The following is a 45,000-nucleotide window of genomic DNA, read 5'->3' on the forward strand; positions in this document are numbered from 1 at the left end:
GCCATTCCTGCAGCCCAAACGACTTAGGACTTACTCGTCTAGGCCTCCTCGCATGCGATCTCGGGCGGGCAGTTGGCCTTCACGCCGCCGAACCTGACCCGGGTACCGCCAGGCACGCTCAGCCGGTAGTCGGCGCCGCAGTCGCCGCCCCCGCATTCGTAGTCGATGGCCATGCGGTCCTCGCGCCACGACTCGGTGTGGCGCTTGGGGCCGGTCCAGCGCAGCCTGCGGTCGACCACGACCTCGCCCGCAGGCCCGGTGACCACGGTGATCGTCACCGGGCCGCTGGAGTCGACCTCCATCTCGTCTCCGGTCAGCCGGTACGTGGTGCGGGTGGTCTCCGAAGCGGGCACGATCGGCTCGCGGCTGTTGCTGTGGATCAGTACCGCGCCCCCGGCGATCGCGGCGGCGGCCAGCAAGGTGGTGACTCCGAGGATCTTCTTCATGCCTCAAAGGTAGGAACTCGCGGCCCTGGCGAACGATGGTGCTGCGTTCCCACTTGAGGGTGGTGCTGGTATCACCTCCGAACCGGGGGCCATCATCATCCGCCGCGCGGCGGGGGAGAAGTTCATCCGTTGGTCCCATGCCGCGCCACGATCGGGACTTCTAGCGTCAGGACCATGTTGCACGCACACCGCTGGCTTGCCACCGCCATCGCAGGGCTGGCCATGCTTCCCGGACTCCCCGCCCACGCCGCCTCAGCCGCTCCGACCTGGTGTCCCACGGTCCCCGGTCACCAGGTCGAATGCGACACCGTCAGCCGCCCGCTCGTCCAAGCCGACCCGGCGCTCGGTACCGTCGACGTCGCCTACGCCCTCATCCGCCGGTCCGCCGCCTCGGCCCCGGCCGCAGGCACCATCGCCGTCAACCCCGGCGGGCCCGGTAACGCGCCCATCCCCCTCACCGGCTTCTACACCGCCCTGCTCGAACCGCTTCTCACCGACCACGACCTTCTCCTGGTCGATCCGCGGGGCACGAACGCCTCCGGCGCCCTGAACTGCGGCCTCACCCTCGACACCCTGGCCGGACGGGCCGCGGTCCAAAGCGCCGTCGCACGCTGCGGTGCCGTACTCGGCCCTCGAAGCCGCGGCTACACCGCCACCGCCGTCAGTGACGACATCGACGCCGTCCGCGCACGCATCGGCGTCGAACGCCTCCATCTCATCGGGCAGTCCTACGGCACCTACCTCATGCAGGTCTACGCCCGCCGTCACCCCAGCCGCGTCGCGTCCATCGTTCTGTCCGGAGTCCTACCGGTCGACGCCGACCCGCTCCAGGGACCGGGCGCCCGCGCCTTCCCCGGCATGCTGCGCACCGTCTGCGAACGCAGCGCCGGAGCGTGCGACGCCGACACCGCCGTCGCCGATCTGCGCACGTTCGCCACCCGCCTCCGCGCGCGTCCGATCACGCTCGTCGTGCCCGACCCCGGTGGCGGTGCCAGCCGTACGGTGACCTTCACCGAGGGCATGCTGGCCGGCCTGGCCCTGCAGAACGCCGCCAGCAGCAACCGCGGAAACCCCGCCACCATCGGGGTGATGGGCCGCTTTCCCGCCATGCTGCACGATGCCGTACGCGGTGACTACGGACGGCTCACCGCCTTGGCCCAGCGCCTGTGGCCCGGGCGTGGCGGCGACATCAACGAATCGACGGCCTCCGCCATGGGCTGCAACGACTTCCCCGTGCTGTGGCGGCCCAACGCACCGTTGACGCAACGCGCACGACAGTACGGCAGAGCGCTGGCACGCACGGCACCCGGCCGGACCGGGCCCTTCAGCCCCGAGGCGACCGGTTCGGCCCGCTACGGCTTCGGTGACTTCTGCCTGCAGTGGCCGAAGGTGAAGGGCGTACGCCCGTACAGGCCGTCGGGCACCGCGCCGGACGCACCGGTGCTGCTGCTCTCCGGCGATCTGGACGCCAACACACCCGCCACGCAGGCGGCACAGGTCACCCGATCATTCACCCGCACCCGCCAGATCGTGCTGCCCAACCTCGGCCATCTGGTGGACTTCGAACGCAGCGGCTGCGTCACGGGTCTTGTCTCCCGGTTCGTCCGCACCGGCGACCCCGGTTCCACGGCATGCTCCGCTCTGATCCCGCCCCTCAAGGTCGAACCCGTCACTCCATAGCTCCGACGCCGTTCGGTCAGGGGATTCGAGGCCCGATCACGTGGCTGAGACCCCTCAGACCCCGAACAACTCCTAGATGAGGTCCAGGCCGCCGTCGACGGTGAGGACCTGGCCGGTCAGCCAGGTCGTGTCGGGATCGGCCAGACGCAGGTACGGCAAGACGGCCCCGGCGAGCAGGCTGGGCGCGGTGACGTTGAGGGCGAACAGGTCCGTGATGCTTCGGCGGTGGCCTCGCCCAGGGGCGTCACCATGGTGGCTCCGGCGTTGTTGACCAGGACGTCCACCCCGCCCCACAGGCTGACGGAGGCGTCGACGACCTTCTGGGGCGCGTGCGGGTCGCGCAGGTCGGCGACGTGCACGGCGATCCCCGGATGACCGGCGGCGGTCTCCTCCCGTGACTGACCGCGGCGGGCGACGCCGCGCACGTCGGCACCGGCCTGGGCGAACCCCCGGACTGTTTGAGGCGGTGTTGGGGGTGGCCGACGACCCCAACCACGCCTGAACCCGTACGGCTGAGCGGCCCGTACCCGGAAACGTCCGAAGGCCGGTCTACCGGGGGCGGGAGGCCAGGGTCACGGCGGTGAGGAGGACCAGGGCGACGGCCAGGACCGGGACCGGGCCGAGGTTCAGGAAGAGGACCGCGCCGGTCAGGGCGCCGGTGAACAGGGCGGTTATCGAAACCGAACGGCGTAGCCCGGCCCGTTCCGGTGGGTCGGCGGCCAGGAGGGTGAGGGTGCTGGTCAGGACGGTGATGGTGACCAGGTCGGGCACCGCGAGACGACGTGCCGCGGCGTTCTGCAGGCCCATGCCGTACCCCAGCAGGGCGATCAGCGCCGCCCGGACGCCGGCCGTACGGTGGTCCGCCAGCAGGGCGACCACGAGGGCCGCCGCGACCAGGAGGGCGTGCACGGCCGTGAGGACCGTGAACTCCCGCCGCGCCCGCGGCATCCACCGGGCCAGGCGTCCGGTGCTCCAGGCCCCTGCGGTGAAGACCGCCACGGCCAGGGGCGGCGCCCAGACCGACAGCTGCGGGTCACCGGCCAGGGCGAAACCGAGGAAGGCCACGTTGCCGGTCATGTTGGCGACGAAGACCCGGCTCAGCCCGAGGAAGCTGAGCGCGTCCACGAGTCCGGTCGTGACGGTCAGCACGACCAGCAGGGCGGGCAGCACCCCGTGCCGGTTCGCCCCGGGAACGAACAGCAGGTCGGAGACCCGCCGCAGCCCGCCCCTCACGACCGTCCCCGCGTACGGCTCCGCGCCCCCACGACGCCGTTCATCCCCGAACTCCCCATCGCCGTGCCGACGTGAGACGGTTCCTACCCGCGAAGGCACCCGGACCCAACGCGAGGAGACGCCGCCCGCGCCACCGTCGTCGGAAACCGCCCGACCGGCTCGCCGTACCGGCCACGGCCCTGAGGACCACCGCGCCGTCCTCGTCGGCGACCGCCCGACCCCGCCTCCGGGGCACGGCCGAGGTGGCCTGATCCGGTCTCCGGGAACTCCGGTGGTGACGCGGCCGTTTGGCCGAATGATCACATCTCACAGGCATCGGTAGCAGGAGAGGAAGCCGTGATCTTCAAACGGATGCTGGGAGCCTTCGGTGTCGGAGGTCCCTCGGTGGACACGGTTCTGGCCACCCCGCGTGTACAGCCGGGCGGGACACTGCACGGCGAGGTGCGCATCAAGGGTGGTGACTTCGACGCCGAGATCGAGTACGTCTCGCTCGGCCTGGTCGCCAGGACCGAGTCCGAGCACGGCGACGGAGAGTACGTGGGGCTGGTGGAGTTCCACAACGTCTCGGTCTCCGGGCCGTTCTCCCTGCGCACCGGTCAGGACAGGGTGATCCCCTTCCAGATCACCGTCCCGTGGGAGTCTCCGCTCTCGGAGATCGGCGGGCAGCACCTGCACGGCATGGCCCTGGGGGTGCGCACCGAGCTGTCCATCGCCGCCGCCGTCGACAAGGGCGACATGGACCCGCTGGCGATCGAGCCGCTGGCCTCCCAGGAGGCGGTGCTGCGGGCCTTCTCCCAGCTCGGGTTCCACTTCAAGAGCGCCGACCTGGAGACGGGCCACATCCGTGGCGTCCACCAGCAGCTGCCGTTCTACCAGGAGATCGAGTTCTATCCGCCGCCCGCCTACTCGGGGCGGATCAACGAGGTCGAGCTGACCTTCGTCACCAACCCGGGCGGGTTCGACCTCATCCTGGAGGCCGACAAGCGTTCGGGCGGCCACAGCCACGGCGGAGACTCCTTCGCCCACTGGCAGAGCGACCACCACGGGGCGCCGCACCGCGACTGGGCCGGTGAGATCAACAACTGGCTCGCCGCCCTGTCCCACGGCGGTCACGGTGGCTTCTCCGGCCATCACGACCCCTACGCCCACGGCGGGCACCACGACGAGTACCACGGCGGCCATCATGGCGGTCACCACGGCGGCCACCACGGTGGGGGTCCCGGCTGGGGCACGGTCGCGGCGGCCGGAGCGGCCGGTCTGGTCGGTGGTTTCGTCGCGGGCGAGGTCGTCGAGGAGATCTTCGAGGGCGACGACGAGGGCGAAGGCGACTGGTAGGACCGCCGCCCGGCCTGGACGGGCGGTACGGCCTCGAACGACCTCGTCCGGGTTCGGATACGCCCTGCCATACGGCCTTGGACCGCCTCAGCCGGTCGGCCTCGGATGTGTCCGGCCGTACGGCCTCGGGTCCAGGTGGCGAGACGTGATGTGGCCCCCGCCCTGACACGGGCGGGGGCCACGTCTGTTCTCGTGGAAGGGGCGGCTACGACCGGCGCCTGCCGTACTGGCCTGCGGCGAAGGCGACGCCGACCGCGGCCAGGGCGATCTGGATGATGAGCTCGATCCAGTCGACCCCTCGGGTGCTGGCCACGCCGAGCACGGTCGCGATCGCCGTGCCGATCAGCGCGGCGACGACGCCGATCACGACGGTGAGCCAGACCGGGATGTTCTGACGGCCGGGAACGACGAGTCGTCCGAGGACGCCGATCACAAGACCGACGACGATTGCGGAGATGATGCCGGTCACTGCCATGGTGCGCACACTCCTGTGAGCTGCCTCCGACCGGGGGGTGGAGGCGGTCAACCTGACGTCGCGTCAACGACCGGGCGCCCCGTCGCGGTTCCCGGAGTTCTGAGCGCCGCCCCGTGAGGCGGCGGCGCTCAGAAGGTCATCAGGAACTCGTAGACGTTCAGCAACGTCATCAGGATCCACAGAGCGACGGCGGGAAACCGGGCGCGTCTCCACCAGAGACCACCCCCGCCAGACAGAACCACGATGTTCTCTCCCTCGATCGCGGCCCCCCTCCTACTCTGCCCGATGCGCCCGGGGTTCGGGGGCAACGTCACGCAAAGCCACGCCGGGTTCCCTCCCGCCCGTGTCCGTCTCCTGAGAGCGATTTCCCGGGCCCCGCGTGTGCTCCGCCCCTCACCGGTACGCTCGGGGTATGATCCGCGACCTTTTGAACGTCTATGACCAGCAGATGCGCGGTGTCCCTCTCAGACCCCCTTCCGGTGTCTCCCACGAGCAGGACGGTCCGGTGCTGCGGGTCGTCGGCGAGCACCGGGGGCTGGTGACCGGGCCCCGTGACCTGGGGATCGAGGGCGCGGCTCTGGACACGCTGATCGCCAGGCAGCGCGACTACTTCGCGGCGCGCGGTGAGGCGGTCGAGTGGAAGACCCGGGGGCACGACCACCCCGAGGACATCGTGGAACGGCTGGTGAAGGCCGGTTTCCACGCCGAGGAGACCGAGACGGTCATGATCGGCCTGGTGTCCGAGACGGCGGCCGAGCCGGTCCTGCCCGCCGGGGTCGTCCTGCGGGAGGTCCACGACCTGGCCGACCTGCGGCGTATCGCCGCGATGGAGTCCGAGGTGTGGGACACCGACATGGGGTGGCTGGTCGACGACCTCTCGGCGCGGCTGACCACCGCGCCGGACGACATGACCGTGCTGGTCGCCGAGGCCGACGGGCGGGTGGTCTCCGCGGCGTGGCTGGTCTACCGGCCGGGTACGGAGTTCGCCTCGCTCTGGGGCGGTTCGACGCTGGCCTCCTGGCGCGGCAGGGGCATCTACCGGGCCCTGGTCGCCGAGCGGGCGCGCAGGGCGGCCTCACGCGGGGTGCGTTATCTCCAGGTCGACGCCTCCGACGACAGCAGGCCGATCCTGGCCCGGCTCGGCTTCCACGCCGTCACCACGACCACCCCCTACGTCTGGGCCCCCTGACGCCGGTCGGCGGGAGATCGCCGAGAGCGCCTCGTGGGCGGTCAGCCGGTGCCCGGTCGCGGCCGGGTGGTCGCCGTCGTCGGCGAGCAGGGCGGTTCGCCCCTCCCCGCCGGGGGCACGTACGCTGCTCCCGCCTCCGTCAGGTTCTTCTAAGGGTTTCGTGCGCCAGGACGGCGTGCGGTGACTTTCCTCACTCCTCACGTTATCCATGAGGTCCAACCCCAGGTCAGGCCGTACGGCACGGCGGCGATCACCGGGACCGGCATAACGCTTGCCTGTGAACCATCTCCCGCTTTCTCCGCTTAACCCACGACCATGGAACGCTCTGGACAAAGCGAACAGTGAGTGTCGGATGGAGACCAAGGTGTCATCGGGTAACGCGGGATCGACGTGGCGTCTCCGCGGCCGGGCGATCGCCTCGGCCGCCGCGATCGTCGCTGTGACGCTGGTCGCGGCGGCCTGCTCGACCGGCGGGGAGGAGGGCCCGGCGACCCCCGACGCGCAGCGGTTCAGCGCCGCTCCCGAGGCCTCACCCGTCAAGATCGCCAAGCCTCCGTCGGTCGACCCCGGATGGCCCCGCTGGGGCTTCACCCACACCGGGGTCAGCGCCAACAACATCACCGAACGGTTCGAACGGGACGTGAGCCGGGCGCTCGCCCCGACCCCGCTCCTGCAGAACCAGCACATCATGGGCTTCGGCGCGCTCAACCCCGAGCCCCACCCCGGGGACTACTACTGGGAGGACCTCGACAGCCGGATGAACCTCATGCGGCAGTCCGGCGGCACCCCCGTCATCACGCTCTGCTGCGCGCCCGACTGGATGAAGGGCGGCCCCCAGGGACCGACGGAGGAGTCCGCCTGGAAGGAGCACCTGGAGGACGCCCCCTACCCCGAGCACTTCGACGACTTCGCCGAACTGAGCGCGGCCGTCGCCGCGAGGTACCGCGACGTCAAGTACTTCATGGTCTGGAACGAGCTCAAGGGGTTCTGGAAGGACCACTCCAAGCCCGCCGACTACAAGGGCTACACCGAGCTGTACAACAAGGTCTACGACGCGGTGAAGAAGGTCAGGCCCGACGCCAACATCGGCGGGCCGTACATCGGCTTCGACACCAACCGTGAGGGCGACTCCGAGCTGCGGGGGCCGTGGGGGGTCGTCAACCAGAACGTCCTGGACGCCTTCGACTACTGGTACAAGAACAAGAAGGGCGCCGACTTCGTCGTGGTGGACGGCGCCTCGCTGACCGACGCCCACGAGATGCTGCCCGACGCCTTCGGCGCGCTGGGCAAGTTCAGCGCGGTCACCTCCTGGCTGCGGAAGAAGACCGGGGACATGCCGATCTGGTGGTCGGAGTGGTACTTCGTCCCCGAGGACGGCACCTCGTGGCCCCTGCCCAAGCGGCTGGCCGTACAGGCGGCCTCGATGATCGAGTTCGCCAGGAGCGGCGCGGCGACCGCGCTGTACTGGAACCCGCAGGCCAAGAGCGACCCCTGCGACGGCTGCATGTGGGACCCGAAGACCGGCGCCCTGCTGCCGACCGGCAATCTGGTGAACGACTTCGCCAGGTGGTTCCCCGCCGACGCCAAGCTCCAGGACGTCACCTCCTCCGACCCCGCGGTCCGGGTGCTGGCCCAGCCCCGGCAACTGGTGATGGTCAACACCACCGAGGAGAAGGTCGACGCGACCGTGGACGGCAGGAAGGTCACCCTCCAGCCCTACGAGGTCAAGTGGAGCGCCCGCTGACCCGGGTCATTCGAGACGGGTCGGCGGGGTGTGGACCTGCTGGAAGATCACTGAGGTCTTGAAGCCGACGATCTCCCGGCGTTTGCTGAGGCGGTCCAGCAGGAAGGCGTGCAGGTGCTCCAGGTCCTGCACGGCGACGTGGAGCAGGAAGTCCTCGTCCCCCGCCACGACGAAGACGCTGAGCACCTCGGGCAGCGCCGCCGCCGCGCGCTGGAAGGTGTCGATGACCTCCCGGCTCAGCGGCCGCACCCGGACGGAGATCATCGCCTGGGTGGTCCGGTTGAGCGCCGCCGGGTCGATGTCGGCGTGATAGCCGCGGATGACGCCCCGGCGGGTGAGGGCGCGGACCCGTTCCAGACAGGTCGAGGGGGCGACGCCGAGCTGTCTGGCCAGTTCCCTGTTCGACTGCCGCGCATTCGTTTGGAGCAGGCGCACTATCTCCGAATCAAGTTCGTCCATGCGTGGATCATCACGGGTTTTCCGGCCGAACGTTCGGTGACAGCGCCGATCAACCGTTCATGTGACTAGCTTCTGGCGGTATGACAGGACACAAGCTGGGCGCCTGGCAGGGAACGGCGTTGCTGGTCGGGGCGGTTCTCGGGCCGGGGATGCTGGTGCTCCCCCACCTCGCGGCCGTCTCGGCGGGCCCCGCCTCGGTGCTGGCGTGGGTCGGGTTGCTGGCGTTGAGCGTGCCGGTCGCGGCCACGTTCGCGGCACTGGGCACCCGCAACCCGGGGGGCGGCGGGGTCTCGGCCTTCGTGAGGCCGGTGTTCGGACCACGGGTTTCCGCGATGGTCGGCTGGTGGTTCTACGGCGCGGTGCCCATGGGCACGCTGGCCGGGGCGCTCATCGGCGGCCAGTACGTGGCGGCGAGCCTCGACGTCACCGGAACGGGCGCCTCCGGCCTCGCGGGCGTGGTCGCGGGAGCACTGCTCGCGGGGGCGCTGGCGGCCAACGCTGCGGGGCTGCGGGTCTCGGGACGGCTACAGCTGGTCATGGTGCTGACGCTCGTCGGGCTGCTGGTGGTCGCCGTCGCGGCGGCCGCCCCCTCGATGACGACCGCCTATTTCGCCCCTTTCGCCCCGTACGGCCTGGCCGGGGTGGCCGACGCGGCCGGGGTGCTGCTGTTCGCGTTCGTCGGCTGGGAGGTGGCCAGCCACCTGTCCGGTGAGTTCGCCGACCGGCGGCGCGGGCTCATCCGGGCGACCGGGGCGACGCTGGCCGTGATCGCGGTGCTGTACCTGGGGGTCGCGTTCGTGGCGACGGGCACGGGCGCGACCCGGAGCCCGGTGCCGCTGACCGTCCTGCTGGAGATGGGCGTCGGACCCGTGGCGCGGCCGGTGACCGGTGTGGTCACGCTGCTGCTGACGTTCGGGGCGGTCAACACCTACATCGCGGGGGCCGCCCGGCTCGGAGCCGCCCTGGCCGCCGAGGGCGCCCTGCCCCGCCGTTTCGCCGACCCGGCCGGTGGGGTACGGCGGAGCCTGGGGCTGCTGGCGACGTTGACGGTCGGGGTCGCGGTGGTGGCGCTGGTCTCCGGGCTGGGAGTGGACCCGTTGATGCGGGCCACGTCCGCGTGCCTGGCCGCGGTGACGACGGCGGGCACCGCCGCGGCGATCCCGACGCTCACCGGGGGCAGGCGGGCGGTCGCCGTCACGGCGACGATCTCCTCGGGGGTGGCGACGGCGTTCTGCGGGTGGTACCTGCTGGTTCCGCTCGCCCTGGCGGCGGTCGCCATACTCGGGTTCCGTGCCCGCCCGGCCCTGGCCGTGCGGGGAAGGTAGGCCGCTACGCGCGCTGGTCGCCGTGCGCCTCGGGCAGCCCGCCCACCTGGGCCGGTTGGTCGCGGAAGGTGGAGGCGAGGACGCGTTCCTGGGCGCGGGCGCCCCACTCCTCGACGCGGCGGCGTCCGCCGGGAAGGGCGCCGAGCACGCGGTAACGGAAGGTGTTGCCCACGATCGCGAGGACGGGCGCCCACGGCAGGCGGGCCGGAAGTCCGAGGTCACGCATGCCGGACAGACCGACGAACGCGGTGAGCATGCTCAGGGCGCGGGCCCGCTCGTAGCGCTGGTGCATACGCTCGACCAGGGCGTTCCCGTGGCCGAAGGCGCGCATGCGCTGGGCGTCGACGGTCACGCGGGCCAGGTCCCTGCCCGCCTGGGACTGTCCCCCCGCGGACAGCAGGATGTGGTAGTTCATCCGGTGCCGCACGTTCTCCTCGTCCGTGAGGAAGTCGGGGGCGACGCCCATCAGCCATCCGACGTAGCGCCACAGGTGCATGAGGTCGTCGCGTTGCCTGCGGCTGAGGGGAACCCCCAGCGCGAGGCAGCCCAGGATCACGGCGGCGTCGAACAGGCCCAGCGTTCCCGCCTGGTCGGCCTGGTTGACCGGCAGCCCCCAGCGCCCGCTGTCCCACCGCGGCTCGAACCGTGAGTTGACCAGGGCGTGCATCGCGCGCACGTGGACGGTCAGCCGCCACCCTTCGGCGCCGGGTCGCATGCCGCCGGGCCGGGTGACCTCGTGCGTCCACTTCTGGGTCTCGGCGAGGCGCCTGAGCGTGTTGTCGCCGCCGAGTCCCTCGGTGAGGACGAGGAGGTCGGCCGGTCCGCCGAAACGGTAGCCCCCGATCAGCGACAGGTCCAGAAGCACGTCGTTCGCGTTGCGGCCGAGGTAGCGGAAGGCCACGGCGCCCCGCTCGACCCGATCCCAGTCGACCCATTCGGGCACCTCGACGAGTTCGTCCATGAACCGCCTGAGCGCGGGCGGCAGGTCGTCCGCCCGGTGGGGCGCGACGCGGAGGGCGGCGGCCACCTGGCGGTGCGTGACACGGCCGGGGTCGCCGGGGGGAAGGCGCATCGCCCCGGCCAGGTCGGCTCCGAGTTCGTCACGCTCCAGCAGGGCGGCGCGGAGCCGTTCCATGAACGACTCGTCGACCTCGGCGCCGACGCGGGTGAGCCGGAGCATCGGACGGGAGATGTCCCGGCCGCGCTGTTCGGCCTCTCGGAAGCGCGTGGGGTGGCGCTCGGTGACAACGGGGGTCATATCCACATTGATAACGCGATAAATCACCCGCATCCAATCCGCATATGCCCGGAATGCGCCTCAGCAGGAACAATGCCGGACCACGGTGTCGTGGTGACCGGCTCGTCGGGAGAGCCTTCGCTCCGCCGAACCGGTTCCGTACGGCCCGCACGTCCTTGATCCGGGGGCCGGACACGACCAGGGCCTCCCCGCGGTGACGGGGAGGCCCTGGTCGGGTGAAGGTCAGGAGAAGACCTGTTGGATGACGCTCTCGCCGTCGCCGACGATCCTGCGGAAACGGCGGGCCAGCTCGACCGCCTCCTCCTTGGAGCGCACCTCGACCAGGGCGAACCCGGCCACGGCCTCCTTGGCCTCCGCGAACGGGCCGTCCGTCACGGTGATCTCCCCACCGGAGGAGACCAGCCGTACGCCCGCGGGCTCCAGGCCGCCGGTGGCCAGCAGGACGCCGGCCGCCGTCAGTTCCTCGACGAAGGCCGCCATCTCGGCGTACAGCCGCTCGTCGGGGGCGGTCTCGGAGGGCTTGGTGGTCATCAGGTAGCGCATGGTGGTTCCTCTTCCTCGGTGTGCTGTTCCATTCTCCGCCCCTACGTCGATCGAGCGATGTGACAGGGAACGGTGGCGTTCCCTGTCACATCGCTCGATCGACGTGTCAGCGAAGAACCCGGCGCAGAAAGGCCAACGACATGACCGCCGTCCAGCTCCCCCGCACCACCTCCACCACCGCTCCCGTCACCTCCCGCATCTCTCGCGCCTCGCTGACCTGCCTGGCCGTCGCCGCTCCGCTGTGGGCGGCCGTCTCCCTGGCCCAGGCCGCGACCCGCGAGGGCTTCGACCTGCTCCGCCACCCGCTGAGCGCGCTGAGCAACGGCTCCCTCGGCTGGCTGCAGATCGCCAACTTCGTCCTCGCCGGGCTCCTGACCGTCGCCGGGGCGAGCGGTCTGCGCCGGGCCCTTGAGGGCGGCCCCGGCGGGCGGTGGGCGCCGCGCCTGGTCCTGGCCTACGGCGTCGGCATGGTCGCCGCCGGTCTCCTCGTCATGGACCCGGGCGACGGCTTCCCGGCCGGCACGCCGTACGGCATGCCGCAGGCGCTGAGCTGGCACGCCTACGGCCACATGGCGGCGGGCACGCTCGCCTTCGGCACCCTGATCGCCGCCTGCTACGTCCTGGGCCACCGCTTCGGCCGTACCGGGGAGCGCGGGCTCGCCGTCGCCTCCCGCGGCGCGGGCACCGCCCTGCTGGCCGGTGACCTGTGGGCCATGACCGGCGGTACGGCCGGCTCCCTGACGCTGGCCGTCGGCGCGATCACGGCGATGCTCTGGATCTCCGTGGTCGCTATCCGCCACCGGTGAGGCCTCTCGGGAAGAAAACCGCGGTCCGTGCGGGAAGACACGGACCGCGGTTTCCCGCATATCCCCGGGCGGCTCGCCTCTCGCCGCCCCCGTGGCGCATTGCGAATCTACCTGCGAAAAGAATTCCTACGTATACGCATTTCTCCTGATATCGACAGCCGTTTCTGCCATGCATCCTTTGTCGTGTCGCCGAAAAAACCGGTGACGCCCGTGGCTCCGGCCCCGGGACGTTCTCTTGGAGGAGGAGACATGAAGCCGACCACGAAGATGAAGAAGATCACTGTCCGTCGCGCCGGCGACGTCCGTCTGACCAGCGCCACGTGCTCCTGCCCTTACCCCCAGGCCAACTAGTAGCCGCCGGGTAACGGAACGAGGCTGTGCGCACCGATCCGTGCGCACAGCCATCCGGCCTCTCAGGGACCGGAACGACGGCGGAAGGGTTTGAAGGGCGTGGACGACGTCAGGATCGCTTTCCACGAGCTGAGCTTCGTCTCCGAGGGGGACGACGTGGTGGTCGGCAGGGTGGACGCGGACTCGTACGCGGTGCTGCCCAGCGACGGCGCCGCCCTGCTCAGGGAGATGACCCGGGGCATGCCGCCGGAACACGCCGCGCGGTGGTACGAGGCCACCTACGGCGAGCAGGTCGACATCGACGAGTTCCTTGAGACACTGCACGAGCTGGGGTTCGTCCGCTCCGGCGGTGACTCAGGCAGTACCCCCGACGGGAACGTGACCGCACCGGACCCGGACAGGCGGCTGCCGTTCCGCAGGCTGGGGGAGGCCGCGTTCTCCCCCCTCGCGTGGGTGCTCTACGGCGCCGTGTTCTGCGTGTGGCTGTTCACCGCCCTGCGTGACACCGGCATCCTGCCCAGCCCCCACCACATCTTCTTCACCGACTCGCTGCTCGTCGTCCAGTTCGGGATCATCTTCGGGCAGTTGCCGCTGGTCTTCCTGCACGAGGCCTTCCACATGCTCGCCGGGCGGCGGCTCGGGCTGCGCAGCAGGCTCAGCGTCAGCAACCGCTATCTGTACATCGTCTTCGAGACGCAGATGAACGGCCTGCTCAGCGTCGAACGCGGGAAACGCTACCTGCCGTTCCTGGTGGGGATGGTGTGCGACGTCGTCGTCTTCAGCCTGCTCGGCCTGGCCGCGCACCTCACCAGGACCGCCGACGGCGCCTTCTCACTGACCGGGCGGGTCTGTCTCGCGCTGGCCTTCACGGTCCTGATGCGCTTCGCCTGGCAGTTCCAGCTCTACCTGCGCACCGACCTCTACTACGTGTTCGCGACCGCGCTCAACTGCCACGACCTGCACAACGCCAGTACGGCGCTGCTGCGCAACCGGATCTGGCGGCTGCTGCGGCGCCCGGAACGGCTCGTGGACGAGGAGCAGTGGACCGAGTACGACCGCAGGGTCGGCCGGTGGTACGGCCCCTTCATCAGCCTCGGCGTCCTGGCCATGCTGCTCATCACCGTGTTCGGGTCGCTGCCCGTGGCGGTGCAGTACGTCCAGACCGCGCTGCGGAGCATGGAGGGCGGCGTGACGACCCCGGCCTTCTGGGACGGGGCGCTGGGGCTGCTCATCCTCGTGAACTGGTTCGTCACACCGGTCTACCTCGCCCGGCGCAAGCGCAGGCAAGCCCGCCAGGACCGGCCACGGGCGGTCGCCGAGCCGGCAACCACCAAGGGAGTGAACTAGAGATGCCTGCCCACCTGAGGATCGTCGGCGACCGCCGTACCGACCGGCTGCGCCGGGCCACCGAGGAGCCGGACGGCGGGCGCGCCGTCGTCGCCGTGTGCCACCAGCGGTTGCGCGGTCCCTACACGGGCGTCGACACGCTGCTGCGGGCCGTGCTGCCCGAGGCGTACGCCCGCTGGCCCGAACTGGTCGACCGGCACCGGGTCGAGCTGCTCTACGGCGTCCCCGAGCTGGCGGAGCTGGTCGGGGAGGCGCCGCAGCAGCTCGCGTTCAAGGGGCCGTTCGAGGAGCGCACCCGCTTCTACGGCTCCCAGATGATCCGGTGCATGAACCAGGGCATCGTGACGTTCCTCAACGAGCACGCGCGGCGGCTCGCCGAGGCGGGCGACCCGGCGCCGCTCCTGGTGTTCGAGGACGCGCACGCCGCCGAGCCGTCCACCCAGGAGCTCGTCGCGCTGCTCCTGCGCAGGTCCGACCCCGGCAGGCTGCGGGTCGTCGTCTCCACCGTTCCCGTGGCCTCCCTGACCGGGGAGCTCGAAGGGGCGCTGGCCCGCCACACGGAGACCGTCCAGGCCGTGCCCGGCGAGCCCTCCCCCGACGGGCGGTCGGTCGAGGAGCTGGTCAGGGCGTACGTCATGGCGGACGGCATCAGCGACGACCCGGCCGAGATCGCCGCCTACGAGACGGCCGACCCGGAGTTCGTCCGGCGGCTGCACGACCTGCGCGCCGAGGAACTGACCCCGGACGCGGACCTGGGGACCAGGATGGGCGCGCTCCCGTACCACCGCGAGCGCGGCGCCGACCCCGGCGGGCTGGGCCGGGAGGCCCTCACCGAGGGGCTGCGGATCAGCGCGGAGATCGGCTTCTCCGCGATGACCCTGGACATGGGGCTGCGCGGCAGGGCGGTGACCGACCCGGTCGCCAACGCCGACGACTTCCGCCGGTTCACGGCGCTGGCGGCCAACGCGCTGGTGCCGCTGCACCGCCTCGACGAGTCGTTCGACCTCTACATGGACCTGCGCAGGCGGTACACCGACCCGAACGCGCACATGATCTCCAGCTACGGCATCGCCATGCTGTACACCCGGTTCTTCTCGCCCCGCGACCACGAGACGGCGCTGGCCTGGCAGAACAACGCGGTGGCCATCGCCGCCCTGCTCCCCGACGCCAGGGAGCGCACCCTGCGCCAGGTATTCAACGACAACGCCCTCGCGCTCATCGAGATGCACCGGGGCAACCTGGAGCACGGCCTCGAACTCATCCGGGTGGGCATCGAACGGCTCGACGCCATGCTGGAACCCGACGAGTGGGTGGTGCACCGCTCGCAGCTGCTCTACAACAGGACCCGGCTGCTGGCCGCGCTCGGCCGGACGGACGAGGCCTACGCCGACTTCACCGTGCTGATCGAGATGGACCCGTACTACACCGACTACCTGTGCGAACGGGCCAAGATCTCACGCAGGCGGGGAGACCTCGACGCGGCGCTCGCCGACTACGACCGGGCGGTCGCCATGGCCCCGCCCTTCCCCGAGCTGTTCTACAACCGGGGCACCGCCCGCGCCGAGGTGGGGGACGCCGACGGCGCGCTGGCCGACTTCGGCTACGTGCTGGAGATGGAGCCGGACGACGTGGCCACCCGGATGCGGCGCGCCGAGCTGCTCCTCGGCCTCGGGGACTTCGAGGCGGCCGAGGCCGACGTCGTCGCGGGCCTCGAACTGCGGCCCGCCGACCCGGAGCTGCTGTGCATGCGGGGCACGATCGCCCTGGAGTACGGCGACGCCGAGCAGGCCGCCCGGTGGCTGGACGCCGCGCTCGACGGCGACCCCGGATACGCGGCGGCGCTGGTCAACCGGGCGGTCGCGTCCTTCGAGCTGGGCCGTCCCGCCTCCTCCGTCGAGGACCTGACCCGGGTGCTCGACCTGCTCGGCCCCGACCCCGACGTGCTGCTCAACCGTGGCCTGGCGCACGAGGCGGCGGGCAGCGCCGACCTGGCGCTGCGGGACGTCGAGACCGCGCTCGGGCTGCCCGGTGCCGACGTGGCCGAGCTGGAACCCGTGCGGAAGCGGTGCAGGCGGCGGCTGGCCGGTGTGTGACCCGTGCGGTCACCTGCCCGCCCCGCGTTCGAAGGAGGCGACGATGCCGAGGCGCTGGGCGAGCAGCACGGCGTTGACCCGGTCGCACACCCCGAGCTTGCGGTAGAGCCGCTCCTGGTGCTTGGTCACCGTGCGCGGCGACAACCCCAGCCTGCGGGCGATGGCCACGGCGCTCAGGCCCGCGCAGAGCAGACGCAGCACGTCGTGCTCCCGGGGGGTGAGCCGTACGTCGGCGGCCGGGTCCGCCGCCCTGGTGATCGCCGTGTACGGCCTGACCAGCGTCTCCAGCGCCTCAAGCCGGGCCTCGCCCAGCGCGGTGCCGCCTGAGCCGATCACCCCGGCCAGCCACTCTCCCGCCGAGTCGGGGGTGACGTCCCAGCACCACAGGTCCTCCTGCCGGGTGAACACCCCCAGCTTCGGCCCGCTCCCGGCCAGCTCGCGCGCCAGGTCCTGCCCGCCGTGGGAGGCGGCCCACAGCAGACGCAGCGTGTCGGCCGGGACGGGATCTCCCTGCCCTGGTTGTCCGGGGTCGCCGGTCTCCGTCCGCGCGAGCGCTGACTCGTTCACCGTCATCGTCGCGGCGAGCATGGCGAGCAACATCGAGACGATTCGATGCACCCGTTCTCCTCCTTGCCTGATGAATGTGCCCTTGGTGAATGCCCCCGGTGCGATTCCACTACTAACCCAGTTCGGGCCCCCCGGCCATATCGCGGGTTGATTTGGGGGCCAAATGGGGGCCGCGTTTATTCCACCTTCCGTGAAAGGGGTTTGACCCGGTCCCGGCGTCGCGTTTTCTGGAAAAACGGGCCCTGCCCAGGGGATTTTCCCTCTCCCGACTGACCTGGTTTCGGGAGAAACCGGTGAGGGGGCGTTCGCGACGGGTCACGCGGTCGCGACGGCGGTGACGTATGTCTGGCTCGGCATGGTGCCGGCCGGGGTTGACGCCCCCGTTCGCACGCCCACCACGCCTACATCGCCCTGGAGTCCGTCAAGGTCGTGGCCCCGCTGACGGCGGGGGTCCTGCTGCCGGCCGGGTGACCGGTCGCCGGGTGCCAGGATCGTGGTGTCGGTTCCGCCCCGGAACACGACAGCCGCGACGAAGGAGGACCACCGTGATCGAACGGATGGACAACGTCGGCATCGTCGTCGAGGACCTCGACGCCGCCATCGCGTTCTTCACCGAGCTCGGCATGGAGCTTGAGGGCAGGATGCTGATCGAGGGGGCCTGGGCGGCCCGTGTCGTCGGGCTCGACGACGGCATGCGGTCCGAGATCGCGATGATGCGCGTCCCCGGCGGCCACGGCAGGCTTGAGCTGGCGAAGTACCACACCCCGGCGGGGATCCGCCCGGAGCCGGAGAGGGCGCCGGTGAACACGCTGGGGACGCACCGTGTCATGTTCGCCGTCACGGACATCAACGACACCCTCGACCGGCTGCGCGCCCACGGCGCCGAACTCGTCGGCGAGGTGACGCGCTTCGAGGACAGCTACCTGCTCTGCTACCTCCGTGGCCCGTCGGGCATCATCGTCGCCCTGGCCGAACAGATCGGCTGATCTCCCGAAGGGTCAGCCGACCAGTTTGAGGATCTCCTCGGCGACCAGGCCGGGCTCGTCCTGGGGGACCATGTGGCCGGAGCGTTCGGCCAGGACGTGACGGCCCAGGGGCCGGTCCTCGACGAGTTTCCTGTGGGCGGCGACCAGCGCGGGGCGGAAACGCCTCTCCACCTTGCTCGGGGAGAGCGCGCCGCTGATCGCCGTGACCGGGACCGGCGGCAGCGCCGCCCCCGAGTCGCGCAGGCGGGCGAGGCCGCCGGCGAGCGCGGCGTACTCGGCGCGGGTGGTGCGCAGCTCGGCCACGCTGGTCATCTCGGCCAGCGCCTCCTGCCGCATCTCCCGGGGGAACAGCGCGAGGACGCGGCGCAGCTCCGCCGGGACGACCTTGACGCCGAGGCGCGCCAGGCCGATCACGACGGACTGCATGGCCATGGTCATGGCCCGCACGCTTCGCCAGTAGTAGAAGTCGAGGTCCTCGACGGCCTGGTCGACGAGCACGAGCCCGGCGACCCGCCCGGGGTTGGCGGCGGCGTAGGAACGGATGATCGGGCCGCCCAGACTGTGCCCGGCCAGGATGTAGCGCTCCTCGCCCAGGGCGTCCAGCAGGTGCCCCAGGTCCTCGACCATGCGGTCCAGGTCACGGCGGTGCGCGTCGCGGTCGCTGCGGCCGAACCCGGCCCGGTCGTAGGCGACGACCCTGGTGCGTTCGGCGACCAGGGGCATGACCAGCCCCCACTCGACCCGGGAGGCGCCGAGCCCCGATTCGAGGACGACGACGGGCCGCCCCTGCCCCTGACTGACGTGGTGCAGCCGCCGTCCGTCCGGCAGGGTCGCGTACCCCTGCTCTCCGAAGACACTAGACATTGACGTTCTCCTCCCGGACGGGAACCAGCTCAGCACGGATGGTACGGGCCGTCGAGGCGATGAGGACCCCGGCGAGCAGGCCGGGCAGGGCGATCGAGGCGACCGCCCCCGCCGTGCCGTACGTCTTCTCCACGGTGTTCAGCAGCGCGGCCCCGGCCAGGCCGCCGATCGCCAGGCCCACCCCGAACAGGCTGGCCATGTAGCTGCGCCTGGCCGGACCGGTGACCGCGATCATGATCAACGTGACCATCGGGACGATCATCGGCGTCAGGACCAGGCCGGTGAAGAAGGCCAGCAGCGTCAGGGGCAGGACCGGGGCCGCCGCGCCCGCCGCGAAGGCCAGCGCGGAGCAGGCGACGATCCGGGCGGCGACGACCGGCACCCTCCCGGGGTCGGCCTGGAAGATCGCGTCGAGCCGCCTCCCGAAGGAGACCAGTGCGACGACGGCCCCGGCCGAGGAGATCGCCGTGAACAGACCCCGCACGTCGGTCTCCATGCCCCAGCGTTCCTTGAGGTGGACCGACAGGAACGTCGCCGCCGGGACCAGGAGCATGCCGTAGGCGACGAAGGCGGCGAAGACCCTGCGCAGCGTCGGCGAGCGCAGCGGGCTCCCGTCCGGCGTCACCTCCTCGCGCCGCCCGATCCCCGGGTCCCGCAGCCGCAGCGCCGACAGGCAGCCGAGCATCGACAGCACGCCGAGCACCGCGTAGACCGCCCGCCAGTCCAGGCCGAACCAGCCGGACAGCGCGGAGACCGTCAACGGGCTCAGGATCGCTCCGGCGGGCATCGCGGCGCCGTACAGGGCCAGGACCCTCCCCCGGACGGCGGGCGGGTAGACGTCGGCCAGCAGCGGGGAGTGCAGCGCGATCTGGCTGCCGTTGGCCAGCCCGCTGACCAGCAGCAACGCGCCCAGCGTCCAGATGTCCCCGGCGAAGGAGATCGCGAAGGTCGACCCGCTCCAGACGAGGCCGGTGACGATGGAGACCAGGGCGCGGATCGGACGGCCCCTGACCACGGCCGACATCAGGAACGGCGCCACCCCGACGGCCAGCAGCTGGATCGCGAGCAGGGAGGTGAGGGTGCCGGTCGAGACGCCGAACGAGCTCGTGATGTCCGGGGCGAGCACGCTGAGGGCCTGGTTCACGAACGCGTCGGTGATCGCCAGCATGCCGACGGCGAAGACGGGATAGAGCCTCATGCGGGCCTCATGACGGGTCGAAGACGATCGGCTTGACCTCACCCCGGCTGTACAGCGCGGCCTGGCCCGGCATCGCGACGCTCCAGGAGCGCATGCCGTCCCCGCCCAGGGCGACGATCCGCAGACAGGGACCGCCGGCGAAGGCCGTACCGCCCGCGTAGTAGGTCGAGCGCAGGGAGACGTCGAGCCCGAGCGCCCCGCCCCGGCCCGGCGCCCCGGTCGGCAGCCGGTGCCCCTCCCCGTAGACCTCGTACGTCCGGGAGGCGGCCCGTTCGACGGCGCCGAGGAGGTCCTCGTCGTCGGAGATCCGTTCCCGCCAGGCGACCCAGGCCGTGGCGTCCGCCGAGTCCGGGACGGCGTGACCGTCGAAGGCGAGCAGCCGGTGCAGCAGCCTCCGGTGTTCGGCGGGCCAGGCGCCGACCCGGCCGAACTCGGCGGCGGCGGCCTCGCGGAGCCTGGCCTGCCAGACCCCGGTGTCCGGCCACCTGTCGTCGAGCGCCCACGCGGTCACCTCCTCCAGGCTCACGGAGAAGGCCCTGGGCAGCAGTTCGGCCAGTCGCCTGCCCCGGCTGGTGTCCCGGCCCGGCTCGTCGTTGAAGACGTCCGGGTGCCAGCGCTCCGGCGCCAGGGCCGGGTCGGGGGTGACGGTGTCGGGGGCCGTGTTGCAGTTCTGCAGGTAGCCGGAGGCCGGGTTGACGATCCGTACCAGGTCGGCGGCGGGCCTGACGCCGAGCCAGGCGGTGGCCGAGGTGTTGCCGTCGAGCACTCCCCCGCCCTGCTCCGGGGGCCTGAGCGGCACCCTCCCGGTGCGCTGGTAGAGGCAGTCGCCCGAGGCGTCGGCTGCCAGCACGTTCTGCGGCGGGAAGGCGCACGCGTCGAGCGCCGCGCTCAGTTCCCCCACGTCGCGGGCCCGCACCATGGCCGCGAACTGCCGCTCCGTCTCCCCCGCCAGCCCCATGTACGGCGTGCACACCACGTAGACCGCCTCGGCGTCCCTGGCCAGGACGGGCGCGACCACGCCGTTGTGCACGACGTACTCGTGGCCGTCGTGCCGCAGGACCTCCCTGGGCTCCCCGTCGTGGAGGTAGCGGTCGCCCTGGACGGCGATCCGGTAGGCGTCGGAGACCCTCGGACCCCCGGTGGTCAGCCCCCAGGCGCAGGTCCGGTTGTGGGCCAGCGGCGGCAGCATGGCCCCCAGGAAGCAGAAGCCCGCGTAGTGCAGGTCACCGGCCCTGACGACGGCCTCGTGCATGGCGAACGCGCCGCTGAAGGGCAGGTGCGGGTCGCTGACCACGAACGTCTCACCGGTCGCGGTCCGCCAGGGCCGTACCACCCAGGCGTTCGAGCCGAGCGGGGCGTAGCCGACGTCCTTCTCCGAGGCCGGTTCGTTCGAGAGCACCCCGGCGGCGCGCAGCGCCTCGACGCCGTCGGTGATGATCCAGAACAGCATCACCATCCGGTTGACGCCGATGGGCAGGGCGGCCTCAAGCGGCGGGGCCCAGTCGGGGACCCGCTCGGGGTGCTCCTCCATCCACGCGCCGATCCCGGCCACGAACGCCTCGTAGCAGGTCCGCAGGTCATCGGGCATGGACTCAAGTCCCCGCCTCGCCTCTTCGAGCACCTGCCAGCGCCGGTGCACGGCGTCGCGCTCCGGCTCGCCGAGTTCGCCGCGGACGAGGAGGTACTGCCTGAGCACGCCGTGCAGGTCGTCCCGCGCCTGCGCGTACCCGAGCCCGAAGTAGGCGGCGGGCTCGGTGGAGGCGTCGATCAGCGGCGTGCCGTACGCGTCCCGGAGAACCCGCACTGAGCCCCAGGAATTGTCCATGCGTTAACCATGGGTGAAGAATGTCCGGAATTCCTTGGCCGATCGGACGAGGAATCACCCCGGGTGTTGGCCGATACTGCACGGATGAACCAGGTCGAGTACCTCGAACCGTCACTCGCCCAGGTGGTCGAGCGGATCGGGACCCGCTACGTGACGGTCGTCGGCGCCCCGCGCGGAGTCGAGGTCCCGGTCTCCGGGCCCGCGATCCACGATCCGCTGAGTTCCGTACCGCCCCGCCCCGGGTCGATGGTGCTGCTGGTCGGGCTGACCGCCGGGTCCCCCGAGGCCGCCGCGACACTGCGCGGACTCGGCGGGGCCACGGCCGCCGTGCTGCGGGCCGACGCGCGGGACGCCGCGCCGCTGGCCGAGGCCGCCGCCCAGGCGGGGGTCGCGCTGGTCGCGCTGGAGTCGGCCATGTCCTGGAGCCACCTGCACACGCTGGTCGAGGAGACCGTCCTGCTCGGCGAGAACCTGGTCGCGGCGCCGGGCGGCGACCTGGGCAGTGTCCCGGTCGGCGACCTGAACACGCTGGTCAACCTGATCGCCGAGACCCTCGACCGGCCGGTGGGGATCGTGGACACCCAGTGGCGGCTGCTGGCCTACTCGGCCGTACCCGGCCAGGTCAACGACGACCTGCAACGCGACGTCATCCTGAACCGGGTCGTGCCCGAGCGCAACGCCCCACGGGAGACCAGGCGGCTGCTGCTGACCACCGGCCGCGCGCTGCGTTTCCTCACCAACGCGCCCTACGACACCGCCGACCACACGATCTGGCGGGTCGGGGCGGGCATTCGCGGCGGCCAGGAACCCCTCGGCATGCTGTGGGTCCTCGAAGGACGTGACCAGCTTCCCGACGACAGGCTCGTCCTGGTCGAGGAGTTCGCCCGGCTGGCGGCGGCGCACCTGCTGCGGGCGCGCACGGCCAGGACAGCCGACCGGGAACGCCACGGCGAGCTGGTCGGGCAGGCCCTGGACGGCACCAACCCGCGGACCGCCTGCCGTCGCCTCGGTCTCGACCCGGACGCGGGGATCGCGGTGCTGGCCGTGGCCGGGCTCTCCCTCGGCGCCGACGACCCGCCCGGGGAACACCTGCTCGACGGGGTCGCCACCTACTTCGACGCCTACCGGCGTTCGGCGGCCTGCGTGCTGCGCGCCGAGACCGTCTACTGCCTGGTCCCGACTCCGGACCTGACGACGCTCAGGGAGATCGCCGCCGACCTGGTCCGGCAGCTCGGCAGGCGCGGGCGGCTGGTCGCCGCGATCGGCGGGCGGGTCCCGGCTGAGGCGCTGCCGCGTTCCCGCCGCGAGGCCGACCTCGCACTCGCCGCCCTACGCGCCTCGGCCGCCGACCCGGGTGCGACGGCCGGATCAGGCCCGGCCGGCGGCCCGGGTTCGGCGGTCGGCACGATCGACGAGGTTCGCGCGGCGGCGACGCTCATCGAGCTGCGCGCGCTCCTGGAGGACCATCCCGGCCTGCTCCTGCACGAGGCGGACCCCGCCCTGCCCACCGGGACGCCTTCCTCGGGAACCCCGTCCTCAGGGGCACCGTCGTCGGGAGCCCTTTCGGGAGCACGGTCTTCGGGGGCCCTTTCGGGAGCACGGTCTTCGGGGGCCCTTTCGGGAGCGCTGTCTTCGGGAGCACGGGCTTCGGGAGCGCTGTCGGAGACGGCCGAGTCGGCGTTGGCCTGGATCGAGAGCCACGGGGACGTCCGGGCCGCCGCCCGGCGGCTTGGTGTGCACCCCAACACGCTCCGCTACCGCGTCCGCAAACTCGCCGCCGACGGCCTCGACCTGTCCGACCCCCAGACCCGCCTGGTCACCTGGCTGCGCCTGCGCCTCCTGTGACGGTCGCGCTTCCTGCGACGACCGTGCCGGGATCCAGCCGGTCCGGAACGGCTGTGCGAAGATCCAACCGGCCTGGGACGACTGTGCCAGGGCCCAGCCGCCTGGGGCGGCTACGCGAAGGTTCAACCGGTTTGGGCGTTCAGCGGGGAGCCCAGCGCCACAGTGGCGGGCCGTTGAGGGCGGCGACGTAGATCTCGCCCGCCGGGCCGACCGCGAGCTGGTGGGGGTCGGCGTCCTGGTCCGCCAGCGCCCAGCGCCGCGTCACCGACCCGTCCCCGGCGAGGGCGACGACGTAGCCGCGGTGCCGCCCGCCCTCCTCGTCCAGGGCGTCACCCCCGTCGAGCACGTACAGCACGTCACCGGGACCGACCGCCACGTCGTACGGCCTGCCGATCGCGGCCGAGGAGTGGGTGGCCAGGTGCCGGCCGTCGGCGGAGAAGACCTGCACCCGCGCGTTGCGCCGGTCGGCGACCACGACGTCACCGTTGCCCCGCAGCGCGATCCCGTGCGGGATGGAGAAGGCGCCGTCACGATCTCCCGGCTCGCCCCACGCCCCGGCGAACCGCCCGTCGGCGTCGAACACCCCCACCCTGGAGTTGCGGTAGCCGTCGGAGACGAAGGCCCGTCCGTTCCCTCCGGCCACCACGTCGGTCGGCCTGGCGAAGATGTAGGGGTCCCCGGTGCAGCGCAGGTTCGTCAGCGTGTTCCGTACGGCCAGGCAGGTGTCGAGGCCGAAGCCGTAGTCATGCCCGATCGTCCGTTCGAGCCGCCCGTCCCCGGTGAACACCGTGACGTGGTTGGTCGTCACGTCCGTGACCCACACCCGGTCCTTCCCGTCGACCGAGACGCCGTGCGGGGAGGCGAACATCCCCGCTCCCCAGGAGCGCGTGACTTCCCCGGTGCCCGCGTCGAGGACGACGACCGGATCGACGTCCATCATCCGGTCCGCCGCGAACGCCCCGCCGCCCCGGTGCAGCAGCAACACCTCACCCGTTCCGGTCACCGCGACCCCGGACCCGATCGTGACCCCGGCGGGCGCCCGTCCCCACGGCGTCAGCGTCGAGCCCGGCGGAACCGTACGGTCGACGGCCTCGGAGACCACGGCCCCTCGGGGTGGGTTCCCGCGCAGGAACAGCCCGGCGGCCCCGGCGGCGAGCAGCGGTACGGCGGCCAGCAGGACACGCCTGCGAACCCGCCCTCCCCGGGAGGGGTCGCCACCTCGGGAGGTGGCACCGTCCCGAGGGGAAAGGCCGTCGCTTCGCGAGGCCGCGCCGTTCTGGAAGGTCGTGCCGCTCTGAGGGACCATGCCGTTCCGGCAGGAGGGGCCACCGCTTCGGGAGGCCGTACCGCTCTGGGAGGCATTCTGAGGGGCGGCGTCGTTCTGAAGGGAGGCGTTCTGGGGGGTGGCGTCGCGCATCGCCATGGGGCTCGCTCCGGGGGGTACGAGCGCCCCGGTCGTGGCGGGGCGCACACGGACCGGGTCACGTGTGCGCCCAGTGTCGGCCCCGTCACCGGGGAACCGCCATCGGGGACCTCCCCGATCATCCGGTCAGGGAGGTCCCGATGTGCGCGGCGGAGAACCTCCCAGCGCACGATGGTCGGAACCGACGATTTTGAGGAAATCGAGGCGCCGAAGACGCCGACGACCGGGCGGATGATTCCGCCGCGCCGGTCTCCGGGTGAGCCAGAACGGCGTGGACGACCATCGCACGACGGGAATGTCACACCCCGTTCGGGGGCTCCTGCGGGTATTCGCGGGTTTCGGATTCTCCGAGTAGCCGAGCGAGGTCGTCTGAGGTCGCCTCGTCAAGCGCCTCACGAATCTTCTTGAGGAATTTGGAATCACCCATCAGCTCACGTTGACGAGCCAGAAGATGCAGGTCGGGAGTGACGTCAACTCCCAGCTGCCGATGAAGGGTGAAGCTCTTGGTGGCGTAGTCGAAACCGATCGACAGATCCTTGATATCGGTGTGGATGATTCCCAGGCTTCGGAGCGCGTAAGCGACTCCGGCACTGTCACCGATCTTGTACGCGCTGGCCAGGATCCGGCGGTGCTCCTTGATGGCCCTTCTGTGTGGCCCCCTGATTCGAGGGCCTATGACCAGCATGAAAAGAAAGAAGGGTATGCCGGTGTATCCAATTGTGAGAAGCAGGGGTTCCGGAACCGGCGACTGGCGAATGCTCTGTAACGTGAGGTCGGGGTGCCTTCCACAATCGAAATGCAGAACAGCAGACCGACGACGGCCACCCAACGCTTCATAAGGCCCCCCGTCAGGGCGTGGCGAAGTGACGTCACGGAGGGGCCGGTGCGGGAGCCGGCCCTCCCCGACAGGGGGACTTTCTCACGATTTGGAGGGTGCGCGACAGGCACAACAACGGCGAGGTGACGGCCACACTGCCGTACCGGTGGGGTCAGAGCCGGTAGAAGTCGGTGTAGTGGTTGGGGGAGAACCAGACGACGCCGGTGGAGCGGTTGACGACGATGCGGTAGGCGTCACGCGCCGCGCCCCTGGCCCGGGAGTACACGTCGTACTCGTAGTAGGTGGCGCCCGAGGGCAGCTGCCCCTCACGGTTGTAGAACTGACCGCCGGTGTAGTTGTACCGGCCGTCGGGCCAGGAGTACCACCCGCTGCTCGTCGGGTATCCCTTGGCCGCCCAGGTCGAGGCGGCCGAGCGGGCGTCGGAGCACCGGGAGACGGTGCAGGTCGAGTAGACGGCGGCGTCGGCGGGGGTGACGGCGACCAGGCCGGTCAGGAACGTCATCACGGCGAGCGTGACGGCGAGCGGAACGGACCGGAGACGACGGGGGGCGTTCACGGGGCCTCCTCACAGACCACGAAGGGGCGGACACCGCCAGGATCACCGCGGGATCGCGCGACGAGGACGACGCCCGCCGAAGGCGGGATGAACTCTTCGTGGCCCGGAGAGGACATGCGTTTTCCTGCCAGGAACCGCGATTCCCCGCCGCGGTTTCCGGATGCCCGTGTGAAGTCTCTCCGCCCATCCCAAATTCCAGGTGTCCGCCGCGCCTTTCGGTCACCCGCCGAGAAATGGCTTTCCGCCCCGCCAGATCACCACCGGAGCAGGCAAGGTCCGTGCCCCGAGCCGTTGCGGCAAGGCTCCCCACGAGCGCCTGGCAGTGGCACTCCCGCGGCCCCGGTGCCAAAGGGGTCCGGCGCTGTGAACGGGCGACCCGGATGGGGATGAGCCGAAAGCGTCCGGGAAAAGAGGCGCGGGCTTGGCGGGACCGCCGACGATCTCTGCCAATGAGGTTCGTCGCCTGTTCGCGTTGTTAACCCGCCGCCCATCGACGGGCAGCGTATCCGGCACTGGTCGGCCTGGCGGTTACGCCACCGCGCGCTCGAAAAGCCCATTACCAGCGACAACACAACAAGGATCGATAAGTACTACTGGAGCCTCGGGGTCATGCAAACTGTCCATTGACAAATGTCTGAAATTTTCTGATGATGATCCAGTAAAATCCAATTGCTCAGGCGAGGCTGCCGCAGCGGAACGTTGCGATGTTCAGCATGGATACACCTCACCATTTCTCCCCCAACATGGCTAACGCTTCTGTGGCACCTGACACCTGACATCAGAAGAAGGGTCTTAATGAAGAGCGGACTCGCATTTGCAGCAGCCCTCACGATTGCGATCCCACTGATTCCCGGTCTCGCCATGGCGCAGCCAGGCTCCGCCGCCAAGGAACCGATCACCCTATCACGGGACCAGCAGCCCAAGGCCGACCGTCCCACGCTGAACAGACTCTCCAAGGAGGCCAAGGCGCAGGGCATATCCCTGAAGCAGGCTCTTGATAAGTATGCCGCCAAGGAGTTGAAGAACAACCCTTCGATACAGGGCGACATGCCTGACGGCCCCGTCCCCGACCCAACCATCAAGGTTGACGGCATCCCGTTCTCCGAGCTCATCGACCTCAATCGGTACGCGCAGTCAGAAAAGATCTCCTTCGAGGAGGCCATCGATCGCTACGCCTGGAGTCCGGCGATCAACCCCCTGGCCTCCCGGCTGCGCTCGGAGTTTGCCGAGGTGATCGCCGACATCGCCATAGTGGACGAGGGCCGTGGAGTCCGTATCGGCTTCAAGGGCGAGGTGCCGGCCAAGGCACTCGAACTCGCGAAAACCCTGCCGGTGGAAGTAAGGCTGTTCCCTGGACGCGGATTCTCCGAGGCGGAGTTACAGGCGGCGCGGGAAGCCGCGCTCCTCAGTCTCCACCGAAGCGGGAAGGTCGCCTCGACGGTAGGCAGGTACAACGCCGAAACCGGCGAGGTGAACATCACCGTGAGGCTGAAGGAAAAACCGTCCGACGATGCGGCGCGTTCACGCGCGGTTACGTCAATCCAGCCTTCCGCCCCGGACAACCCCGCCATCAAAATCAACATTCAGCTTGACGACAATCTACTGCTGCGGAGGACCGACAAGTATATCCGCGGCGGCGGGCTGCTCAACGGGTCGAATAATTGCACGAACGGATTCAACGTTATTTCGTCCACCGGCGCCAAAGGCAGCCTCACCGCAAGGCACTGTGCTGACGGCAGTCAATACTACACATACCGCAACCACTCTAATTACGACACCGACACCACGACTCTGTCGCGATGGTTCCGCGCGCAGGATTACGATCTGGCCAGATACGACAGCAGCAGCACAACGAGCATGACGCAGACCCGCACGTTCTACTATGACTGGAACCTCCCCAGATACGCCCACGATGTGGGGACGTCTCCCGTCGTCGGACAACCGGTCTGTAAGTTCGGCAGGACCACAGGCGCCACCTGCGACAACATCACCGACACGAACGTCGACATCAGTGACGAGGACTGGATCACCGACGGCAAGACGTACAAGGGAAACATCGTCACCGACGACATGGTGGACCCGGGAGACAGCGGGGGGCCGCTGTACTACGGGAACAGGGCCTGGGGAATCACCTCCGCGGAAAGCTACTCCGTGTTCGACACATCGGCGTACTTCGTGGCCACGGATCGCGTCAACGACTCGACCGGGCTGGGCAGCAACTGGAACGTCTGGACATGCCCCACATGCTGAGGCCGATGCCGTCCGTGAGCAAGTAGAACACTTTTAACGAGGTCACTGCTGCGCGAGGGCGGGCCGCCGCGTCTACGACCGTCGGCGCGTCCTCGATCTATTCAAGACCGGACCGAATGGATCGGGTCGGCCGAATCACAAACTCGCCGGGGCCCTGACCCCACATGTGGTTCAATGATGTGATGCACACGGGTGATCAGGCAAGAAGATACGCATGGCTCGTCGCATTAGCGGCCCTTCCAACGCTTACCACCGGATGCTCCAGCAGTGGATTGAGCATAGAGGGAAAAGACCCTCTCGCCATCGTCCACCGCTCCTCGATTTCCATGACGGCCATAATCATGGGCACACTGAGGTACGACGCCGAAAGTAAATGTCTCAGACTGGTGATGCCCGGTCCTGGAGATCCGCAGGCGACACCCGTATGGCCCGATGGAACCCAGCCCGTCATCGACGGCAAGAGGCGTGGCGTGGACGTGCCCGGCATGGGTCCTGTATTGGAAGGCGACAAAATCACCGGTGGTGGTGGCGCTTCCACTTGGCGCAAAAACCCACCGGCAGGCATCAAGATTCCCGACGGTTGCCTGCCGGACGGCCCGGATGGCACGGTGATGATCATCAGCAAGGTCACCAAGGTCGAACGATCCTGACAGGAGGCGTGACGGGCGGTGCCGTAAGTCTCCAAGGGTGGAAGGCGTGCCGCACACGCGTTCCACGAGGTGCTCCGCATCGAGGCGTTCACGGGACCTCCTCACAAGCCGCCGGGATCACCACGGGACCGCACGATAAGGACGACGCTCGCGAAGGCGAGGTGACTGGAGATTCCCCGCCGCGGTTTCCGGATGCCCGTGTGAAGTCTCTCCACCCATCCAAATTCCAGGTGTCCGCCGCGCCTTTCGGTCACCCGCCGAGAAAGGGGATTTCCGCCTCACCGGATCGACCACTCCTCGTACCGCACCGCCTACGGTCCGCGCTCCGGCGCCACTTCCGTCCCTCAGGCCACACCCGGACCACCACCGGAGGCGAAATCCATGAACATTAATCGAAGTGACGTTCCAAACCGTGGTTTCTAGGGTTCACTTGTTCCATGAGAAATAGTCAGACGGTTGTAGAACTGTCCACCGTCACACTGTCGGTCGGCTGACCGGATGTCCGCTTTCCGATCGGTGGTTGTCTTCGCCACGGATGGCGTGAGCACGTTCGACATCGGGGGGATAGGCGCGATCTTCGCCGACCGCCTCGAAGCCGAGCTTCCGCCGTTCGACTTCACGGTGTGCGCAGAGCGGCCCGGTCCGCTCCGCACCGACCTGGGCCTGTCGATGCACGTCGAGCACGGTATCGAACGCCTCGACAAGGCCGAACTGATCATCCTGATGCCGGGGTACGACACCCGCCCCGAACCCACCCCCGAGTTGGTCGCCGGACTGCGCGCGGCCAACCGGCGCGGCGCGATCATCGCCGCCTTCTGCACCGGCACCCACCTGCTGGCCGCGACCGGGTTGCTCGACGGACTGCGCGCGAGCACCCACTGGCACCTCCTGGATGACTTCGCCCAGGTCTATCCCAACGTCACCGTGACCGCCGACACCCTCTACATCGACGAGGGGCTGGTGATCACCGGCGCCGGGATCATCGCGGGCATCGACATGTGCCTGCACCTGCTACGCCGCGAACACGGCGCCGCCGTGGCCAACGTCGTCGCCCGCGCGTTGGTCGCCGCGCCGCACCGGGACGGCGACCAGGCCCAGGTCATCACCCGCTCGGTGCCCGGCGACGAGGACGCGCTGTTCGCCGGGGTCATCCACTGGGCCCGCAACAACCTGGACAGACCCCTGCTCGTCAACGACCTGGCCGCCCAGGCCCTGATGAGCCCGCGCACCTTCGCCCGCAAGTTCCGGGCCGCCATGGGCACGACGCCGCACTCCTGGCTGCTGGCCCAGCGGCTCAGCCGCGCCGAGGAACTCCTCGAAACCACCGAACTGCGGATCGAGGAGATCGCCCGGCTCGTCGGATACAACTCCGTCGCGGTCTTCCGCGAGCAGTTCGCCAAACGGCGGGGCCTGTCACCCCGTGCCCACCGCCAGCGCTACAGCCGCAGCCCCGAACCGAGTTACCCCTCCATGGCGGCCGGCTGAGAACCACCTGACAGGGCGGGGGTCGATGGCGGCAGAACCCCCGCCTACCAGGGGTCCACGCAATACATCCCATATATCCTACCAGGATAGTGGGTATGATGGACGCCGTGTCAGGATCTCCATCTGTCGTCATCGTGGGTGGTGGCGCGAGCGGCACCTTGGCCGCGGTCCATCTCCTCCGCCTGGCGCGGGCGCGTGCCATGCCACTGGAGATCATGTTGATCGACCAGTACGGCAGGCACGCGCAGGGCCAGGCCTACTCGACCACCGACCCCCGGCACCTGCTCAACGCCGCGACCGACAGGATGAGCGGGCTGGACGACGACCCGGGGCACCTGCTGCGCTGGGCCCGGGACAACGGGCTCGACGTCGACGGCTCCGGCTACCTGCCCCGGCAGGCCTACGGGCGCTACCTGCGCGACCTGCTGGCCGCCGCCGAGGACCGGCCCGTCCGGGTGGTGCGCCGGGTGACCGCCACGGCGACCGCCCTCCTACAGTGCCCCGACGAGGGCCCCGACGTGCGGGTCCAGCTCTCCGGAGGCGGCCGGATCGGTGCCGACGCCGCCGTGCTCGCACTGGGCAACCGCCCCCAGGCCCCCTGGCCGAGGGTCGTGGACGCGGGCAGCCGCCGCTACGTCGCCGACCCGTGGGCCCCCGGCGCCCTGGCCAGGATCCGTGACGGCGCGCCGGTCCTCGTGGTGGGGACCGGGCTGACCATGGTGGACGTGGCGCTCACGGTGACCTCCGCGCACCCGGGCACGGTGGTGCACGCGCTGTCGCGGCACGCCCTGCTGCCCCTGCCCCATCCCTGCCCCGTGCCGCCCCCGGTCCAGGCCGCGATCCCCGAGGGACCACTCGGCCTGGCCGCCCTGCTGCGCGCCGTACGGCTGGCCGTACGGGACAACGGGGGTGACTGGCCCGCGGTGGTCGACGGCCTGCGCCCGCGGACCCAGCGGCTGTGGGCGAACCTGAGCCCGGACGACCGGCGGCGCTTCCTCGACCTGGTCGCGCGCCACTGGGAGGTCCACCGGCACCGCATCCCTCCCGCGACGGCCGCCAGGATCGGCGAGTTGCGGGCGAACGGCAGGCTGCGGGTGCTCCGTGGCCGGCTGGTCCGGGCCACGACCGGCCCCGGGGGGATCAGCGCCCGGGTGAGCGCCGACGGCACCGTCAGGCGACTCGACGTCGGCTGGCTGGTCAACGCGACCGGCCCGGGAAGCGGCGTCGCCGGTGATCCCTTCCTGTCCCGCCTGGTCGCCGACGGCGTGGTACGGCAGGACGCGCTGCGGCTCGGGATCGACGCCGATCCCCGCGGCGCCGTCCTCGACGCGACGGGCCGGCCGAGCGACCGGATCTTCACGCTGGGGCCGACGCTGCGCGGAACCCTCTACGAGACGACGGCCATCGCGGAGATCCGTGCCCAGGCCGCGGCCCTGGCCCCTCGCATCGCCGACGCTCTGGCCCTGGCCGTTCATCCACGGTGACCCTCAGGCCACCCAAAGCACACCTTGTGCACTTTCCTCACGCATAGTGTCATGAAGGCTACTCGTCCAACGGGCCGCCCTCCCAAGGACCGGGACGCTCATCGGCACGGGCGGACGCACGGCCTGACGGAGCGCCTTCGAACAGGAAGGGAGCCAACGCCAATGACGGTGGCCCTGGACAAGAGCGTCGAGGACTTCATCACCAGCCCCCACCAACTGTTCATCGACGGCCAATGGGTCGACGCCGCGTCCGGCAGGACCTTCGCCACCCCGGACCCCGCCACCGGCCAGACCCTCGCGCACGTCGCCGAGGCCGACGCCGAGGACGTCGACCGGGCGGTACGCGCGGCCCGCAGGGCCTTCGAGCACGGCCCGTGGTCCAGGATGACCGCCTCCGAACGGGGACGGATCATCTGGCGGATCGGCGACCTGATCCTGGAGCACGCCGAGGAGCTGGCCCAGCTCGAATCCCTGGACAACGGCAAGCCCCTGTCCGTCGCGCGGGTCGCGGACGTCCCGCTGGCCGCCGACCTGTTCCACTACATGGCGGGCTGGGCCACCAAGATCGAGGGAAACACGATCGCCCTTTCGGTGCCGGGTTCGACCTTCCACGCCTACACCCTGCGCGAGCCGGTCGGTGTGGTCGCCCAGATCATCCCGTGGAACTTCCCGCTGCTGATGGCCGCCTGGAAGCTCGGCCCCGCCCTGGCCACCGGGAACGTGGTGATCCTCAAGCCCGCCGAGCAGACCCCGCTCTCGGCCCTGCGACTGGCCGAGCTGATCGCCGAGGCGGGGGTGCCGGACGGCGTGGTCAACGTCCTGCCCGGGTACGGCGAGACCGCAGGAGCGGCGCTGGCCGCCCACGACGGCGTGGACAAGGTCGCCTTCACCGGCTCGACCGAGGTCGGCAGGCTGATCGTCCACGCCGCGGCGGGCAACCTGAAGAAGGTCACCCTGGAACTCGGCGGCAAGAGCCCCAACGTCGTCTTCGACGACGCCGACCCCGCCCTCGCCGTCCGGGGCGCGGCGAACGCGATCTTCTTCAACCACGGCCAGTGCTGCATCGCCGGGTCCCGGCTCTTCGTCCACCGCAGCCGGTTCGACGAGGTCGTGGAGGGGGTCGCCGAGATCGCCCGCGGCATCAGGCTCGGCCCCGGTCTCGACGCGGACACGCAGATGGGGCCGCTGGTCTCCGACGAGCAGCTGCGCCGGGTGACCGGCTACCTGGACTCGGGCCGCCAGGAGGGCGCCAGGACCGTGACCGGCGGCGACCGGCACGGCGACCAGGGCTACTTCGTCCAGCCGACCGTGATCACCGACGTGCGGCCGGAGATGCGGCTCGTCCGTGAGGAGATCTTCGGGCCCGTCGTGGTCGCCTCGCCCTTCTCCGACCTGGACGAGATCGCCGCCCAGGCCAACGACACCGTCTACGGGCTCGGGGCGGGCATCTGGACCCGTGACATCTCCAAGGCGCACGCCCTGGCGGGGCGGATCCGCGCGGGCACGGTCTGGATCAACTGCTACAACGTCTTCGACGCCGCCCTGCCGTTCGGCGGCTACAAGCAGTCGGGCTGGGGCCGCGAGATGGGTCACCAGGTCCTCGACGCCTACACCGAGGTCAAGTCGGTCTGCACCCAGCTCCACATCTGACCCCACCCCGGCGCGCCCGCCGCGCAGGTCCGGGCGCGCCGGGCACTCCTCACGGAGCACGTGTCGCCCTTCGCCAGGCTTCAGGGCCGGGATGCCCTCTCCCGCGATCTCACCAGGGCGGTGAAGGCCTCGACGGCGTCGACGACCGCCTCGAAGCGGAACGAGTGGTACAGGTCGAAGGCGTGGTTCCCGCCGCGCAACTCGACGTAGACGACGGGGGCGGCCGAGGTCTCGCGCAGGCGGTCGGCGAAGTGCCGGGCCTCGGCGACGGGCACGATCGGATCAAGATCACCGTGGGCCACGAGGAACGGCGGCGCGTCGGCGGTGATGTGGGCCAGCGGCGAGGACTCGGGCCCCTGGCCGAAGTAGGTTCCGTACCAGCCGTTCAGGTAGACGGCGCCGGACACGGAGGTGTCGGCGTCCTCGAAGCCCGGCTGGAAGGCGGGGTCGTTCTGGGTGAGCGCGGCCAGCGCCGCCATGTGCCCGCCCGCCGAACTGCCCGCGACGAACAGCGTCGACGGGTCGGCACCGTACTCGTGGCCGTGCTCGCGCACCCACGCGATGACCTTCTTGAGGTCGATCAGGTGATCCGGGTGCTGGGCCCGGGGCCGCAGCCGGTAGGTGGCGCTGACGCACACCCATCCCTGACCGGCCAGGTGGTGGAGCAGGGGAAGCGACTGGCTGTTCTTGCGCCCGCCGGAGTAGGTGCCGCCGTGCAGGTGGATCATGACCGGTGCGCCCTGCGGGCGCGAACGGTGGTGGTAGACGTCGAGCAGGTTGCGCCGACCGGCGTCGCCGTACGAGAGGTCGGCCACGCGCCGGACGTCCAGGCGGCGCCGGAAGACGGGCAGGAACAGGACACGCGCCAGCGGGGGACGGCGCCGCAGCCCTTCGGCGAGGTCGGCATCGAGGGCGGCACGCCATCCGATGCCCAGCCCCTGGTCCAGGGCGTGTTCCACCCGTGCCCGTTCCCCGAGCGCGCGACGGGCGACGACCGCGAGTCCGAGCGTGGTCACGGCGGCCAGGGCGACGACCGCCCACCCGCCTGCCGAGTCGATGTCGCCTTCGGCGAACGCCAGCGCCGTCGGGAGCAGCAGGAGCCAGAAGAAGGCCGCGAACGGCAGTTCGTTGGCGGCCAGGCCGAAGTAGTAGCTCACCCGGCCGAGCGGGCGTGAGAACGGCACCGGCCGCAGCGCGAACAGCGTGCCGACCGCGACGAGCGTCACAGGGAACAGATAGCCGACGGGCACCGAACCTCCAAGCCTTTCCGCACCCCAGCCTCCCCGACCCGTCAGCGTCGCATCAACGACGGATCCGATAACGTCTTTTAACCCTGAACTAAATAATCCGGAGGCCGCCCGTGGAGATGCGAGAGATCGAGATCTTTCTGGTGGCGGCCGAGGAGCTGCACTTCAGCCGTACGGCCGAGCGGCTGGGCATCAGCCCGGCCCGCGTCAGCCAGACGATCAAAAAGCAGGAACGGCGTATCGGCGCGCCCCTGTTCGACCGCACCACCCGAGTCGTGCGCCTGTCCCCGCTCGGCGAGCAGCTGTACCAGGCGCTCAAGAGCGGCCACCGGCAGATCGAGCAGGGGATCGCGGCCGCTCAGGCCGCCGCCGACGGCACCGCGGGAACACTGACCCTCGGCACCACCGGCCCGTACTCCCTGCGGATCAAGAACGTTCTCGACCTGTTCCTGGCCCGCCACCCGGACGCCCGCCTCCAGCACCGCGAGATCCAGCCGGCCTCCCCCCTGGACCTGATCAAGTCGGGCGAGCTGGACGTGGCCTACCTGTGGCTGCCGATCCGCGAGCCCGAGCTGACCGTCGGACCGGTCTCGCACACCTCCGAGGTGATGCTGATGGTCTCCGCCGACCATCCCTACGCGGGACGGGACAGCATCTGTCTTGAGGATCTCGGCGACTGCGTCGTGGTCGAGGGCCAGTCGATCCCCCTCCACATGGAGGAGGTCTTCAACCCTCGGCACACCCCTTCCGGCCGCCCCGTCCGCCGCGGCCCCAGGGTCACCACCTGGCAGGAGGCACTCAGTGTCGTCTCCTCGGGCCAGGCCACCGCCGGGGTCACCGCCGAGGCGGTCGACTTCTACCCATGGCCCAGCCTGGCCTTCGTCCCCATCCGGGACGCCCCCCGCTCCCGGTGGGCCTTCGTCTGGCGTACCTCGGACGAGACTCCGCTCGTTCGCGCGTTCGTCAGAGCCGCCGCCGACGCCCTGCGACCGGTGAAGTGACGGGTCTCAGAGGGCGCCGGAGAAGGTGTCGCAGTCGGCGGGGGCTCCCGTTCGGTAGCCGGTGGTGAACCACTTCATCCGTTGTTCGGCGCTGCCGTGTGTCCAGCCCTCGGGATCGACCCTGCCCTGGGTGCGCCGCTGGATCCTGTCGTCGCCGACGGCCGCCGCGGCGTCCAGCGCCTCCTGGATGTCGGCGGCGGTGAACGGGCCGGTGTAGAAGCCGGTCTCGACGGCGTGCTTGGCCCACACCCCCGCATAACAGTCCGCCTGGAGCTCCAGCCTGACCGAGGCGCTCTCGGCCCCCCTGCGGTCGTCGCCGACCCGCCGGGAGGTGCCGATCAGGTTCTGCACGTGGTGACCGTACTCGTGGGCGATCACATACGCCTGGGCGAACGGACCTCCCCTGGCGCCGAAACGGCTCTCAAGGTCGCCGAAGAAGCCCAGGTCGAGATAGACGCGACCGTCGGCCGGACAGTAGAACGGGCCGACCGCCGAACTGGCCTGGCCGCATCCGGTGTTCACTCCCCCGGTGAACAGGATGGTCCTGGTGTTGCGGTAGGCGCCCTTGCCGCGTTCGGTGAACGCCTCACGCCAGTAGGCCTGCACGCTGTTGACCACGCCGACCACCCGGCACCTGTCCGACTGGTCGGCGTCGCTGCCCTTGCGGCACTCGGCGCCCAGGTCGGAGCCGGAGGTCGCGGGGCGCCGGGCCCCTCCGTCGCCACCGGCACCACCGTCACCGCCGCCGAGCAGCGCCGCCGGGTCGATCCCGAAGAACAGCGCCGCCACCACCAGCACGATCACACCGACGACACCGCCGCCGACCATGAGCCCCCCGCCGGGGAACCCGCCGCCACCGCCGCCGACGTCCTCGACCTGGGAGGCGTCGAGGTCCACGTCGTCGCGAAAGTCCATCGGAGCCGCTTTCTCTGGACGAGATCTGCGCGGCCCCATTGTCTCCCCGATCTCCGTGTCGAGGAAGTCCGCCGGGTCGTCACGGCCTGCCCACATTGGGCTTGGGACGGTGCTCGGGCAGCGCCACAAAACGGACTCGCCGACCGGTCAGCCGTGCGTGGACGGGTCCTCCACTCGGCGTGCTCGGCTGCTCCACGATGCCCGGATCCCCCACACCACGGTCGTCGGGGTCGCGGAGCCTCAATGTGACCTGATGGTACGGCGGGCCTACCCGTTCAGCAGGGCGCCGATGTCGCTCTGGCGGTAGCGGCGTTGGCCGCTGGGGGTTCGCACCGAGGGGATGCGGCCGGTCAGGGCCCAGCGGTTGACGGTCTTGGGGTCCACGCCGAAGATCCGGGCGACCTCGCCAGGGGTGAGGAGTCGTTCGACGGTGTCCGGTCCGGTGGTGAAGGTGCCGTCGGGGGCGACGGCCTTGAGGGCGGCCATGGGGAACTCCTGGGGGTCTCAGTAGCGGAGGGTGTGCAGGATCTGGTCGTGGCGTGCCAGCGCTCTGGCCAGCCGGTGCAGGGTGGTACGGCCGAGCACGTCCCTGGCTCCGGCTCTGCGCTGGTCGGGCCGCAGGGGGTGGTAGCGGACGGCCCACCACCGGGGCAGGCCGGGCAGGTCGTGTTCCTCGTACCGCCAGGCGGGGTGGGTGCTGATGAGCAGGTCGATCAGGCGCCGTTCGTCGTCGGTCATGGTCGTCCCGGTTCGGAGGCGGGCAGGGAACACACGTCGTTCGGGCCGTGAGGTCAGGGCTTCGACCCTTTTCGCGGGGCGGGTGCCCGGCCCCGAGCCGGGGAGCATGCGGCCGGGCACCCTGGAGGAGGACCGGCCCCACGGGGAGGGGGCCGGTGCGCCAGACGGCTCCCCCTTCCCCAACACGCTCAGCGTGTGTGGGAGCCGTCTTGCGAGGGTGTGCGGCCCAGGTCCCTCCTACCTGAGCCGCACGTTCATGGGGTACGACGGATACGGTTCCTCCGCCCGCCGTACCGGCTTCAGGAGCGCAGCAACCCGCGCAACGCCGTGGACCGGCCTGACCCAACGGCCTGAACGGCCCGGGAGATCCGGGCGGACTGCCTGGCCCGAGCGCTCTGGAGGGCACGGGCGACGGCGACGGCCCGGATGCTCGGCGGCACCGCCGGAGACACCTGGGCGGCCAGCTTGCGGTCCAATTCCTCGGCCGACTCCGCCCGCACCAACAGCGCGTCCCCGGCGTACGGCCTGCCGGGCAGGGCGCTCCGGTAGGCGCTCCACAGGCCGGACCGCGAGCTGTGGAAGACCAGCCAACCGGGATGAGCCTGTTGCACGGTGTCACAGGCTCGATCGGAGAACTCGGCCCCTTGACGAGGCACCCGGGCCGTCGGCATCACGCGGCCCTCCCGTCCGGCGAACGTCCTCCGGCGGACACCGTCTCCCCACCGGGCTCCTCGTTCCGTACCCCGGAAGACGGACGACCGGCCCCACCCCGCCTGCGCCGGACCGGCGCCGGAGCAGGCCTCATCGCCCGGATCATCTCGGCCTCCCGCATCCGCTCCTCCAACCCGTCGCCGGTTGGGTCCTCGACGATGACCGGCCGAGAACCGCCCCAGGCGGCGACCGCGTAGAAGCTGCGCCGTCCCAGGCTGTAGAGGACGGTCCAGTCGGCCCACGCCTGGTCGATCCGCTCGGCCTCCGCCTTCGCCGGGCCGTCCCACACCCTCCGGTACACCGGCTCGTACGGCTGGCCGTCGCGGTGCCGTCCGGTCACGAGGGCACCCCCTCAACAACGGTGCGGGCCTTCTCCTCCTGCGCGGCGATGACGGCCTGGACCTCCTCGAAGGTGTCGGCGTCCACCGCCGACTCCGCCCCGGCCCGTACGGCGAGGCGGGGGAAGGGCCGGTCGCGGAAGGCCCAGAACCGGCCCGCGCTGCTGATGAGCAACCGCCAGCCCGGGATCACCGGCCGGTCGGGGGTGTGCTGCATGATCTGGACCTCCGTGATCCGATCAGAGGCGTGCCTGGGCGGGGTGATCGCCAGACGGGCCTGCCCTGCGGGACAAGAAACAGCCGGAACCCGAACCGGCCGCCAGGCCGTACGAGCACCGGGACATCGAGGCCGTACGGCCAGGCGACCAGGCTGACGCACCCTCGTCCAGATGACCCCCGGCCGAGGAACCGTGGAGAACGGACGCCGGATTCGCCGAGGCGGCGACGGCCGGGCAGGCCGTACCGGCGCGACAGGCACCAGCTCCGGAACCACAACCGGGTCGTCCACAGGAACCGGCACGGGGTCGGGCTCCACAACGCCATGCGGTACGGCGTTCGCGGCCGGAACCATCGCGGGCGCCCCCGGTTCAGGATCAGGATCGGGACGACGCTGACCGGGCACCAGCGGAACCACCTCCCCCGGCGCGACCTCCACCGGAGGCCGAGGCGCCGGAAGAACCTGCGGGCCGTACGCACGCCGAGCCTGAAGCCGGGCGTCCATCAACACCCCGGACGGCTGCACGTACTCATGCCCGTCCTGGGCGGAACAGCCGTGGGCGTAGGGGGAATGCCCACACCGGGCACACCCCATGGGCAGCGGCACGGCACCGGCGAAACAGCCACAACCGTCCCGAATCGACGTGCCCGAGCCAAAGCCCGGAGCACTACTCTTACTCACGTCAGGAGTTACCTTCCTGATAGAGGGCCTGTCCCGGCGGTGCAACGCCGGGCAGGTCGTTTCTTTTAAGTTGCCTGGTAGGCGCTCTAGTGTGTCCTGCCCTACCACGGTAGGCTCGCGGCTATCTCGCCCTATGCCACAAGAGCGTGCAAGGCGCCAGCCCTCTACGGTCTGGCTCGTGAGCGGATCTCTGGAGTCATTCCCTGGATGGCGGCTAGATAGGGCCAGATGGAAGCAGGTGTACGACATCCTGCGAGAGCGCCTGGAGGCCGGGACATACAAGACCGGGTTTCCGATCCCGAGTCTCAGCCAACTGGAGCAGGAGTGGCCCGACCTGGCCCGCAACACCATCCGTAAGGCGATAGCCCGGCTGGAGAAGGAGGGCTTCGTGCGAGGGGAGGTGGGCGTCGGAACTTTCGTCCGCCCCAAGGACGAGTGGCAGGCCGCCGACGACTGAGCAGCCCCGGAGGCCGAAGTGCCGTCCGGCGCAACCTGTCGCAGCCAGCTCTGCCATGATTCCCTCACTCACAGTCGTTGCCTGGGAACTCATAGTGCCGCTTCGGTGGTAAACTCGCAATACCCAAATGAGCAATACCCAAAAATAAGTTACCGTGAGCCTCTCAAGCCAGGAGGCACCCCCGATGACCCACATCTACAGCCCCACGGTGAGACGACGGCGCCTGTCCGCCGCACTACGTCGAGCCCGTAGTGACGCTGGCCTCACCGCCGAAGCGGCGGCCAAGCTTCTCGGATGGCCCGCATCCAAGGTCACCCGGATAGAACGCAACGAGTGGCGAAGACCCACCGTCAGCGATGTGACCGACATGCTCGACGTGTACGGCGTCACCGATGAGGCCGTACGGAAGGCGATGAGCACCCTGGCCCGTCAGGCACGTGAACGGGGATGGTGGGAAGGGGAGCTACGTGCCGAACTGGGAGGCAGCCTCGTAGAGTTCGAAACCGAGGCATCGAAGATCCGCGTCTTCCAAGCCCTGCTCGTTCCAGGCCTGCTCCAGACCGCCGACTACGCACGTGCTGTCTTTCGCGGCGGCATGATTGTTGATCAAGACATGGTCGAACGGCGCGTTCATGCCCGTCTCGCTCGGCAACAGATCCTGGAACGCGATCACCCCCTGAATCTGTGGGTGATCCTCGACGAGGCGGCACTCATCAAGCACGTGGGAGGCCCTGCGGTCATGCGTGCACAAATTCACCACCTGATCGACATGGCGGCTCGTCCGAACATTGGCATCCAAGTGGTTCCGAACACGGCAGGCGCTCATGCGTCCATGTCAGGCGCGTTCACGATCCTGTCGTACCCCACCCCGGACGACCCCGAGCTTGTCTACATCGAAACGGGTACCAACGGAGACCTGTACCTCGAAGGAACAGAGGAAATTGAGCGCTATACGCTCAAATACGACCACATACGAGGAAGCGCCCTATCAGTGGAAGCCTCAGTGGCGCGCATGATGAACCTGGCCGAACAACTGAAGTGAGGAAAACCGTGGATCGCACCCAGGCCCAGAACCTCACCTGGCGCAAGTCCTCCCTGAGTAGCGCAGATGGAGGCGATTGCGTCGAGGTGGCCTCACTACCCGAAGGTGGACACGCCGTTCGCGACAGCAAGGACCCCTCCGGCCCGGCCTTGGCGTTCACCCCCGCCCAGTGGCGCTCGTTCATCGGCCGCGTAAGGACCGGCGCCTTCGACGCCTGAGCATCTTCGCTCTTGGACCCCGGCACCCACACGGGCGCCGGGGTCTTGCATGTGCGATGGGACGCTCACACAGTGAGGACCAGGAACCCGACGAAGGCGAGGAACAGCCATGTCCCCTGACCTGACCGGCGCCCAGTTCCGCAAGTCCAGCCTCAGCGGCGCCGGCGAGAACTGCGTTGAGGTCGCCACCAACCTCCCCGGCCTGGTCGCCGTCCGCGACAGCAAAGACCCCTCCGGTCCCGCCCTGGCCTTCACCCCCGCCCAGTGGCGTTCGTTCGTCGGCCGCGTGAGCACCGGCGCATTCGCCGCCTGATCTCTCTTCGAGGCCCCGGCACCGTACGGCGCTGGGGCCTTGTGCATGTCAGGGGCAGCTCACACAGTGAAGGTCAGGACCCGCTCACCCAAAGCGAGGAACCCCATGACCCCCGACCTGACCAACGCCAAGTTCCACAAGAGCAGCCTCAGCGACCAAAGCGGCAACTGCATCGAGGTCGCCACCAACCTCCCCAACCTGATCGCCGTTCGCGACAGCAAAGACCCCTCCGGCCCCGCCCTGGCCTTCACCCCCGCCCAGTGGCGCTCATTCATCGGCCGCGTGAACACCGGCGCCTTCGACGCCTGATCACCTGTTCCCCGCGAGACCCTACCGATCCGTAATCGCCTGAAATGGCGGGGAAACCCGGGCGGCGGGCGGAGCGTCTGTCTTACGTTGAGAGATCGCGTGGCGGAAGGGGTGGGCGGGTGGAGATCGAGCTGTCCAAGGCGGTCGAAGGGCTGCGTGACGAGTTGCTGGAGGCGGCGGTCACCGGAGCGGGCAGCCACATCGCGTTCGCGGTGGGGCCGATCGAGCTGGAGTTCGCCGTGGAGTTGAAGGCCGACGCCAAGGCCAAGGCCGGGTTCAAGGCCTGGGTCGTCTCCGCCGACGCCGAAGCGGGGGTGAGCCGGGCACGGACCCACACCGTTCGCGTCACACTCACGCCCAAGCACCGCGATGGCGGTGACCTGCTGATCACCGACACCTCCGGGCAGATCGCCGGGCCGGGCGAGGTCGGCGGGCACCTGGGCCGCTGACTGTCCGGCCTGCTGTTCGACCAGTCCAGGGCCTCGGCGCCGATGCCGGGGCCTTCTGCGGAAGGGAGCGCGGGTGCAGCGTCAGCGGGTGGTCGCCGTCGTCACCACCACCTCGGTGGCCGCGTCCGGGCGGGGGTCGGGGTATGTGGTCGGGCCGCGACTGGTGCTGACCTCCGCCCATGTGACCGGCCCGACCGGCTCACCGGTGGAGGTGTTCCATCCCGGACATCCGCAGACCTACTGTGGGCGCGTGGTGTGGTCGGGCACACCAGGTGGGTGCGACGACGCCGCCCTGGTCGTCATCGACGACCAGGCCTGGAGGCCGCCGCCGGGCCGGGCGGTGCGCTGGGGCCGCACCCTCACCTACCGGCCCGGCATCCCGTGCGAGAGTTGGGGGCTGCCCGCCCTGGTGCAGCGCGAGGGCCGTCCGGCTGATTTGCTGCAGCCCTCCGGGACCCTCAACCCCGGCGACCGCTACGTGGGCGACCGCTACGTCATGGCCGTGACCGGCACCGCCCCCGAAGCGCCGATGGACGGATCCTCGCCGTGGGCGGGCATGTCGGGGGCGGCGCTGTTCTGCGGGGACCTGCTGGCCGGGGTCATCACCGCCGATCCGGCAGGGCGCGGTCACAGCCATCTGGAGGCGGTGCCGGCCTACGTGCTGCACCACGACCCGGCCTTCCGCGCCGTGCTGGGCGAGCACAGCGCGATCGAGGAAAGGGAAGGGGTGGTGCTGGAGCCGATCGAGTTCCAGCACCTGGCCGAAGCGGCCGACCCCGCCGCAGTCGTCGTGCCCGGCGGGATCGGGGTCTCACCGGCGGGCCTGCTGCGGGCGCGCCGCCAGATCGTGCCCTTCCACGGCCGCCAGGACGTCCTGGCGCGACTGAACGCCTGGGCCGACCTGCCGGGGTTCGGGGCGCTTCTGTTGCACGGTGTGGGCGGGCAGGGCAAGACTCGCCTGGCCACCCACCTGGCCGGGCAACTGGCCGCCGCCGGGTGGGGCACACTGTGGCTGCGCCCGAACGCCTCCCCTGCCGATCTGGCCGTGATCGCCGACACCGCCGCCGGGCTGCTGGTGGTCATCGACTACGCCGAATCACGCACCGATCAGGTCACCGCCCTGCTGGAGGCCGCCACCCGCCTGGAGAGCCTCTGCCCGTTGAAGGTACTGCTGGTGGCCCGCACCGCCGGCTCGTGGTGGCACAGCCTCAAACGCGCCTCCCACACCAACGGGGCCCTGCTGGAGCACGCTCCCCTCATCGACCTGCAGGCTCTGGAGCAGGACCCGGCAGAGCGCGGACACGCCTACCGCCAAGCCGCGCTCGCCTTCGCCCACGCCCTGCAACAGGCGCCGACCCTCGCCGGGGCCGGGGAGTCGTGGAGCGCCCTGGCCGCTGCCCTGCCCCTGCCGGCCGCGCTGGGCACGGCGCAGCGGGGGAACGCGCTGACCCTGCACATGAGCGCGCTGGCCGATCTGCTGGACGCCGCCACCGGCGCAACGGCTGTGGACGGCGGCCACGAGGCGGGTTGGGCGGAGGCGGCCGGGGTGGAGGACCGGCTACTGGAACACGAGGAGCGCTACTGGAGGTCCGCCGCGGTCGTCTTCGGTCTGTATGACCGTACCCGCGATGGGCTGGTGCTGCCTCAGGTCCTGACCGATGCCCTGGCCGCGGCCACCGCGCTGGGCGCCGCCGACCACTCCCAGGCCCTGGCGCTGCTGGCCCGCCTCCCCGCGCTGGCCGAGCAGTCGACTGCCGAACGCCGTGAGCGGGTACGCGACTGGCTGGCCGCCCTCTACCCGCCGACCGACCCTCACCAGCCCTGGGGGACGCTGCAGCCGGACCTGGTGGCCGAGCGTTTCATCGGCCGCCACCTGCCCGCCCGGCCCGGCCTTGCCGACCGACTGACCATCGGAGCCGATACGGCCCAGGCAGTGCAGTTGCTGACCATCTACACCCGGGCGGCCGGCCACCGCGTCTTCGCCGGCAGCCTGGACGCGGCGTTGACCGCGTTGTGCGCACGCCAGGCTGCGGTGCTGGTACCGGCGGCGATCGAGGTCGCTCCCCAGGCCGAACGCCCAGCCCCGTTGCTGGACGCCCTGCAGCAGATGCTGAACGTTCCCGACCTGCCGCACACCACCGTGCAGGCCTGGCATGACCACCTGCCGCAGTACAGCCAGGTACTGGCCGGATGGGCCGTCGACCTCACCACCCGCCTGACCACCTGGCACCGCGACCACCAGGACCTGCCCAACCTCGCGTTAAGCTCGAACAGCCTGTCGATCCGGCTGGGGGATCTCGGACGACGGGAAGAGGGCTTGGCCGCCATCGAAGAAGCCACCGATATCTACCGGAAGCTGGCCCGGACACACCCGGACGCCCACCTGCCCGACCTCGCCATGAGCCTGAACAACCTGTCGATCCGGCTGGGAGATCTCGGACGACGCGAGGAAGGCCTGA

Annotated in this window: 43 protein-coding genes and 1 pseudogene; 23 read left to right on the forward strand and 21 right to left on the reverse strand. The window is 70.4% G+C overall.

Annotated elements, in window-relative coordinates; translation table 11 throughout:
• Window positions 1–38: 38 nt before the first annotated feature.
• On the reverse strand, window positions 39–446 hold the full coding sequence (locus ACFOYY_RS38590) for a hypothetical protein (RefSeq protein WP_386196214.1): 408 nt from the start codon (window positions 444–446) through the stop codon (window positions 39–41).
• A gap of 174 nt (window positions 447–620) precedes the next feature.
• On the opposite strand from ACFOYY_RS38590, the gene ACFOYY_RS38595 reads away from it, so the two are divergent.
• Entirely contained in the window at window positions 621–2,126 is a 1,506-nt protein-coding gene (locus ACFOYY_RS38595; protein WP_386196216.1) for an alpha/beta fold hydrolase, read from the forward strand.
• A gap of 116 nt (window positions 2,127–2,242) precedes the next feature.
• Here the strand turns inward: ACFOYY_RS38595 and ACFOYY_RS38600 are convergent, their stop codons facing one another.
• Together ACFOYY_RS38600 and ACFOYY_RS38605 are read right to left on the reverse strand one after the other, a co-directional pair.
• Window positions 2,243–2,551 carry an SDR family NAD(P)-dependent oxidoreductase gene (locus ACFOYY_RS38600; RefSeq protein ID WP_386196218.1) on the reverse strand — a complete coding sequence of 103 codons (309 nt, stop codon included), beginning with the start codon at window positions 2,549–2,551 and terminating at the stop codon, window positions 2,243–2,245.
• A gap of 124 nt (window positions 2,552–2,675) precedes the next feature.
• A complete protein-coding gene (locus tag ACFOYY_RS38605) occupies window positions 2,676–3,359 on the reverse strand; it encodes a YoaK family protein (RefSeq protein ID WP_386196220.1) in 684 nt (227 codons plus the stop codon).
• A 336-nt stretch (window positions 3,360–3,695) separates the two neighbouring features.
• On the opposite strand from ACFOYY_RS38605, the gene ACFOYY_RS38610 reads away from it, so the two are divergent.
• Complete coding sequence (locus ACFOYY_RS38610) at window positions 3,696–4,694, forward strand: sporulation protein (protein ID WP_386196222.1); 999 nt, start codon at window positions 3,696–3,698, stop codon at window positions 4,692–4,694.
• A 205-nt stretch (window positions 4,695–4,899) separates the two neighbouring features.
• On the opposite strand, the gene ACFOYY_RS38615 is transcribed toward ACFOYY_RS38610, so the two are convergent.
• Complete coding sequence (locus tag ACFOYY_RS38615) at window positions 4,900–5,169, reverse strand: GlsB/YeaQ/YmgE family stress response membrane protein (protein ID WP_386196224.1); 270 nt, start codon at window positions 5,167–5,169, stop codon at window positions 4,900–4,902.
• Between the two features lie 412 nt (window positions 5,170–5,581).
• Between ACFOYY_RS38615 and ACFOYY_RS38620 the strand changes: the two genes are divergently transcribed.
• Window positions 5,582–6,358: a GNAT family N-acetyltransferase gene (locus ACFOYY_RS38620; RefSeq protein WP_362784203.1), complete on the forward strand. Its 777-nt coding sequence runs from the start codon at window positions 5,582–5,584 to the stop codon at window positions 6,356–6,358.
• Between the two features lie 364 nt (window positions 6,359–6,722).
• Window positions 6,723–8,102, forward strand: a complete 1,380-nt coding sequence (locus tag ACFOYY_RS38625; protein WP_352015431.1) for a xylan 1,4-beta-xylosidase — start codon at window positions 6,723–6,725, stop codon at window positions 8,100–8,102.
• A 6-nt stretch (window positions 8,103–8,108) separates the two neighbouring features.
• Here the strand turns inward: ACFOYY_RS38625 and ACFOYY_RS38630 are convergent, their stop codons facing one another.
• A complete protein-coding gene (locus tag ACFOYY_RS38630; protein WP_352015432.1) occupies window positions 8,109–8,561 on the reverse strand; it encodes an Lrp/AsnC family transcriptional regulator in 453 nt (150 codons plus the stop codon).
• Between the two features lie 80 nt (window positions 8,562–8,641).
• Between ACFOYY_RS38630 and ACFOYY_RS38635 the strand changes: the two genes are divergently transcribed.
• A complete protein-coding gene (locus ACFOYY_RS38635) occupies window positions 8,642–9,886 on the forward strand; it encodes an APC family permease (RefSeq protein ID WP_386196226.1) in 1,245 nt (414 codons plus the stop codon).
• Window positions 9,887–9,890: 4 nt separating this feature from the next.
• Here ACFOYY_RS38635 and ACFOYY_RS38640 read toward each other — a convergent pair whose 3' ends face one another.
• Together ACFOYY_RS38640 and ACFOYY_RS38645 are read right to left on the reverse strand one after the other, a co-directional pair.
• On the reverse strand, window positions 9,891–11,144 hold the full coding sequence (locus ACFOYY_RS38640; RefSeq protein WP_386196228.1) for an oxygenase MpaB family protein: 1,254 nt from the start codon (window positions 11,142–11,144) through the stop codon (window positions 9,891–9,893).
• A gap of 222 nt (window positions 11,145–11,366) precedes the next feature.
• The gene (locus ACFOYY_RS38645; protein ID WP_352015435.1) at window positions 11,367–11,687 is read right to left on the reverse strand and encodes a YciI family protein; all 321 of its coding nucleotides are present in this window, start codon (window positions 11,685–11,687) and stop codon (window positions 11,367–11,369) included.
• A 140-nt stretch (window positions 11,688–11,827) separates the two neighbouring features.
• Here ACFOYY_RS38645 and ACFOYY_RS38650 point away from each other — a divergent pair, with 140 nt between their 5' ends.
• From ACFOYY_RS38650 to ACFOYY_RS38660, 3 genes are all read left to right on the forward strand, one after another.
• Window positions 11,828–12,493, forward strand: a complete 666-nt coding sequence (locus ACFOYY_RS38650) for a DUF998 domain-containing protein (RefSeq protein ID WP_386196230.1) — start codon at window positions 11,828–11,830, stop codon at window positions 12,491–12,493.
• Between the two features lie 450 nt (window positions 12,494–12,943).
• A complete protein-coding gene (locus tag ACFOYY_RS38655) occupies window positions 12,944–14,191 on the forward strand; it encodes a hypothetical protein (protein ID WP_386196232.1) in 1,248 nt (415 codons plus the stop codon).
• Between the two features lie 2 nt (window positions 14,192–14,193).
• Window positions 14,194–16,284: a tetratricopeptide repeat protein gene (locus ACFOYY_RS38660; RefSeq protein ID WP_386196233.1), complete on the forward strand. Its 2,091-nt coding sequence runs from the start codon at window positions 14,194–14,196 to the stop codon at window positions 16,282–16,284.
• A 9-nt stretch (window positions 16,285–16,293) separates the two neighbouring features.
• Here the strand turns inward: ACFOYY_RS38660 and ACFOYY_RS38665 are convergent, their stop codons facing one another.
• A complete protein-coding gene (locus tag ACFOYY_RS38665) occupies window positions 16,294–16,902 on the reverse strand; it encodes a response regulator transcription factor (RefSeq protein WP_352015439.1) in 609 nt (202 codons plus the stop codon).
• A 506-nt stretch (window positions 16,903–17,408) separates the two neighbouring features.
• Here ACFOYY_RS38665 and ACFOYY_RS38670 point away from each other — a divergent pair.
• Window positions 17,409–17,837, forward strand: a complete 429-nt coding sequence (locus tag ACFOYY_RS38670) for a VOC family protein (RefSeq protein ID WP_352015503.1) — start codon at window positions 17,409–17,411, stop codon at window positions 17,835–17,837.
• A 12-nt stretch (window positions 17,838–17,849) separates the two neighbouring features.
• Here the strand turns inward: ACFOYY_RS38670 and ACFOYY_RS38675 are convergent, their stop codons facing one another.
• Genes ACFOYY_RS38675 through ACFOYY_RS38685 form a run of 3 tightly spaced genes read right to left on the reverse strand, consistent with a single transcriptional unit; the run spans window position 17,850 to window position 21,724 of the window.
• A complete protein-coding gene (locus ACFOYY_RS38675; RefSeq protein ID WP_386196236.1) occupies window positions 17,850–18,701 on the reverse strand; it encodes an alpha/beta fold hydrolase in 852 nt (283 codons plus the stop codon).
• The gene (locus ACFOYY_RS38680; protein ID WP_362782930.1) at window positions 18,694–19,899 is read right to left on the reverse strand and encodes an MFS transporter; all 1,206 of its coding nucleotides are present in this window, start codon (window positions 19,897–19,899) and stop codon (window positions 18,694–18,696) included. Before ACFOYY_RS38680 ends, ACFOYY_RS38675 begins: the two co-directional genes overlap by 8 nt.
• 7 nt (window positions 19,900–19,906) lie before the next feature.
• A complete protein-coding gene (locus ACFOYY_RS38685) occupies window positions 19,907–21,724 on the reverse strand; it encodes a penicillin acylase family protein (RefSeq protein ID WP_386196239.1) in 1,818 nt (605 codons plus the stop codon).
• 84 nt (window positions 21,725–21,808) lie between these two features.
• Here ACFOYY_RS38685 and ACFOYY_RS38690 point away from each other — a divergent pair, with 84 nt between their 5' ends.
• The gene (locus ACFOYY_RS38690; RefSeq protein WP_386196241.1) at window positions 21,809–23,569 is read left to right on the forward strand and encodes a PucR family transcriptional regulator; all 1,761 of its coding nucleotides are present in this window, start codon (window positions 21,809–21,811) and stop codon (window positions 23,567–23,569) included.
• A 139-nt stretch (window positions 23,570–23,708) separates the two neighbouring features.
• On the opposite strand, the gene ACFOYY_RS38695 is transcribed toward ACFOYY_RS38690, so the two are convergent.
• From ACFOYY_RS38695 to ACFOYY_RS38705, 3 genes are all read right to left on the reverse strand, one after another.
• Window positions 23,709–24,992 (reverse strand): peptidyl-alpha-hydroxyglycine alpha-amidating lyase family protein, encoded by a 1,284-nt coding sequence (locus ACFOYY_RS38695; protein ID WP_386196243.1) that lies wholly within the window; start codon window positions 24,990–24,992, stop codon window positions 23,709–23,711.
• A 298-nt stretch (window positions 24,993–25,290) separates the two neighbouring features.
• Window positions 25,291–25,677, reverse strand: a complete 387-nt coding sequence (locus ACFOYY_RS38700) for a hypothetical protein (RefSeq protein WP_386196245.1) — start codon at window positions 25,675–25,677, stop codon at window positions 25,291–25,293.
• Between the two features lie 304 nt (window positions 25,678–25,981).
• On the reverse strand, window positions 25,982–26,386 hold the full coding sequence (locus tag ACFOYY_RS38705) for a ribonuclease domain-containing protein (protein WP_362917923.1): 405 nt from the start codon (window positions 26,384–26,386) through the stop codon (window positions 25,982–25,984).
• A 795-nt stretch (window positions 26,387–27,181) separates the two neighbouring features.
• Here ACFOYY_RS38705 and ACFOYY_RS38710 point away from each other — a divergent pair.
• From ACFOYY_RS38710 to ACFOYY_RS38730, 5 genes are all read left to right on the forward strand, one after another.
• Complete coding sequence (locus ACFOYY_RS38710) at window positions 27,182–28,636, forward strand: S1 family peptidase (protein ID WP_386196247.1); 1,455 nt, start codon at window positions 27,182–27,184, stop codon at window positions 28,634–28,636.
• A gap of 182 nt (window positions 28,637–28,818) precedes the next feature.
• On the forward strand, window positions 28,819–29,286 hold the full coding sequence (locus ACFOYY_RS38715) for a hypothetical protein (protein ID WP_386196249.1): 468 nt from the start codon (window positions 28,819–28,821) through the stop codon (window positions 29,284–29,286).
• A 498-nt stretch (window positions 29,287–29,784) separates the two neighbouring features.
• Window positions 29,785–30,771, forward strand: coding sequence for a GlxA family transcriptional regulator (locus ACFOYY_RS38720; protein ID WP_362917925.1), 987 nt, complete (start codon window positions 29,785–29,787; stop codon window positions 30,769–30,771).
• A 107-nt stretch (window positions 30,772–30,878) separates the two neighbouring features.
• Complete coding sequence (locus ACFOYY_RS38725; protein ID WP_386196251.1) at window positions 30,879–32,255, forward strand: FAD/NAD(P)-binding protein; 1,377 nt, start codon at window positions 30,879–30,881, stop codon at window positions 32,253–32,255.
• Window positions 32,256–32,417: 162 nt separating this feature from the next.
• The gene (locus ACFOYY_RS38730) at window positions 32,418–33,905 is read left to right on the forward strand and encodes an aldehyde dehydrogenase family protein (protein ID WP_362917929.1); all 1,488 of its coding nucleotides are present in this window, start codon (window positions 32,418–32,420) and stop codon (window positions 33,903–33,905) included.
• An 80-nt stretch (window positions 33,906–33,985) separates the two neighbouring features.
• On the opposite strand, the gene ACFOYY_RS38735 is transcribed toward ACFOYY_RS38730, so the two are convergent.
• Window positions 33,986–35,155 carry an alpha/beta hydrolase gene (locus ACFOYY_RS38735; protein WP_386196253.1) on the reverse strand — a complete coding sequence of 390 codons (1,170 nt, stop codon included), beginning with the start codon at window positions 35,153–35,155 and terminating at the stop codon, window positions 33,986–33,988.
• Window positions 35,156–35,271: 116 nt separating this feature from the next.
• Here ACFOYY_RS38735 and ACFOYY_RS38740 point away from each other — a divergent pair, with 116 nt between their 5' ends.
• Window positions 35,272–36,153 carry a LysR family transcriptional regulator gene (locus tag ACFOYY_RS38740; protein WP_386196268.1) on the forward strand — a complete coding sequence of 294 codons (882 nt, stop codon included), beginning with the start codon at window positions 35,272–35,274 and terminating at the stop codon, window positions 36,151–36,153.
• 6 nt (window positions 36,154–36,159) lie between these two features.
• Here ACFOYY_RS38740 and ypfJ read toward each other — a convergent pair whose 3' ends face one another.
• The 6 genes from ypfJ to ACFOYY_RS38770 all read right to left on the reverse strand — a co-directional run bounded on the left by ypfJ (window position 36,160) and on the right by ACFOYY_RS38770 (window position 39,072).
• Window positions 36,160–37,068, reverse strand: coding sequence for a KPN_02809 family neutral zinc metallopeptidase (gene ypfJ / locus ACFOYY_RS38745; protein ID WP_386196255.1), 909 nt, complete (start codon window positions 37,066–37,068; stop codon window positions 36,160–36,162).
• A gap of 267 nt (window positions 37,069–37,335) precedes the next feature.
• Window positions 37,336–37,554, reverse strand: coding sequence for a BldC family transcriptional regulator (locus tag ACFOYY_RS38750; protein ID WP_352015453.1), 219 nt, complete (start codon window positions 37,552–37,554; stop codon window positions 37,336–37,338).
• Window positions 37,555–37,572: 18 nt separating this feature from the next.
• Entirely contained in the window at window positions 37,573–37,806 is a 234-nt protein-coding gene (locus tag ACFOYY_RS38755) for a hypothetical protein (RefSeq protein WP_352015454.1), read from the reverse strand.
• A gap of 299 nt (window positions 37,807–38,105) precedes the next feature.
• Window positions 38,106–38,417, reverse strand: a complete 312-nt coding sequence (locus ACFOYY_RS38760) for a hypothetical protein (RefSeq protein ID WP_386196257.1) — start codon at window positions 38,415–38,417, stop codon at window positions 38,106–38,108.
• 59 nt (window positions 38,418–38,476) lie between these two features.
• On the reverse strand, window positions 38,477–38,857 hold the full coding sequence (locus ACFOYY_RS38765; RefSeq protein ID WP_386196259.1) for a hypothetical protein: 381 nt from the start codon (window positions 38,855–38,857) through the stop codon (window positions 38,477–38,479).
• The gene (locus tag ACFOYY_RS38770; RefSeq protein ID WP_386196261.1) at window positions 38,854–39,072 is read right to left on the reverse strand and encodes a hypothetical protein; all 219 of its coding nucleotides are present in this window, start codon (window positions 39,070–39,072) and stop codon (window positions 38,854–38,856) included. The genes ACFOYY_RS38765 and ACFOYY_RS38770 overlap by 4 nt, the downstream gene beginning before the upstream one ends.
• Before the next feature lie 919 nt (window positions 39,073–39,991).
• Between ACFOYY_RS38770 and ACFOYY_RS38775 the strand changes: the two genes are divergently transcribed.
• From ACFOYY_RS38775 to ACFOYY_RS38805, 7 genes and pseudogenes are all read left to right on the forward strand, one after another.
• Window positions 39,992–40,210 carry a GntR family transcriptional regulator gene (locus ACFOYY_RS38775; protein ID WP_386196263.1) on the forward strand — a complete coding sequence of 73 codons (219 nt, stop codon included), beginning with the start codon at window positions 39,992–39,994 and terminating at the stop codon, window positions 40,208–40,210.
• A 184-nt stretch (window positions 40,211–40,394) separates the two neighbouring features.
• Window positions 40,395–41,252 (forward strand): helix-turn-helix domain-containing protein, encoded by an 858-nt coding sequence (locus ACFOYY_RS38780; protein WP_362782885.1) that lies wholly within the window; start codon window positions 40,395–40,397, stop codon window positions 41,250–41,252.
• 8 nt (window positions 41,253–41,260) lie between these two features.
• Window positions 41,261–41,470 (forward strand): DUF397 domain-containing protein, encoded by a 210-nt coding sequence (locus ACFOYY_RS38785; protein WP_362782882.1) that lies wholly within the window; start codon window positions 41,261–41,263, stop codon window positions 41,468–41,470.
• Window positions 41,471–41,579: 109 nt separating this feature from the next.
• Entirely contained in the window at window positions 41,580–41,783 is a 204-nt protein-coding gene (locus tag ACFOYY_RS38790) for a DUF397 domain-containing protein (protein ID WP_362782879.1), read from the forward strand.
• A 105-nt stretch (window positions 41,784–41,888) separates the two neighbouring features.
• Window positions 41,889–42,092, forward strand: coding sequence for a DUF397 domain-containing protein (locus tag ACFOYY_RS38795; RefSeq protein WP_386196266.1), 204 nt, complete (start codon window positions 41,889–41,891; stop codon window positions 42,090–42,092).
• A gap of 119 nt (window positions 42,093–42,211) precedes the next feature.
• Window positions 42,212–42,541: a trypco2 family protein gene (locus ACFOYY_RS38800; RefSeq protein ID WP_352015462.1), complete on the forward strand. Its 330-nt coding sequence runs from the start codon at window positions 42,212–42,214 to the stop codon at window positions 42,539–42,541.
• A gap of 73 nt (window positions 42,542–42,614) precedes the next feature.
• Window positions 42,615–45,000: pseudogene (locus ACFOYY_RS38805) on the forward strand (hypothetical protein); the annotation flags it as partial.

This window comes from Streptosporangium jomthongense (genome assembly GCF_042650425.1).
Lineage (GTDB): Bacteria > Actinomycetota > Actinomycetes > Streptosporangiales > Streptosporangiaceae > Streptosporangium.

What these genes read in the sequence shown, in the direction of transcription:
- ACFOYY_RS38590 (WP_386196214.1), bottom strand. Translation starts at nt 446, where the DNA reads ATGAAGAAGATCCTCGGAGTCACCACCTTGCTGGCCGCCGCCGCGATC.
- ACFOYY_RS38595 (WP_386196216.1), top strand. Translation starts at nt 621, where the DNA reads ATGTTGCACGCACACCGCTGGCTTGCCACCGCCATCGCAGGGCTGGCC.
- ACFOYY_RS38615 (WP_386196224.1), bottom strand. Translation starts at nt 5,169, where the DNA reads ATGGCAGTGACCGGCATCATCTCCGCAATCGTCGTCGGTCTTGTGATC.
- ACFOYY_RS38620 (WP_362784203.1), top strand. Translation starts at nt 5,582, where the DNA reads ATGATCCGCGACCTTTTGAACGTCTATGACCAGCAGATGCGCGGTGTC.
- ACFOYY_RS38630 (WP_352015432.1), bottom strand. Translation starts at nt 8,561, where the DNA reads ATGGACGAACTTGATTCGGAGATAGTGCGCCTGCTCCAAACGAATGCG.
- ACFOYY_RS38635 (WP_386196226.1), top strand. Translation starts at nt 8,642, where the DNA reads ATGACAGGACACAAGCTGGGCGCCTGGCAGGGAACGGCGTTGCTGGTC.
- ACFOYY_RS38640 (WP_386196228.1), bottom strand. Translation starts at nt 11,144, where the DNA reads ATGACCCCCGTTGTCACCGAGCGCCACCCCACGCGCTTCCGAGAGGCC.
- ACFOYY_RS38645 (WP_352015435.1), bottom strand. Translation starts at nt 11,687, where the DNA reads ATGCGCTACCTGATGACCACCAAGCCCTCCGAGACCGCCCCCGACGAG.
- ACFOYY_RS38650 (WP_386196230.1), top strand. Translation starts at nt 11,828, where the DNA reads ATGACCGCCGTCCAGCTCCCCCGCACCACCTCCACCACCGCTCCCGTC.
- ACFOYY_RS38660 (WP_386196233.1), top strand. Translation starts at nt 14,194, where the DNA reads ATGCCTGCCCACCTGAGGATCGTCGGCGACCGCCGTACCGACCGGCTG.
- ACFOYY_RS38670 (WP_352015503.1), top strand. Translation starts at nt 17,409, where the DNA reads ATGGACAACGTCGGCATCGTCGTCGAGGACCTCGACGCCGCCATCGCG.
- ACFOYY_RS38675 (WP_386196236.1), bottom strand. Translation starts at nt 18,701, where the DNA reads ATGTCTAGTGTCTTCGGAGAGCAGGGGTACGCGACCCTGCCGGACGGA.
- ACFOYY_RS38680 (WP_362782930.1), bottom strand. Translation starts at nt 19,899, where the DNA reads ATGAGGCTCTATCCCGTCTTCGCCGTCGGCATGCTGGCGATCACCGAC.
- ACFOYY_RS38685 (WP_386196239.1), bottom strand. Translation starts at nt 21,724, where the DNA reads ATGGACAATTCCTGGGGCTCAGTGCGGGTTCTCCGGGACGCGTACGGC.
- ACFOYY_RS38690 (WP_386196241.1), top strand. Translation starts at nt 21,809, where the DNA reads ATGAACCAGGTCGAGTACCTCGAACCGTCACTCGCCCAGGTGGTCGAG.
- ACFOYY_RS38695 (WP_386196243.1), bottom strand. Translation starts at nt 24,992, where the DNA reads ATGGCGATGCGCGACGCCACCCCCCAGAACGCCTCCCTTCAGAACGAC.
- ACFOYY_RS38700 (WP_386196245.1), bottom strand. Translation starts at nt 25,677, where the DNA reads ATGCTGGTCATAGGCCCTCGAATCAGGGGGCCACACAGAAGGGCCATC.
- ACFOYY_RS38710 (WP_386196247.1), top strand. Translation starts at nt 27,182, where the DNA reads ATGAAGAGCGGACTCGCATTTGCAGCAGCCCTCACGATTGCGATCCCA.
- ACFOYY_RS38715 (WP_386196249.1), top strand. Translation starts at nt 28,819, where the DNA reads ATGCACACGGGTGATCAGGCAAGAAGATACGCATGGCTCGTCGCATTA.
- ACFOYY_RS38720 (WP_362917925.1), top strand. Translation starts at nt 29,785, where the DNA reads ATGTCCGCTTTCCGATCGGTGGTTGTCTTCGCCACGGATGGCGTGAGC.
- ACFOYY_RS38730 (WP_362917929.1), top strand. Translation starts at nt 32,418, where the DNA reads ATGACGGTGGCCCTGGACAAGAGCGTCGAGGACTTCATCACCAGCCCC.
- ACFOYY_RS38740 (WP_386196268.1), top strand. Translation starts at nt 35,272, where the DNA reads ATGCGAGAGATCGAGATCTTTCTGGTGGCGGCCGAGGAGCTGCACTTC.
- ypfJ (WP_386196255.1), bottom strand. Translation starts at nt 37,068, where the DNA reads ATGGACTTTCGCGACGACGTGGACCTCGACGCCTCCCAGGTCGAGGAC.
- ACFOYY_RS38750 (WP_352015453.1), bottom strand. Translation starts at nt 37,554, where the DNA reads ATGGCCGCCCTCAAGGCCGTCGCCCCCGACGGCACCTTCACCACCGGA.
- ACFOYY_RS38755 (WP_352015454.1), bottom strand. Translation starts at nt 37,806, where the DNA reads ATGACCGACGACGAACGGCGCCTGATCGACCTGCTCATCAGCACCCAC.
- ACFOYY_RS38770 (WP_386196261.1), bottom strand. Translation starts at nt 39,072, where the DNA reads ATGCAGCACACCCCCGACCGGCCGGTGATCCCGGGCTGGCGGTTGCTC.
- ACFOYY_RS38780 (WP_362782885.1), top strand. Translation starts at nt 40,395, where the DNA reads ATGACCCACATCTACAGCCCCACGGTGAGACGACGGCGCCTGTCCGCC.
- ACFOYY_RS38790 (WP_362782879.1), top strand. Translation starts at nt 41,580, where the DNA reads ATGTCCCCTGACCTGACCGGCGCCCAGTTCCGCAAGTCCAGCCTCAGC.
- ACFOYY_RS38795 (WP_386196266.1), top strand. Translation starts at nt 41,889, where the DNA reads ATGACCCCCGACCTGACCAACGCCAAGTTCCACAAGAGCAGCCTCAGC.